The sequence below is a fragment of the Zestosphaera sp. genome (assembly GCA_038843015.1).
In the GTDB taxonomy this organism is placed as follows: domain Archaea; phylum Thermoproteota; class Thermoprotei_A; order Sulfolobales; family NBVN01; genus Zestomicrobium.
The window spans coordinates 1-57,671 of record JAWBSH010000004.1 but is presented as its reverse complement, the minus strand read 5'-3'; the positions used below and the strand labels follow the sequence as shown (position 1 = coordinate 57,671).

The 57,671-nt window shown below is 42.6% G+C and carries 65 protein-coding genes and 2 tRNA genes (1 of these 67 running past the window's edge); 29 read left to right on the top strand and 38 right to left on the bottom strand.

Annotated features, from left to right (window positions below; translation table 11 throughout):
• On the bottom strand, positions 1-79 hold the 5' portion of the coding sequence (gene for, locus QXL29_04070; GenBank protein MEM2283769.1) for a tungsten-containing formaldehyde ferredoxin oxidoreductase. Its footprint begins 1,787 nt before the window's first position; only the first 79 of its 1,866 coding nucleotides appear in the window; the start codon lies at positions 77-79; its stop codon lies off the left edge, out of view.
• Positions 80-145: 66 nt separating this feature from the next.
• A complete protein-coding gene (locus QXL29_04065; GenBank protein ID MEM2283768.1) occupies positions 146-1,033 on the bottom strand; it encodes a PfkB family carbohydrate kinase in 888 nt (295 codons plus the stop codon).
• 101 nt (positions 1,034-1,134) lie between these two features.
• On the opposite strand from QXL29_04065, the gene QXL29_04060 reads away from it, so the two are divergent.
• Positions 1,135-2,367 carry a DUF401 family protein gene (locus tag QXL29_04060; GenBank protein MEM2283767.1) on the top strand — a complete coding sequence of 411 codons (1,233 nt, stop codon included), beginning with the start codon at positions 1,135-1,137 and terminating at the stop codon, positions 2,365-2,367.
• Between the two features lie 115 nt (positions 2,368-2,482).
• Here the strand turns inward: QXL29_04060 and QXL29_04055 are convergent, their stop codons facing one another.
• On the bottom strand, positions 2,483-2,977 hold the full coding sequence (locus tag QXL29_04055; protein ID MEM2283766.1) for a ferritin: 495 nt from the start codon (positions 2,975-2,977) through the stop codon (positions 2,483-2,485).
• A gap of 118 nt (positions 2,978-3,095) precedes the next feature.
• Here QXL29_04055 and QXL29_04050 point away from each other — a divergent pair, with 118 nt between their 5' ends.
• The gene (locus tag QXL29_04050) at positions 3,096-3,962 is read left to right on the top strand and encodes an N-glycosylase/DNA lyase (protein MEM2283765.1); all 867 of its coding nucleotides are present in this window, start codon (positions 3,096-3,098) and stop codon (positions 3,960-3,962) included.
• A gap of 188 nt (positions 3,963-4,150) precedes the next feature.
• A complete protein-coding gene (gene eno, locus QXL29_04045) occupies positions 4,151-5,434 on the top strand; it encodes a phosphopyruvate hydratase (GenBank protein ID MEM2283764.1) in 1,284 nt (427 codons plus the stop codon).
• 49 nt (positions 5,435-5,483) lie between these two features.
• Here the strand turns inward: eno and QXL29_04040 are convergent, their stop codons facing one another.
• The 5 genes from QXL29_04040 to QXL29_04020 all read right to left on the bottom strand — a co-directional run bounded on the left by QXL29_04040 (position 5,484) and on the right by QXL29_04020 (position 7,915).
• A complete protein-coding gene (locus QXL29_04040) occupies positions 5,484-5,732 on the bottom strand; it encodes a hypothetical protein (GenBank protein MEM2283763.1) in 249 nt (82 codons plus the stop codon).
• Between the two features lie 69 nt (positions 5,733-5,801).
• On the bottom strand, positions 5,802-6,578 hold the full coding sequence (locus QXL29_04035) for a hypothetical protein (protein MEM2283762.1): 777 nt from the start codon (positions 6,576-6,578) through the stop codon (positions 5,802-5,804).
• A 55-nt stretch (positions 6,579-6,633) separates the two neighbouring features.
• Positions 6,634-6,969, bottom strand: a complete 336-nt coding sequence (locus QXL29_04030) for a hypothetical protein (protein MEM2283761.1) — start codon at positions 6,967-6,969, stop codon at positions 6,634-6,636.
• Between the two features lie 11 nt (positions 6,970-6,980).
• Complete coding sequence (locus QXL29_04025; protein MEM2283760.1) at positions 6,981-7,331, bottom strand: Sjogren's syndrome/scleroderma autoantigen 1 family protein; 351 nt, start codon at positions 7,329-7,331, stop codon at positions 6,981-6,983.
• Between the two features lie 71 nt (positions 7,332-7,402).
• Complete coding sequence (locus QXL29_04020) at positions 7,403-7,915, bottom strand: DUF367 family protein (protein MEM2283759.1); 513 nt, start codon at positions 7,913-7,915, stop codon at positions 7,403-7,405.
• Between the two features lie 122 nt (positions 7,916-8,037).
• Between QXL29_04020 and QXL29_04015 the strand changes: the two genes are divergently transcribed.
• From QXL29_04015 to QXL29_04005, 3 genes are read left to right on the top strand one after another with little or no spacing between them, the layout of a single operon-like run.
• Positions 8,038-8,295, top strand: a complete 258-nt coding sequence (locus QXL29_04015) for an Lrp/AsnC ligand binding domain-containing protein (protein MEM2283758.1) — start codon at positions 8,038-8,040, stop codon at positions 8,293-8,295.
• Positions 8,296-8,314: 19 nt separating this feature from the next.
• Complete coding sequence (locus QXL29_04010; GenBank protein MEM2283757.1) at positions 8,315-9,658, top strand: tRNA(Ile)(2)-agmatinylcytidine synthase; 1,344 nt, start codon at positions 8,315-8,317, stop codon at positions 9,656-9,658.
• Entirely contained in the window at positions 9,655-10,410 is a 756-nt protein-coding gene (locus QXL29_04005) for a hypothetical protein (GenBank protein ID MEM2283756.1), read from the top strand. The genes QXL29_04010 and QXL29_04005 overlap by 4 nt, the downstream gene beginning before the upstream one ends.
• Here QXL29_04005 and QXL29_04000 read toward each other — a convergent pair.
• The 5 genes from QXL29_04000 to QXL29_03980 all read right to left on the bottom strand — a co-directional run bounded on the left by QXL29_04000 (position 10,372) and on the right by QXL29_03980 (position 14,572).
• Complete coding sequence (locus tag QXL29_04000; GenBank protein ID MEM2283755.1) at positions 10,372-12,039, bottom strand: DEAD/DEAH box helicase; 1,668 nt, start codon at positions 12,037-12,039, stop codon at positions 10,372-10,374. The genes QXL29_04005 and QXL29_04000 overlap by 39 nt on opposite strands.
• Positions 12,040-12,118: 79 nt before the next feature.
• Positions 12,119-12,451: a hypothetical protein gene (locus tag QXL29_03995; GenBank protein MEM2283754.1), complete on the bottom strand. Its 333-nt coding sequence runs from the start codon at positions 12,449-12,451 to the stop codon at positions 12,119-12,121.
• A 313-nt stretch (positions 12,452-12,764) separates the two neighbouring features.
• On the bottom strand, positions 12,765-13,199 hold the full coding sequence (locus tag QXL29_03990; protein MEM2283753.1) for an RNA-binding domain-containing protein: 435 nt from the start codon (positions 13,197-13,199) through the stop codon (positions 12,765-12,767).
• On the bottom strand, positions 13,174-13,734 hold the full coding sequence (locus QXL29_03985; GenBank protein MEM2283752.1) for an AAA family ATPase: 561 nt from the start codon (positions 13,732-13,734) through the stop codon (positions 13,174-13,176). The genes QXL29_03990 and QXL29_03985 overlap by 26 nt, the downstream gene beginning before the upstream one ends.
• A gap of 100 nt (positions 13,735-13,834) precedes the next feature.
• Positions 13,835-14,572 carry a metallophosphoesterase gene (locus QXL29_03980; GenBank protein MEM2283751.1) on the bottom strand — a complete coding sequence of 246 codons (738 nt, stop codon included), beginning with the start codon at positions 14,570-14,572 and terminating at the stop codon, positions 13,835-13,837.
• Between the two features lie 132 nt (positions 14,573-14,704).
• Between QXL29_03980 and QXL29_03975 the strand changes: the two genes are divergently transcribed.
• The 3 genes from QXL29_03975 to yciH all read left to right on the top strand — a co-directional run bounded on the left by QXL29_03975 (position 14,705) and on the right by yciH (position 16,871).
• The gene (locus QXL29_03975; protein ID MEM2283750.1) at positions 14,705-14,917 is read left to right on the top strand and encodes a hypothetical protein; all 213 of its coding nucleotides are present in this window, start codon (positions 14,705-14,707) and stop codon (positions 14,915-14,917) included.
• Between the two features lie 138 nt (positions 14,918-15,055).
• A complete protein-coding gene (locus QXL29_03970; protein MEM2283749.1) occupies positions 15,056-16,480 on the top strand; it encodes an ATPase domain-containing protein in 1,425 nt (474 codons plus the stop codon).
• Positions 16,481-16,538: 58 nt separating this feature from the next.
• Entirely contained in the window at positions 16,539-16,871 is a 333-nt protein-coding gene (gene yciH / locus QXL29_03965) for a stress response translation initiation inhibitor YciH (GenBank protein MEM2283748.1), read from the top strand.
• A 266-nt stretch (positions 16,872-17,137) separates the two neighbouring features.
• Here the strand turns inward: yciH and QXL29_03960 are convergent, their stop codons facing one another.
• The 3 genes from QXL29_03960 to QXL29_03950 form a co-directional block, all read right to left on the bottom strand.
• Positions 17,138-18,064, bottom strand: coding sequence for a transcription initiation factor IIB (locus tag QXL29_03960; protein ID MEM2283747.1), 927 nt, complete (start codon positions 18,062-18,064; stop codon positions 17,138-17,140).
• Positions 18,065-18,341: 277 nt separating this feature from the next.
• Positions 18,342-19,559 (bottom strand): pyridoxal phosphate-dependent aminotransferase, encoded by a 1,218-nt coding sequence (locus tag QXL29_03955; GenBank protein ID MEM2283746.1) that lies wholly within the window; start codon positions 19,557-19,559, stop codon positions 18,342-18,344.
• A 359-nt stretch (positions 19,560-19,918) separates the two neighbouring features.
• The gene (locus tag QXL29_03950; protein ID MEM2283745.1) at positions 19,919-21,010 is read right to left on the bottom strand and encodes a family 1 encapsulin nanocompartment shell protein; all 1,092 of its coding nucleotides are present in this window, start codon (positions 21,008-21,010) and stop codon (positions 19,919-19,921) included.
• A 433-nt stretch (positions 21,011-21,443) separates the two neighbouring features.
• On the opposite strand from QXL29_03950, the gene QXL29_03945 reads away from it, so the two are divergent.
• From QXL29_03945 to QXL29_03920, 6 genes are all read left to right on the top strand, one after another.
• Positions 21,444-21,965: a DUF2299 family protein gene (locus QXL29_03945; protein ID MEM2283744.1), complete on the top strand. Its 522-nt coding sequence runs from the start codon at positions 21,444-21,446 to the stop codon at positions 21,963-21,965.
• 288 nt (positions 21,966-22,253) lie between these two features.
• Positions 22,254-22,445 carry a hypothetical protein gene (locus tag QXL29_03940; GenBank protein ID MEM2283743.1) on the top strand — a complete coding sequence of 64 codons (192 nt, stop codon included), beginning with the start codon at positions 22,254-22,256 and terminating at the stop codon, positions 22,443-22,445.
• 310 nt (positions 22,446-22,755) lie between these two features.
• Positions 22,756-23,469 (top strand): CdvA-like protein, encoded by a 714-nt coding sequence (locus QXL29_03935; GenBank protein ID MEM2283742.1) that lies wholly within the window; start codon positions 22,756-22,758, stop codon positions 23,467-23,469.
• Between the two features lie 19 nt (positions 23,470-23,488).
• Positions 23,489-24,364: a hypothetical protein gene (locus tag QXL29_03930; protein ID MEM2283741.1), complete on the top strand. Its 876-nt coding sequence runs from the start codon at positions 23,489-23,491 to the stop codon at positions 24,362-24,364.
• 24 nt (positions 24,365-24,388) lie between these two features.
• Positions 24,389-25,537 (top strand): ATP-binding protein, encoded by a 1,149-nt coding sequence (locus tag QXL29_03925; GenBank protein ID MEM2283740.1) that lies wholly within the window; start codon positions 24,389-24,391, stop codon positions 25,535-25,537.
• A 162-nt stretch (positions 25,538-25,699) separates the two neighbouring features.
• Positions 25,700-28,279, top strand: coding sequence for an adenosylcobalamin-dependent ribonucleoside-diphosphate reductase (locus QXL29_03920; GenBank protein ID MEM2283739.1), 2,580 nt, complete (start codon positions 25,700-25,702; stop codon positions 28,277-28,279).
• 7 nt (positions 28,280-28,286) lie between these two features.
• Here QXL29_03920 and QXL29_03915 read toward each other — a convergent pair whose 3' ends face one another.
• Positions 28,287-29,066 carry a thioredoxin family protein gene (locus tag QXL29_03915; GenBank protein MEM2283738.1) on the bottom strand — a complete coding sequence of 260 codons (780 nt, stop codon included), beginning with the start codon at positions 29,064-29,066 and terminating at the stop codon, positions 28,287-28,289.
• Between the two features lie 149 nt (positions 29,067-29,215).
• Here QXL29_03915 and QXL29_03910 point away from each other — a divergent pair, with 149 nt between their 5' ends.
• Entirely contained in the window at positions 29,216-29,689 is a 474-nt protein-coding gene (locus QXL29_03910; GenBank protein MEM2283737.1) for a 30S ribosomal protein S19, read from the top strand.
• Positions 29,690-29,708: 19 nt separating this feature from the next.
• Here the strand turns inward: QXL29_03910 and QXL29_03905 are convergent, their stop codons facing one another.
• From QXL29_03905 to QXL29_03890, 4 genes are all read right to left on the bottom strand, one after another.
• Positions 29,709-30,023 carry a hypothetical protein gene (locus QXL29_03905; GenBank protein MEM2283736.1) on the bottom strand — a complete coding sequence of 105 codons (315 nt, stop codon included), beginning with the start codon at positions 30,021-30,023 and terminating at the stop codon, positions 29,709-29,711.
• Positions 30,024-30,143: 120 nt separating this feature from the next.
• A complete protein-coding gene (locus QXL29_03900; protein ID MEM2283735.1) occupies positions 30,144-31,244 on the bottom strand; it encodes a hypothetical protein in 1,101 nt (366 codons plus the stop codon).
• Positions 31,245-31,246: 2 nt separating this feature from the next.
• Positions 31,247-32,134 carry a uridine phosphorylase gene (udp, locus tag QXL29_03895; GenBank protein MEM2283734.1) on the bottom strand — a complete coding sequence of 296 codons (888 nt, stop codon included), beginning with the start codon at positions 32,132-32,134 and terminating at the stop codon, positions 31,247-31,249.
• Between the two features lie 698 nt (positions 32,135-32,832).
• On the bottom strand, positions 32,833-33,048 hold the full coding sequence (locus tag QXL29_03890) for a hypothetical protein (GenBank protein MEM2283733.1): 216 nt from the start codon (positions 33,046-33,048) through the stop codon (positions 32,833-32,835).
• A 210-nt stretch (positions 33,049-33,258) separates the two neighbouring features.
• On the opposite strand from QXL29_03890, the gene QXL29_03885 reads away from it, so the two are divergent.
• Positions 33,259-33,528 carry a DNA-binding protein gene (locus tag QXL29_03885; protein MEM2283732.1) on the top strand — a complete coding sequence of 90 codons (270 nt, stop codon included), beginning with the start codon at positions 33,259-33,261 and terminating at the stop codon, positions 33,526-33,528.
• Positions 33,529-33,592: 64 nt separating this feature from the next.
• On the opposite strand, the gene QXL29_03880 is transcribed toward QXL29_03885, so the two are convergent.
• Positions 33,593-35,425: a ribosome biogenesis/translation initiation ATPase RLI gene (locus QXL29_03880; GenBank protein ID MEM2283731.1), complete on the bottom strand. Its 1,833-nt coding sequence runs from the start codon at positions 35,423-35,425 to the stop codon at positions 33,593-33,595.
• A 324-nt stretch (positions 35,426-35,749) separates the two neighbouring features.
• On the opposite strand from QXL29_03880, the gene QXL29_03875 reads away from it, so the two are divergent.
• Both QXL29_03875 and QXL29_03870 read left to right on the top strand, forming a co-directional pair.
• The gene (locus tag QXL29_03875; protein ID MEM2283730.1) at positions 35,750-35,998 is read left to right on the top strand and encodes an LSM domain-containing protein; all 249 of its coding nucleotides are present in this window, start codon (positions 35,750-35,752) and stop codon (positions 35,996-35,998) included.
• Between the two features lie 134 nt (positions 35,999-36,132).
• The gene (locus tag QXL29_03870; GenBank protein MEM2283729.1) at positions 36,133-36,492 is read left to right on the top strand and encodes a hypothetical protein; all 360 of its coding nucleotides are present in this window, start codon (positions 36,133-36,135) and stop codon (positions 36,490-36,492) included.
• 33 nt (positions 36,493-36,525) lie between these two features.
• On the opposite strand, the gene QXL29_03865 is transcribed toward QXL29_03870, so the two are convergent.
• The gene (locus QXL29_03865) at positions 36,526-36,807 is read right to left on the bottom strand and encodes a DNA-directed RNA polymerase subunit M (GenBank protein ID MEM2283728.1); all 282 of its coding nucleotides are present in this window, start codon (positions 36,805-36,807) and stop codon (positions 36,526-36,528) included.
• A 214-nt stretch (positions 36,808-37,021) separates the two neighbouring features.
• Between QXL29_03865 and QXL29_03860 the strand changes: the two genes are divergently transcribed.
• Complete coding sequence (locus tag QXL29_03860) at positions 37,022-37,975, top strand: hypothetical protein (protein ID MEM2283727.1); 954 nt, start codon at positions 37,022-37,024, stop codon at positions 37,973-37,975.
• A 671-nt stretch (positions 37,976-38,646) separates the two neighbouring features.
• Here the strand turns inward: QXL29_03860 and QXL29_03855 are convergent.
• Positions 38,647-39,531 (bottom strand): cation diffusion facilitator family transporter, encoded by an 885-nt coding sequence (locus QXL29_03855; protein MEM2283726.1) that lies wholly within the window; start codon positions 39,529-39,531, stop codon positions 38,647-38,649.
• Between the two features lie 66 nt (positions 39,532-39,597).
• Here QXL29_03855 and QXL29_03850 point away from each other — a divergent pair.
• Positions 39,598-39,674: transfer RNA gene (locus QXL29_03850), tRNA-Ala, on the top strand.
• Positions 39,675-40,091: 417 nt separating this feature from the next.
• Here QXL29_03850 and QXL29_03845 read toward each other — a convergent pair.
• From QXL29_03845 to QXL29_03830, 4 genes are all read right to left on the bottom strand, one after another.
• Positions 40,092-42,470, bottom strand: coding sequence for a xanthine dehydrogenase family protein molybdopterin-binding subunit (locus tag QXL29_03845; GenBank protein MEM2283725.1), 2,379 nt, complete (start codon positions 42,468-42,470; stop codon positions 40,092-40,094).
• A 6-nt stretch (positions 42,471-42,476) separates the two neighbouring features.
• Entirely contained in the window at positions 42,477-43,025 is a 549-nt protein-coding gene (locus QXL29_03840; GenBank protein ID MEM2283724.1) for a (2Fe-2S)-binding protein, read from the bottom strand.
• Positions 43,018-43,893, bottom strand: coding sequence for a xanthine dehydrogenase family protein subunit M (locus QXL29_03835; protein ID MEM2283723.1), 876 nt, complete (start codon positions 43,891-43,893; stop codon positions 43,018-43,020). The genes QXL29_03840 and QXL29_03835 overlap by 8 nt, the downstream gene beginning before the upstream one ends.
• Before the next feature lie 153 nt (positions 43,894-44,046).
• Positions 44,047-44,919: an XdhC family protein gene (locus QXL29_03830; GenBank protein ID MEM2283722.1), complete on the bottom strand. Its 873-nt coding sequence runs from the start codon at positions 44,917-44,919 to the stop codon at positions 44,047-44,049.
• A 73-nt stretch (positions 44,920-44,992) separates the two neighbouring features.
• Here QXL29_03830 and QXL29_03825 point away from each other — a divergent pair, with 73 nt between their 5' ends.
• Positions 44,993-45,613, top strand: coding sequence for a nucleotidyltransferase family protein (locus tag QXL29_03825; protein ID MEM2283721.1), 621 nt, complete (start codon positions 44,993-44,995; stop codon positions 45,611-45,613).
• On the opposite strand, the gene QXL29_03820 is transcribed toward QXL29_03825, so the two are convergent.
• Genes QXL29_03820 through QXL29_03805 form a run of 4 tightly spaced genes read right to left on the bottom strand, consistent with a single transcriptional unit; the run spans position 45,602 to position 48,503 of the window.
• Positions 45,602-46,492, bottom strand: coding sequence for a 3-methyl-2-oxobutanoate dehydrogenase subunit beta (locus QXL29_03820; protein MEM2283720.1), 891 nt, complete (start codon positions 46,490-46,492; stop codon positions 45,602-45,604). The two genes, QXL29_03825 and QXL29_03820, sit on opposite strands and share 12 nt — an antisense overlap.
• Before the next feature lie 2 nt (positions 46,493-46,494).
• On the bottom strand, positions 46,495-47,679 hold the full coding sequence (locus QXL29_03815; protein MEM2283719.1) for a pyruvate ferredoxin oxidoreductase: 1,185 nt from the start codon (positions 47,677-47,679) through the stop codon (positions 46,495-46,497).
• A gap of 4 nt (positions 47,680-47,683) precedes the next feature.
• The gene (locus QXL29_03810; GenBank protein MEM2283718.1) at positions 47,684-47,935 is read right to left on the bottom strand and encodes a 4Fe-4S binding protein; all 252 of its coding nucleotides are present in this window, start codon (positions 47,933-47,935) and stop codon (positions 47,684-47,686) included.
• Between the two features lie 7 nt (positions 47,936-47,942).
• Complete coding sequence (locus QXL29_03805; protein MEM2283717.1) at positions 47,943-48,503, bottom strand: 2-oxoacid:acceptor oxidoreductase family protein; 561 nt, start codon at positions 48,501-48,503, stop codon at positions 47,943-47,945.
• Between the two features lie 128 nt (positions 48,504-48,631).
• Between QXL29_03805 and QXL29_03800 the strand changes: the two genes are divergently transcribed.
• Positions 48,632-48,710: transfer RNA gene (locus tag QXL29_03800), tRNA-Gly, on the top strand.
• A gap of 375 nt (positions 48,711-49,085) precedes the next feature.
• Here the strand turns inward: QXL29_03800 and cgi121 are convergent.
• From cgi121 to QXL29_03785, 3 genes are read right to left on the bottom strand one after another with little or no spacing between them, the layout of a single operon-like run.
• Positions 49,086-49,637, bottom strand: a complete 552-nt coding sequence (gene cgi121 / locus QXL29_03795; protein MEM2283716.1) for a KEOPS complex subunit Cgi121 — start codon at positions 49,635-49,637, stop codon at positions 49,086-49,088.
• A complete protein-coding gene (locus QXL29_03790; GenBank protein MEM2283715.1) occupies positions 49,627-49,905 on the bottom strand; it encodes a MoaD/ThiS family protein in 279 nt (92 codons plus the stop codon). Before QXL29_03790 ends, cgi121 begins: the two co-directional genes overlap by 11 nt.
• Positions 49,902-50,144 carry a 30S ribosomal protein S17e gene (locus tag QXL29_03785; GenBank protein MEM2283714.1) on the bottom strand — a complete coding sequence of 81 codons (243 nt, stop codon included), beginning with the start codon at positions 50,142-50,144 and terminating at the stop codon, positions 49,902-49,904. Before QXL29_03785 ends, QXL29_03790 begins: the two co-directional genes overlap by 4 nt.
• 110 nt (positions 50,145-50,254) lie before the next feature.
• Here QXL29_03785 and thsB point away from each other — a divergent pair, with 110 nt between their 5' ends.
• The 4 genes from thsB (at position 50,255) to QXL29_03765 (ending at position 54,406) form a co-directional block, all read left to right on the top strand.
• Positions 50,255-51,895: a thermosome subunit beta gene (gene thsB / locus QXL29_03780; GenBank protein MEM2283713.1), complete on the top strand. Its 1,641-nt coding sequence runs from the start codon at positions 50,255-50,257 to the stop codon at positions 51,893-51,895.
• Between the two features lie 87 nt (positions 51,896-51,982).
• Positions 51,983-53,173, top strand: coding sequence for a proteasome-activating nucleotidase (locus tag QXL29_03775; protein MEM2283712.1), 1,191 nt, complete (start codon positions 51,983-51,985; stop codon positions 53,171-53,173).
• Positions 53,174-53,177: 4 nt separating this feature from the next.
• Positions 53,178-53,675, top strand: coding sequence for a PUA domain-containing protein (locus QXL29_03770; GenBank protein ID MEM2283711.1), 498 nt, complete (start codon positions 53,178-53,180; stop codon positions 53,673-53,675).
• Positions 53,672-54,406, top strand: a complete 735-nt coding sequence (locus QXL29_03765; protein ID MEM2283710.1) for a PAC2 family protein — start codon at positions 53,672-53,674, stop codon at positions 54,404-54,406. Before QXL29_03770 ends, QXL29_03765 begins: the two co-directional genes overlap by 4 nt.
• A 1-nt stretch (position 54,407) precedes the next feature.
• Here QXL29_03765 and tgtA read toward each other — a convergent pair whose 3' ends face one another.
• A complete protein-coding gene (tgtA, locus tag QXL29_03760; protein ID MEM2283709.1) occupies positions 54,408-55,991 on the bottom strand; it encodes a tRNA guanosine(15) transglycosylase TgtA in 1,584 nt (527 codons plus the stop codon).
• A 27-nt stretch (positions 55,992-56,018) separates the two neighbouring features.
• Positions 56,019-56,483, bottom strand: coding sequence for an Lsm family RNA-binding protein (locus QXL29_03755; protein MEM2283708.1), 465 nt, complete (start codon positions 56,481-56,483; stop codon positions 56,019-56,021).
• Between the two features lie 143 nt (positions 56,484-56,626).
• Between QXL29_03755 and albA the strand changes: the two genes are divergently transcribed.
• A complete protein-coding gene (gene albA, locus QXL29_03750; GenBank protein MEM2283707.1) occupies positions 56,627-56,920 on the top strand; it encodes a DNA-binding protein Alba in 294 nt (97 codons plus the stop codon).
• 77 nt (positions 56,921-56,997) lie between these two features.
• Here albA and QXL29_03745 read toward each other — a convergent pair whose 3' ends face one another.
• A complete protein-coding gene (locus tag QXL29_03745) occupies positions 56,998-57,291 on the bottom strand; it encodes a hypothetical protein (protein MEM2283706.1) in 294 nt (97 codons plus the stop codon).
• A gap of 60 nt (positions 57,292-57,351) precedes the next feature.
• Between QXL29_03745 and QXL29_03740 the strand changes: the two genes are divergently transcribed.
• A partial coding sequence (locus tag QXL29_03740) for a hypothetical protein (GenBank protein ID MEM2283705.1) occupies positions 57,352-57,671 on the top strand: 320 nt, incomplete at its 3' end.

The window sequence follows — 57,671 nt, the reverse complement described above, 5'->3', positions numbered from 1 at the left end:
CCTCCTGAGGGTATTCATGAACCTTAATAGTACCACTACTTAAGTTAACTCTTAATATCTTACCCCACCAACCCTTCACAAAGAATCACCATAAAATACTTTCAAAGAACTAGATAAATATTTTCTGAAGCAACTGAAGATTAACTCAGAAACACGGCTCCTCAAAGACTACTTGAGGCAAGTAACGTTCGAGGTCTTCCTCAGTGAACCACACATCAGAAGCTCTCCATACCTTGAGCGACGCACTCACGACTCCAGCTCTCACAGCATAGAAGAGGTCTTTCCCTCCAGCTGCGTAGTGCGCTACAGATGCGGTAAATACGTCTCCGGCTCCCACTTCGTCTACACTAACTACTTTAAGTGGAGTTGCTTTAAAACACTTACCATTAGAGAGCAAGTACACACCTAAAGAGTCCGTGGTTATAGCTACGGCCGTATTCCTCAACTTCTCTGATTTTACCAAGACCTCAATTATTTGATTAGTGTTACCTGAAAAACAAAACTCTCTAAGATTTCCGTGAGTGAAGTTTACTAAACTCATCAGGTCCAGTAAATCCTCACGCCAACGACACTCAATACCCTTACTAGTAGAAACTCTGACGAGACCTTGAATATCGAGAGCTTTAAACGCTGTAAGTTCCCTCAATGATCTTAGCAGGCTGACATACTCTTCAACATCTATTTCTCTGTAAACAGGTGCTAAAAATATGATGTCTGGTTTAATAATGTTTATTAGCTCTCTTGCTACTAGAGCTGGTATCCTGCACTCACTAACGAGAACATCAACTGCTTTGCCGTGTCTTATTATGAAGTGAGGGACTTTACCACACTTAACAACATGCAGAGAAATCCTTAAATTAGAGAAAGTCTCGTGGAAATAGCTCGACACGTTATCGTCTACCGTTGTCAAAACATGTGTCTCATCCCCTAAATACTTAGATAGTGTTAATCCTCCGTAATACGTGGAACCGCCAATCCTGGAAGTATCATCGAGCATGTCAATAGTTGTTGAGCCTATTATCAGTGCTTTCATGCTCGACCAACATTAATACTAAGTCTTAAGACTTAATTAGTATGTCTTGGTTATATTGAGTCGGTCTGGACAAAATGATGTGGGAATTCGTGGTCGTTACAGTGTCGTTAGTCACTCTCCTCACGCTGGTGAGACTCAGAATTAGTGTGGGCGTCGCGCTAGTGATAGAGGGCATACTTATAGTCATCTTAATGAACCCCTTATTACTACCTGACGTATTCTTACAAACCTTAACTAGTGACAGGACCTTATCTCTAGTTCTAGCCTCATTTTCTATCTCTTTATTAGTTGAGCTCTATAGCTCGACCCGCATGATTAATAAGCTGAGTGACGAGCTTCTAGGATATATTAGGAGACCTGTTCTGATAATAGCTATAGTGCCGGCTGTTATGGGTCTGCTACCTATTGCCGGAGGAGCATTAATGTCAGCGCCTGTGATAGCAAGCGTAGGAGCTGTTATAGGATTAAGCACTACCTTAATGTCCTTTCTTAACGTATGGTTCAGACACACGATATTCTTGGTATACCCAATGAGTCAAGTCCTAATGACAGCAGCAGCCTTAACAGGCCACTCTGTCATAGAGCTAGCAATGTATCAGGTACCTATAATGGTTTTGATGGTGCTGACGGGACTCTACGTAACTCGCAAAAACAGTAAGCAAGCTTCTGCACTAGAAGGTCTTATCCCTAGAAAATCTAGCTTAGGAGGATTACTGACTTTCTTATCTCCCATACTTGGCTCTATAATAGTAGCCTTGATAGCACGTCAAATATTAGACACACTAAATTACTACAGTGACTATAGCGTTTCCATCGGCGGCTTCTTCGGAGTTGCCCTAATCACTTATTTATCGTTTTCTAGAAGTGAGGAACACGTGAGTTCGAGTAAGTTCTTTATTGCTTTAAAGAGCGATAGAGTTATGAACATGGTTTTATCAAGTTTGGGAGCTATGCTGATATACTACGCTATGATAACTACTGGAATCTCAAGTTCTATAGGTTCTGCAGTAAGTAGCATTAAGTTTCCTGTAGTGATGACAGAAGTGTTGCTACCGGGCTTCATGAGCTTAATATCAGGCTCCCCAATAGTTGGCGTGACTTCGTCAGTACCGTTACTAGCAGGTCTTAAAACGTTTAGTCTCGGCGACGCGTCTCTCATATATCTCTCGGCTTTCTTATTTTACGTTGCATCGCCAGTACACTTGTGTCTAGTTTTCACGGTACAATACTTTAGAGAAAGCCTATTCAAAGTCTATAAATATTTAATTCCAGCAATAATACTTACCTTCTCTGTAGCTATCTCATACTACTACATAATATTAACTCTCCATTAATAGATAAAGAAAACCAAATGTAGTGACAATTGACCTCCTCCCCCGTCCTGAGGATTGCGGGGAGGTTCAGAGCTACATCCCTGTCCTGAAAGACGAGGCTTTCAGTTATAAAATTTTATTTTCTTTCAGCTAGTTTAGCGTCGAGCATTAAAAGCGTGGGCTTATGATCTCCTATCATCTTAATCTTCGTTAAGAGATCGTTAGCACTACTTACTTCCTCTACTTGCTCATCTATAAACCATTTAAGGAAAGTCTCCACAGCTTTATTACCTTCCTCTCTTGCTACATCTATTAACTCATAAAATCTCTTGGTGTTCTCTACCTCGGCAACATAAAAGTCCTCAATAGCTTCACTTACAGCCCCCCATGAAGTCTTTGGTTGAGGAATTTCTGATAAGACTACCTTACCACCAGCATCATAGATAAACTCGTAGATCTTCATGGCATGGCCTAACTCTTCTCTAGCTTGAACCCTAAAATAGTGCGCGAAGCCCTTCAAACCTAAGTCATCAAAATATGAAGACATCGAGAGATATAAGTATGCGTTCCTTAATTCCTGGTTTAATTGCTTGTTGAGTAACTCCTGTATTCTGGGACTCAGTAAAGACATGCTATCTCACCGAAATAATATTAGTAGTAGAAACCTTAAATACTCATCTTGAAAAACTAAATAATGAGCTAGAAAAACTTTAAAACCTCCTTGATACTTTTTCGGGGGAGAGGCTTTAGTGAGTATTTACTTAGTTAACGAAGAGAGAGTCAAGGCTGTAAGCACAGTTTTCAAGTCTCTAGGGCGCGATGGTTGCGAAGAATTTATACGTGTTGATCCTCAGTACGTATCTCTAAGTAGACTACAGAGCTCCTGCGGCGCGGTCTCCGTAGAGCTCGCCGCAATAAATGGTCTAGTTTCTTACATGCTAAACATGAAAGGTGAGGAATTCTGGAGTTTATTCGCAGACTTTATCACGAGTAAGTGTAGTGGGGTAAAAGACTTTAAGAAAACAGTAGAACTTGTTGAGGAATTTACGCGCAGATATAATAAGCTTTATTTAGATGCTAAAATAAGAAGACTGAATAAGGTTCTAAGATGTGCTGACGCGTTTGAGAGTTTGAAGAGAGGACAAATCAAAGAATACTTGAGTAGGCTGTCTCTATGTATTGACACAGAGAGAGAATCTAAAACCGTGGTTTTCTCTGCTAAGATGGCTTACTACACTCTTAGGTCTGCTGAAGTAAACGCAGACCTCACAAAAATATCAATACCTGTAGACAGGAGGGTCGCTTTAGTAACTCTTACATCAGGTCTTCTATCCCCTCTTAAGAAGAGTAAAAATACTCTTGAGAAATTAGAAAACTTGGCTAAAGAGCTGTTAAAACATCCCCAAAACGTTAGAGTAGTTTGGGATGCTGTTAGCGAAGAGTCTGGAATTCCAGCACTACTTATTGACACGCCGCTCTGGCTGATAGGAGGACGAATCAAGATGCTGAAAGCAGACGAAATAGTTAAGAGTCTGAGAAGATTAGGCTTGCTAGTCGATGAATTGCTCTTGACGCGTTTAGTTAACGAACTGACTTACGTGTTAAGAACTAGTTAGTTTCTTCTTTGGTCTACGCACGAGGTATTTTAAGTCTCATAAGCGTTTATACGTGAATTGCTTAAGTAATATCGTAAAGTGTTTAGGACTAAATAGAATGTTTCGCTATTAAGCATAAGTCATGAAAACACTCAATGTCTTAAGGTTTATTACGTTGTTACACACTTAAACATATAAGAGGTGTGTACATGGAGTTTGACATAACCTACGTTAAAGCTCTTCAGGTACTTGACTCAAGAGGTAATCCAACAGTAGAGGTAGTAGTGATTACTGAGGGGGGTGGATACGGGAGGTCAATAGCTCCTGCAGGAGCCTCTAGAGGCAAGAAAGAAGCCGTAGATCTTAGAGATGGAGGCACTAGATTTTTCGGGATGGGAGTCTCTAAAGCCGTAGAGGCTGTTAATAAGATACTGAGTTCAGTTTTAGTAGGACTCAATTCTTCTGACTACAGGCACGTTGACAAAAAGATATTAGAAGCTGACGGTACGCAGAATAAGTCGAGGATAGGCGGTAACGCCTGCGTAGCTACCTCATTAGCGAATATTAAGGCTGCGGCCGACACCATAGGCGTGCCCTTGTTCACCTTCATAGGGGGTTTTAAAGCAAGGCTCCTCCCAACACCACTCATGAACATAATTAACGGCGGTGCTCATGCAGGTAATGAACTGGCCTTCCAGGAATTCATGATAATACCTGTAGGAGCTGACAAGTTTAGCGAGGCTTTGAGGATAGGTGTCGAGGTTTACTGGAGTCTAAAGAAGTTCCTTAAAGAGAAGTACGGGCCTAGCGCTATCAACGTAGGTGATGAGGGGGGCTTCGCACCACCACTCAAGAAAGTTGAAGAAGCTCTGGAAGCACTCTCCGAAGCCGTTAAGCTAGCCGGGTACTCGTTAGGTAATGACGTGCTGATAGGGATAGACTCTGCCGCAAGCCAGTTTTATGACGAGAGAAGCAATAAGTATATAGTAGACAAGAAGTCACTAAGTACTGAAGAATTACTGAGTATGTATCTCGATCTCGCGACCAGATACCCTATAGCTTATCTTGAAGACCCATTCCATGAGGAATCACCGGCAGCTTTCGGCGAGTTACGCAAAAGCCTCAAAAGCAAGACTCTAGTAGTAGGTGATGACTTGACCGTAACACGAGAAGACCTAGTAACACAGTATCTTAGGGGAGGCGTCATAGACGGAGCAATAATTAAAGTTAATCAAGTAGGTACTTACTCAGAAGCCGAAGATTCTGTAAGAGCTCTCTTAAGCAACGGCGGTAAAGCCATAATCAGTCACAGGAGTGGAGAGACAGAAGATAACACAATAGCACATATCGCAGTAGGATTAGAGACGGGACTAATAAAAACAGGTGCTCCGGCTAGGGGGGAAAGAACAGCAAAGTATAACGAGCTTCTCAGGATTGAAGATTATTTAGGTGAGGAAGCATTATTTGCTGGCGCGAGGCCACTACTCAAGTAATAATCTCTTCAAGAATACTTAAAAGAACGTGATTAGTTTCATGCTATCCTTAAGGCATTATGATAGCAACTACTAGAAACACTATACCTAAACCTAGCATTATTAGTGAGAACTCCTTCACACGCATGCTGAAGAGAAGTTTACCTAGTCTTATTAAGCCGTACACAGCATATCCAACAGCTACTAAAATTATCAGGGTTACACCAATGACTGCTAGCACTGTAGTTAAACTACTTGTTCCTAAGTTCTGGAGAGGTGCGAATATATTATTTAATACTTCAAGTACTTCAGTCCCCAATCGCTTCACCAAGATAGACCTCATATCACGTGATTACTTAAAAAGCTTTAGCTTCTTAACATTGATTTTTCACTCAGAGAAGAACTCAACAGATTTAAGCATTGTGTGGGTTAATTCAGGGTGTCTCAGAGTTGCTTGAATAACTAAATCTTTTATTATCTTGCTAGCTTCGCAGGCCGTCTTAGGAAAGATGAGCTCTACATCAAGTAATTCTGTAAACTTAAGTATGTATGAGAGAGCCATCACATCTACCCTATCCACTCGCGCGTAGGGAAGTATAAGAGGAACCCCGCTAATTAGACGCCCCTCCATCTTCAGGACCTTCAAATCTCCCACACCTAATATTACGTGTTCTAAGAAAGCCTCGTTAAGGTCTGTTAAAGTGTAAGGGAGTAGTACTGCTTGGGCGCCCTCAATTAACCAGAGATTTTCTTCTATATTTTTAAGAGCGTTCTCTAAAGACTTTATAGTATAGCATTCAACTACCTCAATTATTTTTTCGAGAACACTATATCTCACGTTCTCGTTTCTCTCTAGATACTCGCCTAGCTTTCCTCCCTTAATTACGTTAAGTACTCTTCTAGAAGACACTATAGAAACTGTACCTCCAAATTTTTTCTCGATTTTCGAGAGCATGTAAGCTAGTAAGAAGCCTTCTAATATTCTCTCAATAGGTATGTAAGTCATTATCACTGGACTCTTACCTAGCTTGACTTTCTTAGAAAAACTGTGTTTCACGTGATTTTCAAGAGATTCCTCCAGACAGAATGGACACAGCTTCTCTCCCGAGCTTTGCCTGTAGTAGAAAGCTCCTCTCTTCCCGCACGTAGTACATAAAACTCTCAAGGAGCTGATAGTTGAAGGCAGGATTCCATCACCTCATAAGCGAGGATTACTCACACTAAGGCATATCTTTGAAAATCATTAGTATCTTGTTTATTATCTCGTCGTATGTGGCTTCAGTAATTGTGTCACTACCTAAAGTAGTCACGATCTCCATAACGTCTTTATCTAGCTCGTAAGACTCTGAGATCAGCACTTCACATAATTTGCTGAAGTACTTACGCAGTTCTTCAGAGCTAATTAACCCGCCTAACCACAGATTGACTGCGTAGCCTGCTAAGCATGTAATGAATAAATTTAAGTAGAAAACACCTCTTGCCTCGCTTATGTGTTCTAACATCGTAATAATGTCTGTTAGTGGGGGAAGAGACTTGCCACTCTTAGGTTTACTCAAGTTAAGTCCCCTCAAGTCTTTCTTATTCTTCTAACTCTCTCTAGAATATCTAGTAGGTAAATTAAGTCCTTCATCTCGCTTGAGTTAATGTCTTCTTTTAAGAAGAGTTCTACGTATGTGTGGAGCTTCCTAGCAACAGCTTTTTCAAGCTCTCTCAAAACAGCTGAAGATACTGCTTCAACAGCTTCTTCCTCACTCTTGACTATCTTAACAGGACCATGGACGGGACAAACAATCTCGCCACTCCTGGCCCTGAATAAAGGTAGCCCACATAGAGGACATGTTTGCTCGAGCATTATGGCGCCAGATCGCATTAAATCACTCATCTTCTTTACAACATTGTTCTTTTCTTCTTTACTCAATCTCCCACCAATATGTAATCTGGCTTTCAGGGAATAAAGACACTTCACTACCTACTCAAAATAATTAATCATCACGGTTGAAGACCCATAGACCTTAAAATTTCGTTCTGGACCTTAATTAATTCTTCCGCGGATTTTGTGCTGGAGTATCTCTCTAGGTATTCTTTGTTTAACTCATAGAAGGTCAGGCCCCACTTAAACTTACTCAGAATCTCTAGCGAGTATCTCTTAAACCCGGTTATATAGAGAGCTGCGGCAACCGCTTCAACACTACTTAACTTGGTTAGGACCCCATAATTTATTGGATTCCCTGCCTTAAGAACTGGTAGAACTCTTTGCTCGTATCTACGCCTACCAACCATGCTTCTTAAGTCTTCAAGTCCGGAATTCCACGATGTATCTAAAACTACTACACCATACCTCCGTAGTAAGGCGGAATCAGATGGTTTGAGAATCTCTTGACTAAAAGGATTGAGAACGACCGAGTGAGGCGGGATCTCTTTAGCATGTATCCTCACCGCATAACCTAACCTAACGAGTTTTAGAGCTGTCGATAACTTAGGATTATCGCCACCAAGCCTCACAACATATATTCTAGGTTTTGCTTCTAGTTCCAGAGAGCTTCCCGAAACTAAGTCTGTATCTCTTAATTTAAAGCATTAAATTTATATTCTCGCAGCGTAAAGTTAATTTTGGTGATGTATAGGTGCCCGAAGCTATAGTACTGATAAACACCAACATAGGAACTGAGGAGGAAGTCATGAACGAGCTACTTAAGATAGAGGGAGTCTCTGAGGCCTATATAGTGTATGGAGTCTATGATATCGTAGTGAAGATTAAAGCACCTACTACCGAGGCGCTTAAAGAAATAATATCTAGCAAGATAAGGAAGATATCTAACGTCAGATCTACTCTAACCATGATAGTCGTGGAGGGTAAGGAAATTACTAAGAAGAGTGCATGAGACTCATATAGAGGTACATGTGGGGTTAGACGATACAGACACAGACCTAGAAGGATGTACTACACACCTAACGTTCAGAATCTTAAGTAAAATACTAAGTGAAGTCTCTAAAGCGTTTTTCTCGGATTATCCCTTACTAATTAGGTTGAATCCAGTAATACCTTTTAAGACTAGAGGAAACGCCGCTACCTCCTTCTCTCTCAAAATACCTGAGAATGATTTAAGCACTTTGAAGAATCTAGTGATTAGTGAGTTCCTTGAATACTTAGAAACTATTAAGGGCGGCGGCGTTGAGCCAGGTATAGCTTTTCTGTATGGAAATATTCCAGACGAGCTTAGTAGGCTCTACAGAAAGGCGTTGACAGACTATGTTCATAAAGACTACGTTACTGAAATAATTAACAGATATAAGGAATTTATCGAGACACCCCTTGGTTACTCAAGAGGCTTAGTAGGGGCGCTAGCCGCTATAGGCGCGTCAAATACTTTAGTCGAGTGCACGTACGAGATATTAGTATACAGGGTCAGAGACAATTACTCACGTGATAGGTGCGTTAATGAGGAGTCTATTAAAGCAATGGATAAAGTGTTTCGTGACCAGACATTCCTGAACTACGATTACGAAAATAACAAACCTCTAATAATGCCTTCTGGTCGTAACCCAGTATTACTAGGCATTAGAGGAGAAGATCCAGTAGCTTTAGTGAAAGCGCTGAAAACACTGAGTCTGTGCGAAGATTTTGAAGGCTGGTTAATATATAAGACTAACCAAGCCCTCAACGTACATCATGTAGAGAGAAGTATTGAGGAATTCAGGCCTTATCAAACTGGCTGTGTTAAGGGCAGAGTCGTCGAGAACCCAAGCATCCGTCTGGGCGGCGACGTCCTCTTAAAGCTTAGTAGTCTTGAGAACGAATACTCGTTATGGGCGGTATTCTTTAGTGAGACTGGACTAGGGAAGATAGCCAGGTACTTAATGAGGGGAGACGTGGTCAGAGTGTGTGGTGGTGGGAAGTGGTGGGAGGGTCTAGGATTAGTAATACACGGTGATTTGCTAGAAGTAATAGAGTTAGTTAGTGAGACATTCAAGAATCCTCTATGCCCTATATGTGGTCATAGAATGAAGTCAGCTGGTGTAAGAAAAGGTTGGAAATGTCCTGCTTGTGGATATAAATCTCTTACTTTAAGTAAAGATAAAGTGAAGATAAATAGAAAAATTACTGTCGGTACTTATAGGCCGGTAGACCATGCAATCAAGCACTTGATAATGCCGCAGTCCAGGGTCGGCAGGAGGAGTCCCTGTGATAAAGAATTAGTAAGCGAGTGGATTCATGTGCGTAAAAACAGGTCGATCTCTTTATGAGGATTGAAAAAGGAGCTAACGTATATGTTTTAAGTAAGTATCTTGAGAATCTGCAAGTTATTGAAGAAATAATAAGGTCTGAGAAATGGGTAGAGAGTTATGTTCTGCTGAAACCTCTAGTCGCGCAAGTCCGAATAAAAAACTCTGTGTTGAGGGTAGGAATACCTGTAGCTTCAATATTCACTAAAGAGTCCCTAACGAGTAGAGAACCAGATTTTGTACTTAATGAAGATGTGTGGGCAGATGCCAAGAAATTCATTGAGTCTGGAAGAGTAGTCTTTTCAGGCGATTTCATAATTAGGAAGTTCCCGTTCCTGAGTAAACTAAGTAAGGGAATAAGTTTTGCGGGAGTTAGTGAGTGTGTTGTTCTGGACTTAGAAAACTCGGTGGGGTTAAACGAGTATTTAAGCAAACTCATTAACACAAGGCATATACTAATTACTCACTCGCTGAAGGAAACTAAGGCAGAGATTACGAGAGGTTCTCTAAAGAGTTTCTGGACAACTCACTTTATTTTATCAGGTCTTGAGGTACCTCCAGAGGAGTTATCTCTAGAAGTCTGCTTAAGAGTTGACAGCATACCTAAGCTGAAGATACTCTTGAAACCTCTCCTAAGTATTAATGAGCATGTTATTTTGGGTGAACTACCGCTAAACAAGTCTCTCGTGATTAATTACTCACAAGTCACTAACGAGAACTTAGAGTATCTCTTCTCAGAAATCTTGGTCAGGTCCCTCATATATACCTGCTAGGTCGTCTAGACTCACAGTTTTTCTTTTCTTAGCCTGAAATTCCTCGCTACTTCCTCTGACTACTATCTCATACAATATAGCTTCCTTACCTGGTTTAGGTCTTAACAACCTCCCCAGTCTCTGAATAAATTGTCTGCGTGACCCAGTTCCGGCAACTAAAACCCCTACTGAGGCGTCAGGTATGTCTAGACCCTCATCACCGACTGTAGTCACTACTAACACTCCTCTTTCAGCTTTCCTAAACTGGTCTAGTATAGACCTCCTCTTAGCCTCCTCCATTTCCCCAGTAAGTAAATAAGCTCCTAACACGTCAGCTATTTTCTCTGCTAACGTCACGTAATGAGCGAATACTATTATTTTCTTGCCTTCGTTCAGCTCGCGCTCAACTATCTCTTTAACTTTCTCTAGCTTTGAGTCACTCATAGACAATATCTTCAGTATTTCACTATGTATTTCGAGAGCTCTGATGGCCCTCGCGTCACCTCGCTTAGCCAGATCTACTAAAGTCTTGAAATCTAAGCCACCAACTAACTCACGAAACTGTTTTCTCAACTTCAGGTATTCTTTTCTCTCATCACTTTTCAGGTCTACCTTAATAGTTTCTATCTTAAACTTAGCTAGAAATCCTTTTTCAGCTAGTTCCTGCGTAGTCTTATAGTACACTACCCCACCCATGAGAGGAAATAATTCTGTGTGCTTCCCGTCTTCCCTGTACGGTGTTGCGGAGAGACCTAGCCTGTACTTAGCTGGCGATGTTATGGCTATATGCTTGAACTTCTCTGCCGGCAGGTGATGGACCTCGTCAATTATGAGTAAGTTGAAGTACGGTGCTAACTTCTCTATGTACTTAAACGCCGTCTGGTAGGTAGCTAGAGTCACTGACGATATTTTCTTTTCTCTGCTGTAGTAGAGACCTATGTGTGACGACGGTATATCAGTGAATGTCTTTATGAACTTCTCCCACTGCAGTAGTTGCTCTTTCGTGTAAGTTATTATGAGTGTCGCTTCATTAATCTTTGATATGGCTGCTATACCTATGTGTGTCTTCCCTGACCCGGTAGGTAGTGCTATTATCCCGCGACCTGAGTTACCTAACCATGCATTCAACGCTTCCAACTGGTACTCTCTAAGATTACCCCTAAAGCTTATCTTTACTGGTAAGGGGATCGAGTCTTTTAAACCCGTCAGATCATTTACGCTGAAACCTAAGCTAGTGAGGACTTTCTTAAGTTCATGATATTTAAATGGATGCGTATAGAAATACTTACCTACTTTATCATATTTCAAGAGTTCTTTCAAGCGAGACTGATATATATCTCCTAAGTACCTATTAAAAGACAGCACTAACTTACCTTCCTTGAGATAGATAGTTGCATTCCCTCTAACCCTGCCGAAAAATTCTCTTAATCTCTCTTCAAAAAACTCATCATATTCTAGCCCGACCTCGTCAAGAACCCCCAACACGTCATCTACTGTAAGCCTCTTACTAACTAATTTGTGTTTCGATATCCTGAAAATTAATTCGTCACCCTCCCTACCCAGATACTCAGCAATCTCCACGACTTTCCTGAAGTCTTCTTCGCTCATCCAGCCCCTATACCTGACAATCAAGTCATCAGAAGAACTCATCCCGACCCCCTAAAGTCGCACTCAAAGCACTTACTGTTCTCGTTCCTAACCGTAGGAGTTATCGCCCCCATCAAAATACCTACTCCTCATACAGCTCCACAGTAATCCTTGCTCTGATATTCTTACTTGCGAAGGGGGGCGGCTCTTCACCTAAGTCAACAACGGCCGAGACATTATTACCTAAGCTATCCACAAACCTTATCTTAGCTACGTAAGAGTACCTACCGCCTCCCTCAATAGCTTTCATGAGAGCATCATACATTCTCGAAACAGCTATCTGAAAAGATACTGGATCACTTAGGTCTTGGGGAGACAGCCTCACTTCAGCTAATCCCTTAGCTATGTTAATCAGAACCTTCTCTATCTCGCCGTAACCCTCAAAACTCAACGTGTATTTTATCTCATCACTCAATTTCTCGACCTAATGAATACTGCGCGTTAAAGATAATAAACTAAGTGATGATATTGCCTAACGCAACTGTTTCGGGTTTCGTATCTGTTCATGTTGGTTGATGTAGGTGGGGACGCTTGTAAGTGTTTCTAGTGCTTCATGCGTGGGAATAGTTTGATGAGGGTTTGAGAGCCCTGTAAAGCGAGCTCCCCCCAAGCTACTCAAGATGTGAGGGTTTAGGAACGCCCCGAACACTCTCAAGGATAACGCAAACCGAAAACCGAACATAAGAGTTGAACCCCTATATCGAGTTACCTGACTTATTTATCTACACCTACACTTTTGGGATACTCCTCTCCTGTATCGGGCGTCCCCCTACAGTCTTCGGAGCTAGCCAATCTATCACTTCATCTATCTTGTCGCTGGTTATCCTGACCGTTATAGGTCCTAGTGGCGACTCACTATCTAAGGTTACTAAAGTAGCTCTACCTACGTAAGCACTCTGCTTGTTAAGTCTAAACTCTGTAGTGTTACCTATCTTGTTACTGAGTAGAACACTTCTGAATGTGTCAAGGATTCTCTCCTGTCTTAAGATTCTATGAAGCTTTGCTAGGGACTCTATCTTACTACTTTCACCAACTAACTTACTGTAAGGATAGTCTTCTATTACTTCAACCTTATCTAGATCGAAGAGATTAGTTACGGCTTTCATAACTTTATCTTTGTCTTCAGTAGGTCTTACCTCACACGTTACAGTCAGCGTGAACATCTTTCATAGCCTCCTTAATCATCTTCAGCGCTTCCCCAACGACTAGTTCTATGTCTTTCCCTTCATTCACTATTATTAAGTCAGCCATCGCTATAACATTCCCTAGACCCAACTTCAGTTCCTTAAGGTCTCTCTCAAGAAATTCTTGATAATTTTTGGGATCGTCTTTCCTACCTCTACTTAACAGTCTCTTAAATCTTTCTTTAGGTGATGCGTGAACAGCGATTAAAATGACTTGAGTCCTGCTTCTGAACGTATTAATTTCTTCTAAGCTTCTGACGCCGTCAACTACGTAAAGAGAGTCTTCACTAATGTTGGCTAAGACTAACTTAGCTATTACATCAGGACCCAACTCCTCCCTCAACTCACTGGCCAACTTCATTAAATTATCTCTATTCACTGGAAGTCCTCTTTTAAGAGCCTCTGATCTCACGAAGTCGCCCATATTTAGTAACTTAGCATTCAAGTATTTCGCTAATCTCCTAGCAACTTCCGACTTACCAGCTCCCGGCATTCCAGTCACGCATATAAGCATCATCTCTCCCCGCTCCTAAGCATAACTTAATGAAGCTCTAATAAACTAAGTAAGACTTGCTCGAGTATTTTAAAAAGATTTGAAAGCCGCTGCATAGCAACTACTTGCTCACTCTATAGTTTTCCAGAGTTTTCCTAGGCTGTATTTCAACTTGTGTTAAGCCTTTTCTAGCCGGTAAAGACACGTTGTAAATTTTCGTATTCCCCATCGACGCCTCAACTACTCTAGCGTTATGCGCGTGAGCGTGAATTACTATGTCTGGCTTAGCTTCCTTCACTACTTTCTCCATTAGCTGAGAGCCCATGAAAGGGTAGATTCTTTCTGGCTCTCCTTTAACAGTTAAGAAGGTTGGGGCGTAGTGGGTTATCAGTACTACGAGCTCAGCATGTCTCCTGGCCTCATCAATAAGAGATTTCAGTATTCTCGGTCTCTCTATATAGACTAGCCTGAGTTCCGGCTTATTTCTCTTCTGCCAGTAAGTCAGCCTATCTAAAGAACCTCTAGAGCCTATGAAAGCGATATTTACACCCCTAATATTCATTAAAGTCATTGAATCATTCAGCCATAGCAGTTCAGGATATCTACTCATGAAGACATCTTCATACTCGTGATACTCCTCGTTACCGAACACTGATATGATTGGCGTGTTAGGGAATTTTGTCTTGACTTCATCAACTATGACTTCTAGCTCGTCAGCCTTACCCTCATCAACCATGTCACCAGCAAAGACACACACGTCCGGCTTAAACAAAACCATAGACCTGAGTGAGGCTTGAAAAATGTGGATATACCTCCTCCCGTGTACATCGCCAACAGCACATATCTTGATAGGCTGCACCCCACACCAACCTCTAAGACACAAAGTAGTTTGAGGGGTTAATAACAGATTTCCTAGAAGAACGTGTGACAAAGTAATTAAGAGCGATATTAGCTTATTAACTAAAATATGAAAAATGTGGTGGTGAACTCGATGGGCATGTTGAGAGGCATTAACGCGTCAGGACACTTAGGCTGGGTAACTAAAAATTGCACTATATGTAGGAAATCACTACATGTTGGGAGAGACATCTTATACACTTGCAGTAAGTGCGGCATGGATAAAGTAATCATTTGTTCTGGAGACTATAAAGCCTTAAATGGTAAGTGCCCCTACTGCCGCTCAGAACTCGTACCTCTCTTGTGAATTAAGCCGAGAAAAGACTTAAAGAAGGTTTTGCCGTATTTAAATTCCTAGTTAGTGAGTTCGATCATTATAATTTTTATTTAGGAGAGATACTTAATTATATTAAGAAGCAACGAGATCAACTGGGAGGTTGATGTCGTGAGGGAATCAAACAAGTTTCTAAGACTTGGTATAGAGGGATTAGATAAGATTTTAGGGGACTTTATTTCTCCCCCGTATACTATGGTTATAGCAGGACATCCAGGATCTGGAAAGACTACTATGGCTTCTACTATATGCTACTCTAATGCTCTTAAGGGGTATAGATGCCTGTACGTATCCCTGCAGGAGGACAGAGAGAAGCTCTATAAATACATGAGTATGTTAGGGCTTGACCTAGAGAAGACTGAGTCTGCAGGGTCTTTAAGATTTGTTAAGATACCTATGACACTCGATATAGAGGGGGTTTCTGAAGCAATAAGCAAGTTTGTTTCTGAAGATTATGATGTGGTGGTGTTAGATTCTGTAAATCCTCTTTTAGATATACTCGAGAAAGATAGTGAGAAGAGGTCTTGGCTTCAAAACTTCTTCTACACGATATCGCGAGTAATTAACGGTTTACTCATACTGATTGCTGAGATGCCTTATGGTTCTGAATCCCTAGAATTAGGGAGTATTGAATTCGTTTCCGACGCAGTCTTAATACTGAAGCATAGGAAGGAAGAAGGCTTCTTGGTTAGGACGCTTGAGATCAGGAAAGCTAGAGGAGCTCCGATACTGCTGGCAGAAATACCTATTTCAATACGTGAGGGTAAAGGAATTGAGGTTTGGGTGCCGACGATATTAGATGAAGTTGTTGAAGCAGGCGAAGAACTCGAATTGCCTTGCAGTCTACTTCGCAAGACACTAAATCACATACATAAGGGTATGGTTATAAATATCACTTACCCGCCAGACAGTGATTACATAGATTTAGCCATAATGCTACTTGGTTTGGCCGTGAAGGAGAATATGAAGCTACTCTTTATAAGCTATAAATACCCGCCAGTCTCGATACGAGAAGCTCTAGTACGTAGTCTCGTTAATAAGGGCTTCAACAAAGATTTGAGTGAGAGGCTAGTTAAGAACCACGTAGTATTCAAGAGTGTTAACCCATTCTCATATAGTGTTTCACAACTCGTAGCACGTGAATTATCAATAATTGAGGAGCTAGACCCACACATAGTAGTTTTCCACGGAGTTGAGATACCTCGACATACTACAAGCGTTAGCGACCATATTCGAGAACTCTATAATCAGATGAATTACTTGAGAAAGTTAGGGAAGATAGTTGTTAGGATCGGGGCTTACACAGACGATTTTAGTTATAAACTAGAATCGAGAGTTGCTGATGTCATAGTAAGATTCGAGTACGAGGGCTCAGAAGGTAATATCGGCTTTAGAGCTTACTTATGGAGGAGATTCAAGCAACCTTACGTAGCAATTAGCAAAGAAATGTACGAATGTATTGAAGAGACCGTGAGTCTCATAAGAGAGTTAACCGCAGTAGCTTCCGAATCAGTAACGCTAACTAGCTCGGATTAGCTTCCTCCAGAAACCTTTATAAACTTTTGAGAGTTTATTACATGAAGTAGGGTGTGAGATGAGCAAGAAAAGCAAGGTGGATATAGTCTCTCTATGTGGTGGGTTACCAGAGGAACTTTGTGTTCAGTTAGGTGCTGAGGAGCAACTCATTAAGATCAGGTTAGAGAAGAGGAAGTTCGGTAAGGAGGTCACTATTATAGAGGGTATAGACCCATCAACTTATGACTTAAAGAAAGTAGCTTCTGTTCTCAAGAGTAGATTAGCGACTGGCGGTACGGTCAAGAATAACCATATAGAAATACAGGGTGATCAAAGACAGAAAGCCAAAAATATACTTGTCGAGGAGTTCGGTATTCCTGCAGAGAGTATAATATTCATAGAAACCGAATAAAATTCTTTTAACTATAGAATAAGAGACAGATACCTAACCGTTTCCCGTCTTAGGTTTTCGTAGTTCTTCTTAGGACAGGTCGTTAGGGTTTTCCTGAGTCCCCTCCTCACGGTCTGCCGCGAGTCTCGGAAACCCAGAGTTACCAAAACGTTCATAAGCTTCAGAGGCTTAGAAGTCCTTGCCCACACCCAATCACATTAAAAGCTTTGAAAAACCTAAAACCACAGACAAGAAACAACTCCCTAACCCTAAAAAGTGAGAGGAAATTAATCTTCCTCGTCTTCCGGAACTTTAAGATTTAGTTGTTGTGTTATCTCTCTATATCTGTTTCTCACTGTAACTTCAGTCACGCCAGCTACTTGAGCTATGTCTTTTTGGGTCTTCTTTATACCGCAAAGTCTGGCAGCTATGTAGACCGCTGCCGCGGCTACTCCTGCCGGGTCTTTACCTGCAGTGATTCCAGTACTTTTAGCTAACTCAAGTATTTCCTTAGCCTTGGCTTCTACTTTCCCGCCGAGCCCTAACGCTGAAATCATTTGCGGTATGTAATCACTAGCTCCTGAGACAGGTATCTTAATGTTGAGTTCACGAACTAGTAACCTGAAACACCTGGCTATTTCCTTCTTTTGAGTCTTAGTGTATTCTGCGATGTCGTCAAGAGACCTGGGCAGTTTGTAGAGTCTACAAGCTATGTAGAGGCAAGCAGCGACAACGGCTTCTACAGCCCTACCCCTAACCACACCTCTCTCGACAGCTTTCCTATAGATACTTGCGGCCTCGTCCTTGATAGCTTCAGGAAGACCCAACTCCACAGCTAACCTATCGAGCTCTTCAGCTGCTTGAGTTATGTTCCTGTCTATGCTATTCTGTATCCTAGTCCTTATCTGCCACTTACGCATACGCATAGCTTCTAACTTACGCTCTAGCTCAAGCTTCTTGCCTGAAGCATCCCTATCACGCCAATCAATCATGGTAGCTATGCCGCTATCATGTAAAGTCTGTGAGAGTGGAGAGCCAGAACGTGACCTCCTCTCCTTCTCTTCAGGAGTAAACGCTCTCCACTCAGGACCCTGATCTACGACCCTCTCCTCAATGACTTCACCACTCTCAGTACATATATACTCTCCCCTGACCTCATCGTAAATAATCTTACCCGGAGGACATCTATCCTCCTGCTTCTCATGCTCTGCCATCTAGACCACCTCCGTAAACCTTAAAAACTCTTGTTAGAGAGTTAATAAGCTTTTTTACTAGATTAAAGAAAACTTCTGCCCAAGCTCTTAATAGCAGACTAACGCTTAACAACCTGCTCTCCCATAATATTATGCTTGATAAGACGTGCTATTGTTTTCTTCTTGTTTTAGTTTTGTTCACGTGAGACTAAACATTAGCGGAAAGTGTGAAAGTCTATAAATTCAGTTCAGCCTAAGTCTAAAATAATAATTGATCGCGGCTTAACAGAATCTGGAATTATTGCTTTTCTAGTTCATTTATGAATTCCGCCATTATCTCGATGCCTTTTCTAAGCTTATCTTCTGGCTGTGTTACGAAAGTTATTCTAAGGTAGTTGTTTCCGTAATTACCGAATATGGAGCCCGGTAACATTACTACTCCTTTCTGATCTGCTAGTTGATACGTGAAATCGATGTCGTTCATCTTAAGTTTTCCTAGGTAAGGCGACATGTCAGGGAATAAATACATAGAAGCTGGTGGTTTCCACACTCTTGCTTCAGGTAAATACTTTCTTATAGCGTCGTATAGTGCGTCTCTCCTAGACCTATATATCGGGAGTACTTTACCCAAGTATTTTTCTTTTATGCCTGAAGTGAGTGCGTAGTAAGCAAACCACTGTCCAGGAACAGGTGAGGTAATACTTAAGAGTCCTTTAATCTTGACCATCTCAGATATCACTTCTTTTGGTGCGTACGTGTACCCAACTCTAAAGCCAGGTATAGCGACATCTTTTGAGAATGAGTTGATACTTATTAGCTTCTCCATGGTTCTAGAGTATCTCTGAATCCACACATGCTCGCCCTCATATATGACATGCTTATAAGCTTCATCATATATGAGCCACACATCATTGTCTACACATAAATCAGCTATGAGCTTCATTAAGTCTTCTCGTATTACTCTGCTAGTCGGGTTGTCAGGACTAACTACTATGACAGCAGCTGTATTCCTGCTTATAGAGTTCTTTAAACATTCTTCCTCGGGCTGGAAATCATTATCGATTACTTGACTACATCTTTTTATTCTCAGGTCATACAGTTCTGCTAAATCCCAGTATACGCTATATGTCGGATCTAGTAAAACTATCTCGTCGCCAGGGTCTGTAGTAGTTATTAGCGACAAGTTCATTCCCTCAACACCGCCTGAAGTCACAACAATATTTTCAGGATCTACTTCAAAGCCACCATACTTCTTTAAATCATCCTTGATAGCTTCACGTAGTTCGTACAACCCCTTCGTAGATAGGTATCTAAAATGATTAAAAGGATTCTTAACGAGCCTGCTGTAGAAGTCATTAATTAAGTCTTCATCGGGTGGGAGGCCTGGCTGACCAGCAGAGTAATTATAAACAGTTCTTCCAGACTTAAGGAGCTCGTCAACTTTAGCTACAAGCCTTCTATGAGGTGAAGGCTTTATTTTTGAAGACCTTAACGAAATCTTTCTCGTAAATATCACCCGAATATCTTCTCAACTAAAATTAAAAAAGCTTTAATTCATATTAGTACTCTTTAAATCTCACAACGAGAACTTAAAGCATGTTAATGCACTAACTAAGCAGGTATTCAAGTCTTTAGTTATTAATTACCTGGATAGGACGCGTTTTCCCCTACTCTCAGGGGCTAGGCTTTCCGAGAGCAATGATTCCTAAATTCATAATCTCAGGCATTACTATCAGCTAAATAATGATGAGGTGTTTAAGACTTAGTACAGAAGTTAAAACGCATTAAATCATTAAGTTGCTCTCAAACCAATGAATTATCCAAAATTTCAGAAGTGAGAGAATTTAAAATATTGGTAGTTGAAAATACAGATAGTTATTTTTTCATAAGATGCACTATCGCTTTAGGATTCTTTATCCTTAATACGAGAGTTTCCCAAAGTCTGTATAAGTGTTCGTCAGCTGAGGGTCCTAGGTAGTCTAAGACTGTATCAGCTCCGACAACTAAATCTATCATGTACTTGTTTGTTGAAATTACTAAGACATCATTATCAGTTAATAGAGGGGTCTGCACAACCTCACTCACTAGAGCTTTAACTCTCTCTAGTTCCATGACGCCTGCCCTCTCAGTGTATCTTAATAGGTCGGCATATCTTGCCGGACTCACTAACAGCACGTAGGGTGGTGGTATAGCTTCATTAATTAAGCTCTTAACTGCTTTCGAGACATCTGCTACTGGATTTCCTGGTATGCTCCAGTCACTTAATTCGTCCTTAATACTCATCTTACAAGTGAGGAGTCCGGGCCACCCCCTCTCTAGGTCTCCCTCAAGAATTATTTTATCTTCAGCCAGAGCGAGCTTTGTTGAAGCTAGTGAGAGTGGCGCCAGGTCTGGCTGAATCCCTGTCTTACTCCAGTAATCTAATATCCTCACTTTAATACTGAATTGAGTGCTAATCTCGCTAAGCATCACCACCTTACTAATCTTGGACCTAGCAGTTTCTTCCACTACTGCTTCTTCTAGTGGGAGAGCCTCAACCCCCCTACCTACATGAACAACTCCTAGCACTTTACGTAACTTCCTAACCGAGTCAACAATCTCCTTAGCTTTAATACTCAGCTTCTTTAATGTTTCATCTTCTGTAGTCTCCTGAATCGGTGGGTCGTTATCCGATACCGTAATCCCAGTTAATTCTTTCACTTCCTTAGCACCCGCTTTAAGCTCAGCTACTTGCTCAGGGTCTAAAGACTTAAGTAAGGTGAGGAACTCGCCTACATGAGTCTTCTCTTCCTTAGCTATGTCTTCAAATACCTTCCTAACGTTTTCGTCTTCAGAATACCTGGCTAGCTGTAGGTACAGGTTTATAGCGTCTAGCTCAGCTATTATAGAGAGTCTCAAAGCTTCAGCTACTTCCTCCTTACTAAGCTTTCTGGGTTGCGGTAACTCTAGAGGATGTTTACCAAGCAAACTAACACCCCTATAACATCTTACTAGAAGGATTAAATACTTAATGTGGCTGTTTGTATGTTGTTTAGTTTTGGTTTTTTGGTTATTTGGGTTACCTCTGTGGGTTTCGGGAGCTAACGTAAAGGTATATAAGCATCCACGTGTTTTAATAGCTGGGAGCCGATGAGCTGATGAGTCGTTGGCGAGGGACGAGACTCTGTGAACCACTCTTCGCCGATGACTCTAGGGATCCCTACGACACCCCTGGAGCCGTAAGCGGGGAGAAAAGAGATAAACAGGTGGGATGAACCCGTACCCAGAAAAACCAAAAACAGCTAAAACAACCAAAAACTAGCTAACGGACACGGGCAACCACTTAAAGAGAATGCTTATTAATAGCTTATTAATAAGTGTATAATAATGTCCTCAACACTCATATAGTTGGTGGCGTTAAGTGAGTCTTCAAGAGGACGAGCTAATAAGTAAGTGGCTTATAGAGGAGGGCTTTAATATTAGGAAGCTTGAGACACAGCCACATTTCAGGATTGCTTGGGGTCTCGACGTCTTCACGCAACCCCCACTCCACGTGAATCTCAAGATTTTCAGGCCTGAGGGTAGGGAAGACCGTTATGTCCTCTTATTAGGTGTTGCTGTATCCCCAGAACATAAGAAAAAACTAAGTGAGTTGAGTGCTGAGGAGGCATTAAGGTTCTCGTCGAAGCTCATGTACAGAATCATTACTGTGTGTCCAACATGTAATACTGGACTACAACCAAGTCCCGTAGACCTTCAAGCGATTACGGTAGCGCGAGTAGTGTTCAGAAGTGAGTTGAGTGAGGATTATAAGCCTAAATTCGTAGAACACCTCTACACGTTAATAAACACTTTCTTCACCATAGTTTCCACTTTTAACGAAGACTTTCCAGTAATTCCTCCCAAGACGAAAACAGGAAAAGAGCCCTCAACGATACTCTAGATAGTACCGCAATTCTGACGGAGAAAACTCTGTAAGGTAATCAGGCTGCAAACTTATTATGCTGGTTAATCACTTGATAACTCAACTAACTGCCCACTCTAGATTCACTCACTTTATAAGGCAAATGTAATTTTTGTATTTCATGAGATTTTTTACCTATAACACACTGTACACACTTCAATAAAATTACTTACACATTATTATAAAGATTTACCTGAAGAATACAATGAGACAACCTTCAATAAGTTTATATACTTCCTAGTAGATATTATTAGTGCGGTGAAAACTATGGAGAAGTGGATGGCTTTTGATGTAAAAGCCAAGAAGAAAGTAGAGATTCAGAACCCGCAATTCATGAAGCTGAAGAACAACAGATGGGCAGTAGTAGGCACTAGCCCCGAGACTAAGATCAAGGTAGTTAGGTTCTTAAGCAAGAAAGAAGTCGAGGACCTCAAGAAGAAGGGACTAATTAAAGAGTAAACTCAAATCCTAATCTCTTTTTATTTTTAATTCAAATCCTTCTTAACTCCTACTACACAGAACTCTTGAATGACGTCTATCGGTAGTTTACATTAATAGAGTTTGCCCTGCAACTATAGTCTCAGATATAGGGGGTTCGTGAACTATTCACCATGTGATGAGAACTGCACAAAATCCAACACGACATTGCTAGACCTGAAGAAAAGTGCTTGAGAAATTAGTGAAGTTCTTTCAGAAACCCGAAAAACACCCCCCGACTCCTTTTAAGTATTTCTATGTTTGTCAGTATTACTGTGAGGTGTTGAATGCAGTGGTAATAACTTTAGATCAAGTTGATAAGTATGTGGGTCAGTTAATAAAAGATGAGTATGGGAGAGTCATTGGCAGGTTAGTAGCTACGTTCAGCAACGTTTCTGGAGAGGTAGAAACTCTAGAAGTAGTGATTAATGACGCTATATACGAGAATGTCCCGGTCAGCAGAGTCAAGCTAACGCCTGACGGACCTGTCGTAATGCCTGAGTGGAAAGTTCTAGCGATAGAAGCTGAGAACAAGCTCGACAGAGTTAAGAGAAGATTAAGAGCTACTGAAGAGTTGTTTAGGAAGGCTTCTATACCTGCACACGCATACGAGGAATTAAAGAAGAAACTAGATAGTGAGTTTAGAGCACTCAAGGAAGAAGTTAGTAAGGTTAAGGAGCTTCTTAGGAAGAGAGCAGGTGAGTTAGAGGATCTCGTAATAAGACTTGAGAAAGACATGACTAACATGCAGATACTCTACATGGGTAACGAAATAAGTGATCAAGCGTATAAGGCAGCCTCAGAACTTCTCAGAAATAACAAAGCTAAGGCACTCGATGAGAAAAGAGATGTTGAGAAACACTTAGAACTAATCACGAAGTTGGAGAGTGAAGCCGGTGAAATAAAGCCTGTTACAGAGGTGACTCCACCGCCTGCTAAGCCTTCCCCCAAAGAACAAGGTAAGGCAGAACAACCGATACAAGTACAAGTAATAGACGTAACGTAACGTCATGGAGGGGTGAGGTTTGAGCATCGCTAGCGGAGGCGGGGATGTAGGGGTCTTTAAGTGGTTTAGTAGCCTCGTAGGAAGAATTAAAGGAGGGTCTAAAGTAGATCCTAAGAAGTTTATCTCGCTCCTCATAGTACACGTCGATTCAGCTAAGCAGGAAGTCTCAGATACCGTAGCTAGATTAAAAAGCAGGTACGACCACTTAGTTAAAGCAACTATTTCGGCCAGTATAGGTAAGGAGAAAGACCGTGCGCTCATATACGCTAACGAGGCTACTCAAGTTAGGGAAATGACTACTAAGTTAGTTGTCGTAGAGAAGGTGCTTGAGCAGGTGAAGCTAAGGCTTGAGACTCTAGAAGACGTAAGTAACTTGTCGCACCACTTGATAGAAGTTTCTAATCTTCTGGTAGTCGCTAAAGACTACGTGAAAGACTTAGTACCTAACCTGGCCTACAATATAGATAGCTTAATTAGCGAGTCTAGGAGAGTCATAGCGTCTACGACAGACTACACCAAGTTAAAACCTGAAGAAATAATTGAGCACACACCTGAAGCTAAGAAGCTACTTCAAGAAATAGAGAAAGCCGCTGAGGAAACAATAAAATCTCAACTGCCTGAAATACCTGTAGACATACTGCTACCAGTTAAGGTTAGAGGGAATCTCGAAGATAAGATTAAGAAGGAGGTAGAAGCTATTACACAACCAAGTAAGCAATCAGACAGGTCCAAGATGGTTGACCAGAATCTGCTAGAGAAAGCACTACTCGAGTACATAATAACTCATAACGGCTTCGTAGACGTGAATCATTTTAAAGATATGCTGGGCGTGAGCAAGGAAGAAGTCTATAAAGCACTGAATAGGTTGCGAGAACAAAACAAGATAGTATTTTGAGTTTTTAGGTTAAGGTGATTAGATGTGAGCAGTAATTCATTGCCTTACCTAGAGAATATTGCTAGGCATTATGCAGTACAGGCAGTAATGAATGATAGAGAAGGGAACTACGGTGAAGCAGTAAAAAACTATAAGAACGCTATAGAAGTACTGACTAAAATAATACAACTGTATCCTGAGAACCCCCTAAACACAATATATAAGGACTGGATCAAACAATACCAGAAAAGGATAAGAGACTTAGAACGTTTCAGAACCTCACCCCTCCCTTCATCAGGGTCTGTTAGAGAGGAGAACTACGATCAAGAGATTGAAGATTTAATAGTTAGAGAGAAGCCTAAGGTACGCTTCAACGAGGTTGCAGGACTAGATGAAGTGAAGAGAGCTTTATACGAGTCCATAATATATCCGACCAAAAGACCTGACTTGTTCCCTCTAGGGTGGCCTAGAGCAATACTCCTCTACGGCCCGCCAGGGTGCGGCAAGACATACATTGCAGCAGCCGTAGCTAACGAGATTGAGGGAGTTTTTATACATGTTGATGCTGCTTCGATAATGTCTAAATGGCTTGGGGAGTCTGAGCGTAAGGTTGCCTTACTGTTTAGTAAGGCAAGGGAAGTCTCATCAAGCGAGTCTAAGCCAGTCATAATATTCATTGATGAAGTAGATTCACTTTTCGGAATCTTTAGTAGCGAGATTGGCGGAGAAGTAAGAGTCAGGACTCAATTCCTTAAAGAGATGGACGGATTGCAAGACAAGGGTAATGAGCAGAGACTAGTTTACGTAATAGCTGCTACTAACAAACCTTGGAAACTTGATGAAGCATTCATAAGAAGATTTCAGAAGAGGATTTACGTCCCGCTACCTGACAAAGAGTCTAGAAGACAACTACTCAAGCTCTATACCTCGCCCCTGAATTTATCGCCTGACGTTAACTTAGACGAATTAGCTGATTCGTTAGACGGCTACACAGCTAGTGACATAAGAGACATAGTTATGAGCGCGCATCTAAGGACCGTGCGAGAGTTTTTCGCGAAGGGTGGCGGTTCAGGAAGCCCGAGACCAATAAGTAAGGAGGACTTCATAGAAGCTATAAAGGAGAGAAGGCCTAGCGTTAATAAAGAGTTAGTTAAGGTTTACGAAACATGGGATTCCAAGTTTAAGGCTGTTTAAGACATAGTGAGTATAGTATTATCTTCTTTACTTAGCGGACTATTTCAGTATTCTGACTTGATTAATGTTTAGTAATACGTTAATTCTAAGAAGGTTAGGCTTTATGAGTTCCCAAACTTCTTAAGATATTGGGGGAGAAATAAGAAAACTTGGTGAATGGATTTGGAGACTTTACGCGTTACTAAGAGAAGTGGCGTTATTGAGTCTTTTAAGCTAGATAAGCTTACCAGGTCTGTTCACCTAGCTATGGGTTCTGCCGGTCTCAATGACCCGTCAGCTATATCTGGAGTTATGGATGAGTTAATGTCTGAGATTTTAAAGGTGACAGATAAGCTAACTACGAGTAAGATAGCTGACCTAGTAGAGAAGACCTTCATTAGTAAGGTCGTGCTGGATTCCAGGTATGAGTTAGCCGCACGGCACTATCTTCTTGCAAGGATCTATAACGACGTGTATGGGAAGAACGCATGGACTGAATTCAGCCCCGAGGACTCTCGACTGAGTTACTACTCGCTAAAAGTTTTGTCGAGCAGGTACCTACTTAAGGACCCTTCGAGTGGAAAATTTGTTGAGACCCCAAAGAAGCTTTTTGAGAGAGTAGCTAAACACATAGCTAGTGCTGAGACGAAAGATCGTGAAAAGTGGTTTAATGAATTTTACAGGCTAATGTCTGAATTAAAGTTTATACCAAACTCACCAACCTTAATGAATGCTGGAACTAGATTAGGCATCCTTTCAGCGTGTTTCGTTCTACCTGTTAGAGACTCTATGGTGACGCCCGAGGGTGAGGGAATATACGACGCTATTAGAGCTCAGGCTATAGTTTTCCAGCAAGGTGGCGGTACTGGTTTTTCATTTTCTGAGCTCAGACCTGAAGGAGATGTAGTCTCTACCACTGCTAGCGTGGCTTCAGGACCTCTCTCGTTCATGAAGCTCTTCGACGTGAACACGGATGTGGTGAAGCAGGGAGGACGCAGAAGAGGAGCTAATATGGGTACTTTACATGTGTGGCATCCTGACATAATGAAGTTTATTAAGAGTAAGTCAGGAGAACTTAAAGATAAGGCACTCCAAAACTTTAATATATCAGTGGGTGTTTATGACTGGTTCTTCAAGCACTTAGCCGAGAATAGGCCAGTACCCTTGATTAACCCGCGCAAGACTTCTATCGACGGTAGTAGCGACTCTAGAAAATATGCGGTTGTTTGGGCGAGGCATTACATGAGTGAAGAGTGGGTTCAGGAAGTTATACTTGATGAGCTTGAAGAACATGGTGGGTCAATACCTCTAGACGAGTCCGTCATAATAACTTGGGATGAAGCTCTTGCAATAGCTGAGAGAGAAAATGCTATAGTTAGTTGGGAAGACCCTAAGACACTCTTTCAAGAGATAGTCAAGAATGCTTGGGATTCGGGGGATCCAGGTCTACTCTTCATAGACACAATCAATAGGAGACACCCCACATGGTACATAGGCAAGATAAACGCTACTAACCCGTGTGGAGAGGAACCTCTGCTAGAGTGGGAATCGTGCAATCTTGGTAGTATTAACCTAGAGAGATACGTACACTACGTAAACGGCAATCCAGTCATTGATTGGGATAGCTTAGGTTATGACGTTAGAGTTGCTGTGAGGTTCTTAGACAACGTTATTGATGTTGCTAAGTGGCCGTTACCACAACTCGAGAAAGCTACTAAGCGTACGAGGAAGGTTGGTTTAGGCGTGATGGGCTGGGCTCATATGCTCATAAGGCTGGGCATCCCCTTCGATTCCGTTGACGCGCTGTATCTAGCTTACTACCTGGGTGAGTGGATAGCTTACAACGCTTATAAAGCCTCAATAGAGTTAGCTGCTGAGAAAGGAGCGTTCCCTGCCTGGAATCCCAAACTCTACAGACCCTTCTGGTTAACTACCAAGTCACTTGATGAGTTGCTCGCGACTGCAGGCATTGAATTTAAGGTCTCAGACCATGTTAAGACGCTCGTTAAGATGAGACCTCAAGTTAGTTGGGATGAGTTACGCTCAGAGATGACTAAACACGGTTTAAGGAATGCCACGCTACTTTCTATAGCTCCGACCGGAACTATCTCAATAATAGCTGGAACCTCATCATCTATAGAACCTATATTTGCTTTAGCGTTCACTCGAGTAGTAACTGTAGGGACATTCATTGAAGTCAATACGTTATTCCTTGACGCGTTGAGGGGATACGGTCTTGACGACCCGGAAGTTGTCAACCTCATAGCTGAGTCAGGCTCTATAAGACATAACCCGTACATGCCTAAGAAGCTTAGAGAAATATTCGCGACTGCTCATGACGTAGAGCCTTCGTGGCACGTGTTACATCAAGCTACGTGGCAGCAATGGGTTGATGCTGGAGTAAGTAAAACGGTCAACATGAGGGCTGAAGTCAGCGTAGATGATGTGAAAAACGTGTACTTGCTTGCCTGGAAGCTGGGTTGTAAGGGGATAACAATCTATAGAGATAGGAGTAAGACACAGCAAGTCATATACTTCGGTGCTAAATTGACCCGCAGAATAGCTAGAGAAAGAAAAGTAGAGGGAGTTACTGAAGCTACCCCAGAAGCCACACGCAGGGAGAGTGAAGCCACGGAAAGCGCCGCGAGAGTCACTGAAGCTACTCCAGAAGCTGAGAGAAAAACTCAAGTGAGGTATAGGATTGCTACCAGGTACGCTCTCCAGGAAGGCGAGTTAGGAGACTGCTTCACATGCGAGTATTGATGAAACACTACTCTTTCTTGCTTTCCGTGTCCTCTGCTAATTCTCTCAGTATTCTCATGTACTCTTCTTTCTTAATTTTCTTCAGGTACTCTCTCTTTGAGTGTTCTAATACCCTCTCTAGTAGCTGGTCCTCATAAGGCACACCTATGAACTCTACCTCACCATTTACTGCTATTGTCGGAACTGACATGACTCCGTACTTGTCTGCTATGTCTGGATTCTCGTAAGCTTCTATAATGTCAGCCGTGATTAGCTTACCTCCCGACCTATATGATTCGAAAGCAAACATATTAGCTAGTAAGGCGGCATAAGGACAGTAAGGACATGTTGGCGTGACTATGACGTCTATTTTAACAGGGGCCTTCAGATTTGCTACTCCCTTCACCGTATTTTCGTTTAGTCCTGAGTCGCCAGTACTTAACCTAATTAAAGTCTCAATTAATCCCCTAATCTCCTCGCCTGCCGGCATTCCAGTATACTTTATGTGACCTTCAATCATTAAGACTGTAGGGACTCTCGAGACGTTGAATCTCTTGAAGAACCCTTCAGCGTCTGCTTCTCTCTTAACAACTTTATGTTTTATTAAGCTAGACCCACCTATCTTGGGGCTAACGCTTGATAGGGTATCAATAAGTCTTATAGTGTTAGAGCAGTATCTGCAGGCACTGTCAACGAAAGTGTAGACTTCTACGGGCTCCCTCATGTCTTTCAACGTTGCTTCAAGCTCTTCTAAGTCTTCTTTACTTATGCCAACCTTAAACATCTCATCGATCCATTCGTACCCCATGCCTTAACACCCTCTAAGATTAATACAAGAGTTCCCAAATTATAAGCTTGCCTGCCCTTATTAAGACCCAGAAACAACATAACTAAACGTAATTACTTAAGGATATTTAGTTTTTAAGCTCTGGATATTCCTTATTTTAGGTGTAATCAGTGACGACGAGTATAGAGATACCCCCAGAATGGAAGCGCTTCAAGTATAGGGGCAAGACATTGGAAGAATTACTTAGTATGCCAATGGATCAGTTAATCCAGGTCCTGCCTGCAAGAGCTAGACGGTCATTATTACGAGAGTCTTCTACGGAGATAATGCGTAAACGCAGAGAGTATGGGATTGAAGAATCGCCCAGAATAAAGCTACTTAGAGAAGTTAGGAAAGCTAGAGAGCTGATGGCTCAAGGTAAGAACGTCAGAATAAGAACCCACGTAAGAGATATGGTCATATTACCGGAGATGATTGGATTAACAATCGAGGTTTATAACGGAAAAGAATTTATTCCGGTCAAGATAGTTCCTGAAATGATAGGTCATTACCTTGGAGAGTACGCACCGACTACTAAATACGTTAAGCACGGCGAGCCCGGACTTAAAGCGACTAGGTCAACCCTCTACGTAGCAATGAAGTAATAACTAACTGCATTACAAGTCATTTACTAAAGACTCTAGTAAGTTTTGATGCCTCGTTATCGTTTATTAAGAGTTTTATTTCTCCCTCCTCATAGATTATCTCTACTACCGCCAAGTTATGCTGCAAATCCTCGTCTTCTAGGCACTTAAACACGCTAGTATCTTTCTTGCTAACTCGGTACTTGTTAATAGACCTAAGCTTCTCTAGCGGCATCTTAAGAGTTCGAGATTTCCTAAGCATGTTTAGAGACTCTAGAGGGAGTTCCCCCCTAACCTTAATTAAGGACCCCCTAACTCTAGAACCGATATTAATTTCTAAGGTCTTGTTAACCACATCAACTATTAATTGACACTCGTAGCAGAACCTCTCAATAACGCAATACCCCTGAATTTTTTTGACGCTACCTCTTATGCTGCATTACCTCCTACGTAGTCTTTCTTGAAGAAGAATCTATTATTCGTGGACAAGACTAGCTAGGCGCTTCTTAGCCTTATTTATGAGGTCATTGCCTATAGTCATGGTTTCACCACCGTCTACGAGTATTTCGTCATCAAGTATAACAGTCTCTACTCTTAGGTTACCTTCAACTACAGCCTTAGCTACTCCGCCAAGATTCTTAGGTAACGGCCAGCCAGGAGGTTCTGATGCGTTTAGCATTAACAAGTTCGTTTTCAGGTTTCTCTCTAGCGGTCCCACGTCTTTAAAGCCTATCAATACAGGGTTTCTAACTATTGCTGAGTAAAGCACGTCTATCGGGTGTCTAGAAGTCTTGTATGAGACTTCCCTAACTACATCTCTCATATCGTATGAGGGCCTCACCCCCACGCCTAACCCTTCCTCAGGTTTCCACTCACTTAGCTGAGGTCCCCACCTAATCACGTTTTTCCCAGAACCTTTCGAGGGGTTCACGAAAACTACTTCTGCCCCCTCATAATCACTCACCGGCCCACCAACCTGAAATATTCTTAGGTTATGCTCCTTAGCTAAAGAGACTACCTTCTCACTCGCCTCGTCACACACGGCAATCCCTGCCTTGATCCCCTCAACTTTCTCATGCCACCTACTCAACAGCAACCTTAATTCAGCCTCAGGAGCAAACTCTTCTAAGCCGCAATTAAATGGTGGTGCTAAAACAGCATTAAAGCTTAAATCATGAGCTGCTCTAGCAACCTCATCCAAGTAAACATCTACTACTAAAGCTGTCGTGACCCCTCTAGAAATCAACTCTGCGAAAGCCATAGCAGCAAGGAAGTACATGTCGACTCTCGTTATTTTCTTCAAGTACTCTATATCAGAGCTTAAGTCTCGCAAACCTTCCCTATATCTCAGCAAATAAAGCGAGAGATTCGTGAAAGCGCTACTAAAGCCTGGCATAACTAGCCTCTCCTTTCCAGTAAGGAGTAACTCAGGATATTTTAATTCCTCGGGAGGTTCGCCAGAACCAACAACAACTACTCTCCCATCATCTGAGAAGACAAACCCCTCATTTATCAACATTTTCTCTTTCATAGAAAAAGTCATTATCGTCGCGTTACTTACTAAGACCTTAACCAAAGTTATCCACCGCCTTGTTCTCGCCTCTCTAGTTTACGACTCTTCAAATACCACTCACTCAGAGTGCTTACCGACAAGTAACTAACTTTCTTTTCTGCTTTTAAATCATCCCACTCTTTCAAAATCTTCACAGCTTCGTTAGCCACCCTAACCGCGTTCTCAATACCTGCTCCAGGAGCGAACTCGTCCGTAGCTCTATTAGCTATGACCGCGCATACGGCTCCTCCCCTACCACCATATATGTTAGCTAGAGTGAATATTGTTGCGGCCTCCATCTCAAAATTAAGCACGTTTACTTCAGCGAGTCTTAAGTGTATATCAGACCATTGCCTAGGTAAGTAATTCTTGAAGCCCGGTCTCCCCTGACCTACGTAAAATGAGTCACTACTTGCTGTTATCCCAACATGGTACCTGACCCTGAGTTCTTCTGCTGCTTCTATTAAAGCTAGGAGAACATCTAATGAAGCTGTGGCAGGGTACTCCAGATCAACATAAATCTTACTAACCCCGTCATACCTTGCCGCAGCCGACGTTATTATCAGGTCGCCTAACTCAATTTCTTTCTTTAAAGCACCAGTCGTTCCAACTCTTATGAACGTGTCAGCACCTACCCTCAATAATTCCTCAACAGCTATGGCTGTCGCAGGACTTCCTATGCCGGTAGAGACAGCTGCTATATCAACGCCTCTATACTTGCCCACGTAGGTAACGTACTCCCTATGCGAGCTCAGTAGTTTACTCTCATCCCAGAAACTAGCTATGAACGGTACCCTGTCTGGATCACCAGGAAGTAAGACGTACCTAGGCACATCACCCTTCCTCAAATTTAGGTGATACTGCCTTCCCGACTCGTCTACAGGAATTGACGCTGACTTAAACCTCACGTGAATCACCAAATTTATCATCAACTCACTCACTAAAATTTATCAATATGATCAGAAGCTAGACACTCAGCCTTCATATGTCGTTAAAGCACGCGTTTCTTCTCCTACTTACAACTAAAAGCCTTGCTCTTAGTAGTTGGAAGAACTAAGCTAACGTGTTATTGAAGCAAACACATTGTAACACTTCATAAAGTCTTAACTTAAAAATCGAGTGAGAAGGTGGGTTTACTCCCACTCCTCTTCTTCACTCTCTTCCCACTCTTCTTCCCACCATTCCTCCTCTTCTTCTTCCCACCACTCTTCCTCAAACATAAGGCACACCATGTTTATGTGTGTGGAGGGTTTTAAATATTTTCTAAAAAAGTAGTAATCAAGTAGTATACTTCTTTTTAAGTCACTAATTTTTCTCCCCGCTCTAAAGGACTAGGCTTTCTCCTACCGTTTTTCTTACATGCTTTAACTACTGTTTTGAGCAGACATGGACTTGTTTCACGTGGTATGCTCTGAGTAGAACATCCTGTGGAGAGTGCTTATAGAAGACATCTCCTCTAAACTCCACAGTCTGTTCACCACTAGTTGTACAACAGCATAATGGTAGAGCCTCAGGAACCCAACAAGAGCTTCGTAGTCACCGCTATCCTCGGGAGAGCTCTCAACCGTTTCTCGGTAAATGGCTGTTTATAGGCTTTCACTTTCTTTCGTATTCAGCCTCCCAGCCATCCATTTCTCAACAGCTTATTCTTCTCCCGCCCTGCCTGCGAGAGCACGTCTCCAGCTGTCGCCAGCAGTTCACTCACCACCCTACGACAAAGCAGGGGTGTGTTTAGGTCCCCTACCAAGCTCACAGAACTCATCCCTACATCAAGACCGAGCCTCCTCATGAGCCGCCGTAAGTCTCGGAAACCCCGAGACCACCACATTCACAATTTTTACAAACCCTAGAAAAAACCAAAAAGAAACAACATTCAATTAAAAGTTGTGTTTTATCTTATGGACGTACGTGTTGAGAGACCCCGCACAAGACCAACGATGTGATGAGAGTTAGTTTCTCCTCATGCTCGTGAGTGAAGCATAACTAAGAAGAATTAAACTTATTTGGGGCACTAGCAAAAGTTAATGGATGTTAGGTGATGAACTCAGTAGCTGTTAAGAAATTAAATGTGGGTAATAAAGCTATGGAGACCTACATGCTACTATTTAATAATTATGTTAACCAGGGTATCAAGAAGGTAGTGCTCTACGGTAGGGGTGATAACATAGTTAGAGCAGTAGATCTCTATAACCTCATTAGTAAGAGACTAGAGGGTTTAGTAAAGCTCTCTAAAGTCAATATAGGTACTGTAGAGTATGGTGGAAGAAGGTTTTCCTACATAGAACTAGAGCTAGAGATTCTTCGTTAGTGTGAACCTTAGTAATACGCTCTCCCTACAGTAATGCTAAGGACTAGGAATGTAATTCATAGAATCAATCTTCAGTCTTTTCGGTCGTGTGCTGCAGAGGGGTGACATAGTAGTATTCTCCTGACATCTTCTGCTGTCTGTCTAAGTAAGAACCTGGCTTATTTATTCTAGGCCTATACGTTCTCGGGTCTCTCCTGAAAGTTACTTGCACTCCTTCTAGGAACTTATTCATGCCTGATCTGAGGTCTGCTGGCGGTCTAGCGTGCCCTTCCTTACCTGGAATGCCCTCAAAGACTATGACTCTATCCGAGATGTAGTCAGTGACGAGCAGGTCGTGATCTACGACGAATATAGTGGTCTTACGTACTTCCGCTACTTTCTTTATAGCTTTAGCAACGGTTAGTCTCTCTTCCACATCTATGAATGCTGACGGCTCGTCAATTAAGTATAAGTCGGCTTCTCTAGCTAAAGACACTGCCACAGCAAATTTCTGTAATTCTCCTCCACTGAGACTCACTATTTCTTTATCTCCTAATTTATGAAGACCTAACTTCCTGATCACGTCAGTCTCGAACCATTCCGTAGATGCCATGCCCTCCTTTCTAAGTTCATTTAGAGCTTCCTCAACTGTTGTCCAGGGATAGTTCTCAGCTCTTATGTATTGTGGCTTATAAGATATTTTGAGTCCTTCCGTGGTCACATATCCTTCTTCGGGCTTAAGTTCTCCTGCAAGAAGTCTTATAAACGTGGTCTTGCCTATCGCATTAGGCCCTAATATACCTATTATCTCGCCCACATATGAGGTGCCCTCCTCAACAACCAGCTTGAAGTTGTCGAGGTTCTTCGTCATGTGAGGCCAGTACAAGTAAGGTTTTCTAGACTCGGTAATCTCTGTAGGTCCTGCTCTAAAGTAGAAAGTTATTTTCTCGTTTCTTATTCTCATGTTCTCTGCTGGAAGGAAGCCTTCTAAGAAGTGGTTTATTCCAGACCCTACCGAGTAAAGCTTCGAGCAAAGCCCGTAAACACCTGGCTCCCCATACATTACGACTACGCTATCTGAGACGTAATCTAGTACTGCCAGGTCGTGCTCTACTACCATGACGTAGGCAGATCTAGGCGTTAATTCTCTGATAGCGTTTGCTACAGCTAATCTCTCCTTGACGTCTAAGTAACTAGAAGGTTCATCAAAGAAGTAAGCTTTCGCTTCCCTGAGTAGAGCAGCACCCACCGTAAACCTCTGGAGTTCTCCGCCACTTAAGTTACTGACTTTATTATCCCAAGCACTTTCTAAAGACAACATCTTCTTGACTTCATTTAGTAGTCCTCTCTCATCTATCTTTGTTAAGACTTCACCCACACGACCTCTCACGTACTTCCTTACTAGGTCTACGTGCTGTATTTTATGAACTCTCCTCAAGCTGTTGTCAGCTATTGTTTTAATGTAGTTATAGAGTTCCGTACCTCTAAACCTTTCAAGTACTTTATCCCAGGAAGGCTCTGCATCAAAGACTCCTAAGTTAGGTATTAAGTCACCTGAGAGTATTCTTAAAACAGTAGTCTTTCCAGACCCGTTCTTACCTAATATGCCTATGACCATCCCTGTCTGAGGTACTGGCAGACCATAAAGTTTGAATGCGTTAGGCCCATACCTATGTACTACGCGCTTCTCTAGCTCGTCAGGCAGATTAACTACGTTTATGGCGTAGTAAGGACACTTCTTAACGCATATACCACAACCGACGCACGCGACCTCGTAGATGAAGGCCTTACCACCAACAGACTCAGAAATCTCTATGGCTTTGCCACCGCTCCGATTAATTGGACAGAACCTTACACACTCTAAACGACACCTATGCGGCTTGCAGAGATCATAGTCTATTACGGCTACTCTAACCATCCTCACACACCAAAACAAGAAAAATAAGAACACTTATTAACGTAAAGAGCGACAACTAAGTGGAATGATGAGTGGTGACGGCAAGGACTAGTGACTAGTAACTCCAATACTGACCGCCACGACTAAAAGCTATCTACGAGGGTTCTGTTTTCATGGTGTTTTGCGTCGTTTTAAATTATATGGTTGCTCAATTCTAAAGAAAGATAAGAAAGACTACCACTCAAGAAAAGTGAGACCGTGTGAGGGATTACCATTCTAGTCCGATCTTAAATTTATATTTATTCACCCACTTACTTCTAGGTAAGAAAGTTACGGTGTTGGAGTATGGAGGTATCGAGGCTGGAAAGCCCTTTAAGAGTGTTGAGGTCTTCCATAAATAAGAACGTGCTGGTTAAGGTGAAGGAAGGCAGTTCCTACACAGGTCAGTTAATCTTTGCAGACAATACGATGAATCTAGTAATGATAAATGCTGAGGAAGTCTCTGACGAAGACTTAAAGCCTATAGCTAGATACGGGACTATCTTAATAAGAGGTAGTCAAATACTCTACGTAGTTGTTGATTACGAGAAATAAGTTCGTCTCTAGTAATACATCAAACGTCTCAACACATAAAATACTTAAAAGAACTTACCAAGGGCGTGAGTTGATTTAGCGTTTATTAAAGGTTGAGCTACTTATTAATAGGTCATGTCTCAGGGGTCTTAAAGATGAGTGGCGAGGAAAGCAGTAAGCGTAGGATGAAGTTACCTAAGAGAGGAGAAGATATTGAGATAGAGCGCGAAGAGCCTTCTGAGTTAGAAGAGCATCATCACGAGCATAGACATGAAGAGATCAGCCCAGAAGACTACAGCCTTCTGCTCATGAACACGATAGCTCACACTCTAGGTCATGTTGAGAGCGATCTTAGTTCTCTGAACCAGAACATAAAGCAACTAATGTCTCAGGTAGATAACTTAAGGAAATCTGTAGAGTTAATAGCTAGGGTGCTCTTAATAGATAAGATTAAAGACCAGGAATTCCGGAAGAAACTCATTGACGATATAATAGATGAGCTCTCAAAGACTTAAGCTTTTTCACAAACTATCCTTGCTAGAGGTTCTTTATTGGCTTCCTCCCTCTTCTTCACTCATCAACTCTAAGAAAATCTCGTAGTAGTTTTCTTTCTCTTGCTCTAACTCCTCAGACTTTCTCAGTTTTTCCCCTTCAGAACTAACAACAGACGTAGTCTTCACTTTGCTCTCGTTGCTAGTCTTGCTTTCTAACTTATACTTAGAACCTTCTTTTAGCGGCTCTTTATAACCACATCTAGAGCACACTAGATATGTCTTGTCTTCCTCTCTCACAGGAATCAACATAGTTCCACACTTAGGACAGAACTTCATTCCTCGAAACCCTTAAAGTATAACCCACTAAGACCGTTTAAAAACTTTATTGTTTTAGTTGGGTGCGTGACTGACTTCTTCTCCCGACCTAAAGAGAAGGTTCACTCGCGTCAGTCAAGACTTCACTGTAAGAGACTCCTTTTAAAGGTTAGAGCAACTAAGTCATTCTTTATTCTAAAGCTTTTTATAAATTCTAGTGTGTGTAGTCTATTTGGTGGGGGGACGAGTGGCTATAATTAGAAGTTTTGAAGCAGTGATTCCCTTATCTCCCGAGGACGTGATGCTAGTGTTAGGTGACTTAAGACTTTACTTAAGTTTATGGAGTTTTAGTGAGGTTTACGTTGATAAGATACACGAGGTGCGAAATAATGAAGGTGTGATAGACTTAGTCGTAGGTGATACAACTAACAGGTTAAACGTAAAGTTAAAGATAACCAGCACAAACGAGACTAAAGTTATTGAGTTAGAAGGTCAGGGAGACATTTACTTGCTTTTCAGGCTAGACGTGAGTGTGCGAGGCCTATTCACTTTGCTTACGGGAAGGCTGACTGTGAAGTCTTCCTTCTTTAAGGAGAGGAGGATTGAGGGACCCTTAGTCAAGTTTTTAGATAATCTCCGCAGGAAGATGATATACGAGTTGCCAGTCATAGTAGAACCTCTAAAGAGAGGTAAGGCGGTGCCACCACAACCGACGCCGCCCGCGGTCGAACCCGTGAAGCCCGCTCCTACCGCAGCACCTCCTAAGGAAGAAGTCAAAGCAGTCGCTGAAGAAGTGAAGCCTCCTCCCGCGCCGCCCCCTAAGCCGTTAAAACCCGTTGAGCCTTTCAAAGAGTTTGGAGACCCAAGAGAACTTGAAGATGAAGTTCTTTTAAGCATGATAATACTTAAGTCTCAATTAGTTAGTAGCTTAAAGCGAGAAGTTAGTGGTGAGAGTATAATCCCAGTAATCATGAGTATCTATAAGGAAGGCAAAATAAGTGTGATGTACACTAATTGGGTTGACGAGGAAGGCAACAGAGCTAAGGCTCTAGTACGTGACGGTACCTTAACTGGTTTTAGAGTGGAGAAGAAAGACGGGACAGTTCTCAACGGTAAAGAAGCACTCGAGTTCATAGCAGGATTAGGAAGAAGGTCTTGGAGAATCTACATATATTCCGTGTCAATATAACATTATCACAACATACGTGTCCGTCATCATATTCTTATCAAATCATGTTTCTTTCCTAACCTTCTTCGAGTCTTACCCGCATGCCCGAGCTATGAATCCCGTGTCTACGTATTCGCCGGCAGGTCCTGGGTTCTGAGACCTGCGTGGTCTGTGTCTGCTTCTTTCTCTAGTTTGTAGGTTTCTCAAGAGTTCTTAGAACTCTTAATGTGACTAGGCATGTATTCCAGCAAGATTCACAGCCTTCACAGCTTTATAAGCTATTGGTGACTCCGGGTTTCCGAGACCTGCGGTAAACCGTAGGGAGAGGTCTGGAGAAGCCGTGATGAGTCGCTCCAGGGAACGGTTTACGGTGGACTGTTTTCTTCTCGACGTTTTTAGGAAGCGTTTATAAGTGTGTTTCTGTTTGCTTTTGTGATGAATCTGGGTGGTAATGGAAGCAGTACTCCAAGCCACCCAGGGATTGAACTAGATGGGAGCCTCGTGCCGTTGGGCTCGACAGCCACTCATGAACCCGCACGAATACCCAAATCCACGTGAACAAAGTGGAAATCCCTGGACACAAAAGAACATAAACAAACAAGGATGAATATCCAAGGACAAAACGGTATCTTAGGATACCCGTTAGGAAGTGAACGTTCAGGGCTGACGAAGTACCGTCTACTAGAGGTAACTCACTCTGATTCTTTCTCGTCTTCTGGTTCGGGATGTACGGTAGCTTCCCACCCTAGTGTGTTCTTGATCTTGTCTTCTAATTTTGTAGCTATTTCATGAGCTTCTTCAAGCTTTATTGTTTTAGGGAGTCTTATGTGTAGTGATACTTCAACGTGGTCTCCGTACTTATGGACGTGTATGTGATGCACGTCTTCTATGAGAGGTGATACTTCACGAACTAGATTATTTAGTAAGTCTTTCTCGCGCCTGGTTGGTCTAGAACCGAGTAAATCTCTAGATGCTTCAAGAACTATCTTTATGGAAGTGTATATTATTATGAGTGATACTAGCACACCTAAAAACCCATCAACCCACCAGTAGTTAGCACCTATCAACACTCCTAAGGCTAGTAGAGTTGTAGCTATTGCGTCACTCCTGTGATGCCATGCGTCACCAACTATAGATCTCGACTCATAACTTTTACCAAGTCTTAAAGCCCATCTAGCAAGTAATTCTTTAACCACAGATGAGAACAGCAAGACACCTACTAAAACCCAACTAAAAGTCAGCGCCTCCCTAGAAACTAGCTTTCCATAACTACTCATAAGAAACTCGAAGCCAGCGACGCCTAATAGAGTTCCTATAACTACTGCACCTATTTGTTCAGCCCTACCATGACCAAAAGGATGCTCTTCATCAGGAGGTCTGTATGCAATCCAAAAACCAATGATCACTACTACTGAAGTTCCCGCGTCAGACAAGGTATGCACAGCATCAGCCACGACAGCTATCGAATTATGAATCAAACCAAAATAATACTTAAGAGCAAAGAGAACGACATTGATGAAGACTGAAACTAACCCCTCTGTAAGGCCAGCAACTTTACGCTTAACAGCTGAATTCATCCCAACCATCAAATCAAAAAACTTAAAAATCCTTATAAGTCTCCACATACTTAAACATTTATTGGTGGGCCGGTAGCTCAGCCTGGAAGAGCGCTCGGCTTGCAACCGAGAGGCCCCGGGTTCAAATCCCGGCCGGTCCACCAACCCATACAAACCCCTTATCAAGCCGCTGATGTCATGGAGGTATGACGCTAGAATATAGTCAAGCCCCTTAGGCAACTTCAGCACATAAACGAAGACCTCACTAAAAATATGGACGCTGACTACTTGAGTTAAAAAAGATAAAGAAAATACTGAATAAACACGTTAGACATTTAAGGGTTTACAACCTGAAAGCCTCGCCCTTCAGAACGGGGAGGAGGTCAGATTAAGACTTGATAAAACCTAGTAGGGTGGGAAACTGTTTTAGTGTAAAAGGTATGATTAAGTTTTTGTAGGGTTTTGTGCTGGTCGTAGAGTGGCTAGTAGCCACGATAAATCGTGGAGCAGAAGCACAACCCACCCTAGCAAAAACCTAGAGCGGGAGATGGTGGCTGGAGGTTAACCTATTGCTTATTCGTTTATATTTTTTGCTTGCTTTTAAGTATTGTGTAGACTCTTTCAGGCGTGACTGGCAGTTCTGTTACGTTTGCTTTTATTGCGTGTGCTACTGCATTCGCTATCGCGGCTGCTACTGCGTTAAATGAGGGTTCTCCGAAGCCTTTAGCTCCTAATGGTCCTTTCTTGTATTTTGCTTCGACCCATATAGGTATTATTTCTGGCACGTCTTTTATCGTCGGTATGTAGTATGTAGATAAGTTGGGATTGCTTACTCTGCCTTCTTTATCATGGATTAACTCCTCCATTAACGCGTAACCTAAAGCTTGGATAGCTCCTCCCTCGGCGTTGAGTTCTGCTCCCATCTTGTTTATCACCTTACCTATGTCGTATGCTGTATAGATCTTGTTTACTCTTACCAGACCAGTCTCAATATCTACTTCTACGTCAGCAATTATAGCTCCGAAAGTGTATGTTATGTAGGGAGCTCCCTGGCCAGTCTCTTCATCCCATAAAGCTCTAGGAGCTCTGTAGTAGCCGAATTCCTGGAGAGGCACTCCCAACCAGAAACTCTGCTCAACAACGTCTGCCCACTTAGTCCTTCTACTCGGGTCAGACGAACAGTAGACGTCCGGAGCTCTTATAACCACGTCATCAGGATCACAACCCAGTATGTGAGAGGCTACTTCATTAAGTCTCTTCCTTAACTTGTAAGCCGCAACCACGGTTGCGGCACCTCCCATGACAGTCGCTCGCGACGCTACTGTAGGGCCGGCGTCGGGAGTAGCTGAAGTGTCTGGATTCTCTATCTTGAAGTAACTGGGCGGTACTCCCAGAATTTCCGCTGCTATTAAAGCTAGACCCCACGTAGAGCCCTGCCCAAACTCTGTCAGTCCCGTCCTAATAGTGATTGACCCGTCCCTATTTATTATTAAAGTCACTGAAGAGTAGTCAGCTCCCTCAACACCTATAGAATTACCGTGATAGAATAACGCAATCCCTATACCCCTCCTGATAGGTCCTGTGATCTCGCTGTATCTTCTCCGCAGTTCAAACCATCTAGAAGCTTCTACAGCCTTAATAACAGCTTCTTCTAATCCCACACCATGTTCCTCAGTAAGTTTCTGTCCGTGAACAGTCTCGTCACCTACTCTGAGTATGTTTTTAAGTCTTAACTCGACTGGATCCATCCCCAACTCCTCAGCAAGCAGGTCCATCTGCCTCTCAACCGCGAATATTACTTGTGGGTTGCCGAACCCTCTGAAAGCACCTGAGTACACGTTATTCGTGTAAACCCTAACAACATCTACTCTAGCTGACTGAACCTTATAGGGGCCTGTAGCATGAACAGTTGCTCTCCAAGGCACGAAGGGACCTAGAGACGCGTAAGCACCTCCATCCATGACGATATTAGCTTCAACAGCTAATAGAGTCCCGTCTCTCTTTGCTGCATGCCTGTACCAAGCTATAGCAGGGTGTCTCTTACTATGTCCTATGATAGACTCTTCTCTAGTATGTACGACGAGAGCAGGTCTACCTGTTAATACTGCGGCCAAAGCCGCCTTAGCAGCTACCTCATTAGCTACGTCCTCCTTACCTCCAAAACCTCCTCCGACAGCCGGCACTACTATCCTGACCTTATTCAACGTAAGACCTAAAACCTTGGCGACAGCCTTCCTAACATCGAAGGGACATTGAGTAGAAGCTATTACCGTAACGCTACCCTCAGGTTCCGGAATAGCTATTGAGGCTTCAGGCTCCATATAAGCGTGTTCCTGGAAAGGCGTCTTATAAACGCCCTCAACTCTTACATCAGCTTCTCTCATAGCTCTCTCTACATCGCCCCTCCTAATCTTGAAATGCACTAACACGTCACTACCTCTCTCGTCATGTATTAGTGTGTGAGGCTTCTCTCTCAAAGTCATGAGATCTACTACGTCTAGAGGATTAGTTATTACTGGAAGAGGTTCGTACTCAACCTCGATTAACTCGCTCGCCTCCCTAGCCACTAAGGGATTCTCAGCAACGACTAAAGCTATTATGTCGCCTACGTACCTGACTTTCCTCTCAGCTATTAGAGGCTGGTCAGGTATTACATACCCCACGTCGTTAATACCCGGTATATCCTTAGCTGTAATGACCTTCAAAACACCGGGGTACTTAGACGCTTCACTAACGTCTATAGATTTTATGAGGGCGTGAGCATACTTAGTCCTGACGCTATGTACGTAGACTAAGTTACTGTAGAGTTTGGCGAAATCTGCTGTGAAGAGTGCTCTCCCCTTAATTTTCTCTACGGAATCCCAGCGCTGCGAGTGACGTCCTACGAACAGGAACTCTTTATCTTTATACTTCTCAAATACTTCCTCAATTATCTTGTAATATTCAGGAACCGAACTCATCCCACCTCACCTCAAAACCTCAGACTCATCAAAGAATATCTTACCTTCTCTGATGTATCTTGAAGCAAGCTTGACGGCCTTAATGAACCTCAGGTAGGAACCACACCTACACAGGTTGCCGTCTAGAGCGTCTCTTATTTCATCCTCTGTTGGGTCAGGATTCTTGTCAAGCAAATATTTAGAAGCCATTATTACTCCAGGGAAGCAGAAACCACACTGCATCGAGTAAGTGTCTAGCAATGCTTTCTGAATAGCGTGTAACTTGCCTTCAGGAGCTATGCCCTCAAGAGTTAGTATCTCAGAACCCTCAGCTCTAACAGCTAGCGTGAGGCATGTGGGAATCAACTTCCCATTCATTATGACAACACACGCACCGCACTCGCCCCTACCACACCCCTCCTTAACACTCAGCAAGCCGAGCTTGTTTCGGAGTACGTCAATCAATCTCTCGTAAGGCTTGACCCTCACCTTGACCTCTCTCCCATTTACCTTAAACGACACTTCTATGTCTCTATAAGTGTCCCAAGAAGTGCGGGGGGTACTCACCTTAACCACCAACTCTTCTACCAACTTCTAATAAAGCTCTTTTCAGTAGTACTTGAGATAGGTAAAGCCTGTACTCCGCTGAAGCTCTGTAATCACTTATTCTGTTCATTTCTTTCGGCAGAACATCATGAACAGCTCTGCTGATATTGTCCTCACTTAATTCTTTACCCCTCAATGAATCTTCAGTTCTTAAGGCTCTCTCAGGGAAAGCCCTACCCATACTATCAAATGCTATCCTGATCTCCCTAATTAACCTGTCATCTAACTCAGCGTAAACACTTACAGCAACGTAACCCATGCCATGCCCGATTCTCCTATCTAGCTTGAGGTACGCAGAAGACGCGTTGCTAGGAGGCTCCTTAAAGATCACTTCAGTAATTAACTCATCAGACCTCCTAACAGTCTTCCTCTTATCCAGGTAGAAACTCTTCAGAGGAATCACTCTCTCACCCTCTAGGCTTTTCAGCCTCACATTCGCGTCATAAGTCAAGAGAGTGATTGCTATGTCAGAGAGTGGGTGGGCAGCACCGACATTGCCTCCTACAGTAGCTACAGATTTTATGAATGGCGATGCGAACCCCCTACACGCATCTCTCAATCCCGCAAAACGCTTATCCTTAAGTAACTCTGAAGACTCAAGCTCGTTAATAGTGGTTAAAGCACCTATCTTGACTGACCCTCCTTCTAACTTAACGTATGATAACTCGTTCCTTAAAGGCCACAAATCTAATAAAATTCTGAACTTGACTAAGCCCTGTCTATACAAAACTAGCAAGTCAGTGCCTCCTCCAATAGGGAGTAATTCCTCCCCGTAAATCTTGGAGGCTTCTAAAGCGTCTCTCAGGTCTCTAGGAACATACACGTCAAATCTGAACAAGAAACCACCTCAATATCTACTGTAGTGTTCCTACATAAAAATATTGATTGAATAGAGTTAATTAATATTTTTATTAACTATGTGAATAAAACCTTAATCAACTTGAGACTAATTACATACTTTATGTTAAAAGAGTAGCATAACAATAACATCCTACTTAGAGTCTCCCAGTTGATTAAGCAATTCTTCAACTATGTTTAGTGATTTTATATGACCTCCCTTGAGTAACGTTATTAGTTCTGTAGCTATAGACACAGCTATTTCTTCTGGAGTGTCGGCAGGTATGTCAGCTCCTATAGGAGCTCTGAATTTTTTCTTTATTACTTCCTTATCTATGCCTTCTTGCAACAGTCTCTTAACGAACTCTGCAACTTTTCTTTTACTCCCTAAGAGTCCTACTAGCTTAACGTTAGTTTTGAGGAGAGTCTTTAGAGCCTTATAATCAACTTCAACTACCCCGTGCGTTATGAAGGCTATATCTCCTTCTAAGACTAGCTCAGGAAGTCTCTCTTCAATCTGCTCTACAGGTATGTGAGCTCTTACAGTTGCATATGGGTATAAGTCATTACTGACTAAATCTGGGTTAGGGTCAGCAACTACTATCTTAAACCCTAAGAAGCTTAGAAGGTCTCCTAACGGCTTGCCAACCCTCCCAGTACCGAATATTATCACTCTTTGAGTAGGCTTTAACACGTCTATAAACACCTCTAAAACACCGCCGCATATGAGCCCTGTATCTACAGCTCCTTCTACCGGGCGTCCAGTGAACGAGTATTTAACGACTCTAGGCTTTCCCTCGGCAAGAGCTTTCAGAGCTTCCTCTACAACATGTCTCTCAAAGAAACCACCACCTAGAGTTCCATAGACTTCCCCGCCCTCGCTTACTAACATCTTAGACCCTACGTCTCTAGGACCAGAACCTTCTTTCTTAACTACCACTACTGCTGCAACTTTAAGACCCTTACTCAGCTTTTCTTTAGCAAGATGAATAAATTCCTCATCAGTTATGTTTCTAGGTAAGCTCACTACACCCACCAATCCAGAAAACACACTAAGAATTAATAAATCTCTTTAACGTCGTTTACGTGGATGATATGAAATGTTTGCTTCAGCAGTTATACTCGCGGCAGGTAAGTCAACGAGATTTCCTACTAATAAGTTATTATATGAAGTCTTAGTAGAAGGCGTTAAAGCGCCTCTAGTAAGACACACTACGAGCAAATTTGTTGAGTCAGGAATTTTTAAAGAGGTTATAGTAGTTGTAGGCTTTCAAAGCGAGTTAGTCAGGAAGTCTCTCACAGGATTAAACGTCAAGTTCGTTGTTAACGAGAATTACGAGTCGGGAATGAGTTCATCTGTAGTGAAGGGGGTTAAAGCCGTCAGCAAAGAAGCTGACGTAGTAGCAATACATCCTGGCGACGTACCCTACGTTAGAGTCTCGACTCTGAAGGCCTTGACTGAGTACGCGGGTGAATTACTTAAGGAGAGCGATGCCTTCATCGTAGTTCCTAGACTAGCTAGTAGCATGAGAGGAGGTCACCCACTCATAATCGGGAAAGGATTGCTGAAGGGGGTCTACCAAATAAGTGAAGAAGAGTTAGGGCTTAAGGGATTCTTAAGAAGACACTCCGATAGAATACATTATTATGATACGGACGACATAGGCATACTAAGAGATATAGATACGTTAGATGATGTGAAAAACTATTTAAGTAGTTAGCCTAAGTAGTAAAGACCAATTATCCTCAACTTGTTTTTCAAGCTCTTTTATGATATCTTCTGTGATGTCTCTGAAACGCCCCTGCATAGCTAGATACTCTCTAATAGGTTTCCTCCTGTTCTTATCTGCGTAAGGCTTGCTAGGCGGGCTTATATTGACTCTGCCTCCTTCAGCCTCGAACAAAATCCACATTCCTGTCTCGACGGCTAGCCTAGCCATAAAGACTGTGAGTGACGGGTCAAACCTCCACCCCACAGGGCATGGCGCGTGAAGATGTATGTACTTAAAGCCCTTCATAGTGGAAGCCTTCCTGAGCTTCTCTATGAAATCTATCGGATACGCCACACTTGCGGTAGCAACATACGGGACTCTATGCATTAACATTATCAGAGGCAAATCCTTTTTTCTTTCTTTCTTGCCCGACCACGTCGTCGTGGTCCACGCTCCTAAAGGTGTTTGAGAAGATCTTTGGATCCCCGTATTCATGTAAGCCTCATTATCAACACATATATGTATTATGTCGTCATTCCTCTCGGCAGCACCAGAAAGAGTTGCAAACCCTATGTCGGCAGTGCCTCCGTCACCCGCCCAAACCACAACTACAGCATCCTCCCCTAAAATCTTCTTAGCCGAGCTAAGACCGGCAGCTACAGAATCGGAGGAAGCGAAAGGCACGTTAAGTATAGGGAACTTAAGTCCTGAGCCGGGAGCTAAACCCTGAATAATTGACGTACACCCTGCAGGAATCACTAAGATAGCTTTATCGCCTAGGGCCATACCAACGAATCTTAAACCCATGTTCTCAGGGCATCCTGGACAAGCAGCATCTCCAGGAAGAACAAACTTCTCTTTAGGTAAGTCTTTGATGTTTATCGGCACCTCTACTCACCACCGTAAAACCATAAAGTACTTTGTTTAAAGGTCCCTAACTCCTCTACTTCACTCACTGAAGCAAGCATCACGTTAGTTAGGTCCTCGTAAGTGACGTCAACTCCTGCAAGACCCGCTATCACGTTCTTAACAGGTGCTCTGACCCCTGCTGAAGTCATGGAAGCAAGCACCTCAAGATATAGTGGCCCGCCAATACTTGGAGACACGGATCTGTCAAACACTACTACACTCATCGCGTTATTAAGCCACTTAATCATGTCTTCTCTGGGGAACGGTCTGAAGTACCTGATCTTGACTAGACCTACCTTCAAACCGAACCTCTCTCTCAGGCGGTCTACAGCCTCTCTCATATCTCCTACCCACGCACCAACGCCTACCATGAAGTGCTTTGCATCTTCGCACCTGTAACACTCGGTTAATCCCCCGTATCTCCTCCCTACTAACTTCTCCCACAGATAGTCTGCCTCTTCAACTACTTTCTTGGCTCTCTCCATAGCTCTATGTATGTCTTCCCTCATCATCATGTTCCACTTAAGATCTTTTGGTATGTTACCCATTACGATGGGTTCCCCGGCCCTGAAGACGTATGGCTGCTTCCTAGGCGGTAAGAAAGCGTCTACGATATTCTGGTCAGGCACATTTACAGGCTCCGTCGTGTGGCTGAGTATGAAAGCGTCTAAAGTAACCATACCTGGGAGAAACACTCTCTCATCTTCTGTAATCCTGAAGAGTTTTATTGTCTCGTCAAGTGCTTCTTGATTATTCTCTGCGAAAGCTATTAACCACCCAGTATCTCTCTGGTCCATAATGTCTGAGTGGTCAGTCCATATGTTCCATGGCGGCCCTATAGTCCTGGTAACCACGGCCATTACTACAGGTATTCTAGAGCCTGCAACCCACCACAACATCTCATGCATATAGAGTAGCCCGTGTGATGAGGTCGCTGTGAAGACCCTCACACCTCCTGAGGCAGCGCCGTAGACTGCCGCCAATGCTGAGTGTTCTGATTCAACTCTAATCATGTCAGCTTCTAGCTCTCCCGACTCAATCATCTCAGACAATTTCTCCACTATTGTGGTTTGAGGTGTTATCGGGTAAGCAGAAACAACTTTAACTCTAGCGAGCTTGACTGCGGTAGCTACCGCGTAATTGCCTGTAAGAGTCTTGAGGACCATCTTCTCACTCCTCCGGATACATCGTTATAGCTTTAGCTGGACAGACGTTCGAGCATATACCACACCCTTTACAGTAGTCGTAGTTTATAGTTATGAAGTTAGCGCCTTCCTCATTTATGTCTATTGTTGAGTCAGGACAGTAAAGCCAGCAAAGCCTACACTTAATACACTTGCTCGAGTCAAATACTGGTCTCTGCAACCTCCAAGTTCCTGTCTTTCCTGAAACACCAATTGCTGGCTTAGCTAAGGGCCACATTAACTCACTACTCAACACAGACCACCTCCTCAAAAGCTTCTTTGGCTGCGACCGCATTTAACTCTCCTACCCTACCTCCAATCCTCTCTTTTATCGATTCCTCAACTGCCTCAACAGGTATGTTGAGTATCTTAGCTAAAGCGCCTACCATAGGCATATTGACTAAAGCCCAGCCAGATAAGACTAGATTGTGTCTTAAAGCTATCCCTGCAGCATCAACATAACACGTTCTAAAATCTCCCTTAATGCTCGGCTTTCTAGGAGAGTTTATGAGTACTGTACCGCCCGGCTTAAGCCCCTCTAACACGTTGACTAACTCACTAAGCTTAGCATCTAAAACCACTACTATAGAAGGTCTCTTAATAGAAGACCTAGTCCTTATAGGCTCTTTAGAGACTCTCGCGTAAGCTACTACAGGAGCCCCCCTCCTCTCAGCACCAAAGAAAGGTATTGCCTGACCGTAGAGGCCTGCCTTAAGGAGAGCGTCAATAAGTGTGTTAGCCGCCGTCACAACCCCCTGACCGCCTCTCCCATGAAACCTTATCTCAATAACGTCGTCAAAAACCAAGAACTACTCACCCAACAAAAATACATGAGAAAGAAAATAAATTAGAGCAAATAATTAAACTTTAAAAAGTAATTATAGAATAACCCCGAAAAAACTTAAAATTAATGCAGGATAAGAAATTATATGGGGCGGCGGTCGTCCAGCCTGGTCTAGGACGCCGGCCTCCCAAGCCGGAGATCCCGGGTTCAAATCCCGGCCGCCGCACCAGCAACTACTTGAAGATAGGCCTCGCTAATTAATTACTTCTTCTCATTCTCTACTATACTTCCTGGATAAGGTCTCTATGTGTGGGAGGCTCGAGTTTCATGTTGGCTGATGTGGCTTGTTGTTGACTTTTGGTTTCATTAGCTTCAGGGCGCTTTTCATCAGTACCCGCGTCATTGGTCTCCACCCCTTCAGGGTAACCCCAACCCACAGCTCCTTATCTTGGGCTCAAGGCTGTGGTAAAGCCCTCCATATCTCGGTGTACCCGCGGCGAATGCGTGCATACCAAACCTTATAAACCTTCATGAAACCCTAAATAACTGCATTAGGCAAGTTATCAACAATTCAAGCTTAGTTAGCGAAGCCTAAACGACTTCGCTAGGGTCTTTGCTGTAATTTTAAGTTATTGATTAGGGTTAGGATGTCTTTAGCCAGCCTCTCTTCCGAGGTTTTTGTGAGTCCGTAGAATTCTTTAATGCTCTCTACGTCTGGGTCTAGAGCATCCTCTATCTCTTTAGTGACGCATTTCATTTCTTCAGGTAGTTTCTTGAAGCTCTCTCCAGCTACTTTCTCACAGAACTTAATTACTAGGTAAGGTTTCTCCATGTACTTCTTCAACTTATCTAGCGTTTGTTTTATTTGTCTGCTACCCCTCAAGTAAAGGAGGTACTCGATCTCTGGCTTACTACTAATGTTTTCTTTTCTTGCGAAAGCCTCAAGAGTCAGTAGTGCCGGCACTCTTATTTGAGGTATTGAAATGACTAGTTTTAGTGGGATTACCTGTGTCACACAGAGCGGACTGAGAGAACTACTCACGTAATTCACTACTTCATCACTTACTGATACGCAGTAATCAAAATCTAGTAAGTCGCTTTTGCGAGAGACTCCCTCAACTACTTCTAGCACTTCCTTTAGTTGACTAGCCTCCATGACTTATAGGCACCAAAGAAATCTCATCACCGTCTTTGAGTTCGTAGTCTGAGCCTCCTAAGAGTCTGTAGTCTATGTTGTTTAAGAAAGCAATATACGATGCAGTTAGGGACCCGTCCTCCTCTACTGCTTCTCTTAAGTCGGGCATTTCAGACCTAAGTTTTCTCAAGAAGTCGCTGAGCTTAATTGACTTACCGAGTTCTACGCTTATTTCGTCTCTACCTAACCTGCTCCTTAAGACGCCTGCCAGCCTTACTCTCACTATCATTCTTCAAGAGCCCCGCTCTCGCTAACCTCGGCTTGAGGAGTTTGTAATCTCTTCTCTCTAACCCTGACTAAGTGTGTTAAGTAGCCGGCGATCTGATTTCTCAACTTCTTAGACCTGAGGTACACATACCTAGAAACTAGCTTCTTATTATCCTCGAAGTTTGCAGAGATTTCGCTAGGAAATAACTCCATTAACCTCCTAGCAGTTCTCTTGACTAGTGAGGTTCTCACTCTACCCATTCACTTCATCCCCTAACATATTAGGGAGGGCCCTTTAAATAATTATGTATGTGTGGGTAGCGAAAAGCTTAAATAGAAGTGGTTGATATTGAGTTATTGGTGAGTAGTGTATGGCTCAGAGAGGTGTTGCTCCTACCGCAGGTATACCTGTCTTGATTTTGAAGGAAGGGACTCAAAGAACTACAGGAGCTGAAGCACTTAGGTCAAACATGGTAGCTGCTATGACTATAGCAGAGATCTTGAGGACTACTTATGGACCTAGAGGGATGGATAAAATGCTGGTAGACACTCTCGGAGACGTGACGATAACTAACGACGGCGCCACAATACTTGATAAGATGGACGTACAACACCCGACAGCTAAGATGCTTGTTCAGATAGCTAAAGGTCAAGACGACGAGGTTGGTGACGGAACTAAAACTGCGGTGATATTTGCTGGCGAGTTGCTGAAAGCTGCTGAAGAACTCCTCAACAAGGAGGTCCACCCGACGATAATAATTAACGGCTACAAGAAAGCACTTGAGGAAGCTACTAGGTATGCTGAAAACATTGCTAGAGACGTAGACATAAATGATTTAGAGACTCTCAAGAAGATAGCCTCAACCGCCTTAACTAGCAAAGCAGTACACGGTGTTAGAGAGTACTTTGCCGAGATAGCCGTGAAGGCCGTCAAGCAGGTGGCTGAAGACAGAGACGGCAGGATATACGTGGACCTCGACAACATACAGATAATTAAGAAGCATGGCGGGTCGCTTGCGGACACTAAGTTAGTCTACGGCGTCATACTAGACAAGGAGGTCGTGCACCCCGGAATGCCTAAGAGAGTTGAGAAAGCTAAGATCGCCTTAATCGACGCACCACTAGAGATCGAGAAGACAGAGATAGACGCTGAGATTAGGATAAGCGATCCAGAAATGATGAGGAAATTCATAGAACAGAAAGAAAACATACTTAAGGAAATGGTTGAGAAGATCGCTACTGCCGGCGCTAACGTTGTTATTTGTCAGAAGGGTATTGATGACGTAGCTCAGCACTTCCTAGCAAAGAAAGGAATACTAGCAGTAAGAAGAGTAAAAAGATCAGACATGGAAAAACTAGAGAGAGCAACAGGAGGCAAGATTGTGAGCAACATTGAAGACCTAACACCTAACGACTTAGGCTACGCAGAACTAGTAGAAGAGAGGAAGATAGGAGAAGACAAGATGGTGTTTGTTGAAGGGACTAAAGACCCGAAGGCGGTCAGCATAATAATTAGAGGAGGACTTGAGAGAGTAGTTGATGAGGCTGAGAGGTCCTTCAGAGACGCCTTAAGTGTTGTAGCAGATGTTCTCAGAGTCCCCAAGATAGTGTATGGTGGCGGTAGCTTTGAAATAGAGATTGCCAGACACTTAAGAGAGTACGCGACTAAAGTTGGTGGGAAGGAGCAACTAGCTGTGCTGTCTTTCGCTAAAGCCTTAGAGGGGATAGTCTCAGCACTCGTAGAGAATGCTGGTCTAGATCCTATAGACATGATCTCAGAGCTGAGGAGTGCGCACAACAAGCCTGAGGGAGTTAAGTACGGAGTCAACGTATTCAAAGGTAAGATAGAAGATATGGACGTCCTAGGAGTCATAGAACCCCTGACAGTAAAGACTAACGCGATCAAGGCAGGTACTGAAGCAGCAACTCTAGTATTGAGAATTGACGATGTAGTAGCAGCTAGCAAAGTCAAGGAAGAAAAGAAAGAGAAGAAAGAAGAAGAGGAGAAGTAACAACTCGTTAACTCCCCTCTTTAGTTATTTTAATAAACAAATACCTTTTTAGGTTTTCAAAATACTAGTTTCTTAGTGGTGTGTTTATTGTCTGGTATTGAGTATAGCTCGCGTAAGAGGGGTTCGGCAGACGACTACGTAAGATATCTCGAGATGAGGATTCAAGAACTAGAAACTGAAGTAGAGTTTCTCAGGAACGAGATAAACTACTATAAGAAAGAAATAGAGAAACTTCTCTCAACCCCCCTCATAGAGGGTGTCTTACTCGAGATATTGCCTGATGGTAGGGCGGTAGTCAAAAGCTCTACAGGTCCTAACCTAGTAGTTGAGGTGTTGGGAAATGTTGATGTAAAGAATGCTCGCCCAGGATCTAGAGTAATGCTTAATCAGAGAGGTTCTGCGGTAGTCGGTATTCTCCCCACACTTGAAGACCCTTACGTGAGGGCTATGGAGGTTATTGAAAGACCTAAAGTGAGGTATAGTGACGTTGGGGGCCTTAAAGAACAGATAAGAGAGTTAAGGGAGGTTGTAGAACTACCTTTAAAGAATCCTGAATTATTTAGAGAGATGGGTATAGAGCCTCCTAAGGGGATCCTCCTATACGGACCTCCAGGTTGCGGCAAGACTTTACTAGCTAAGGCTGTTGCAGGAGAGTCTAACGCCACGTTCATAAGCTTAGTTGCTTCCGAGTTAGCTCAGAAATTCGTTGGTGAGGGAGCCAGGATAGTCAGAGAAGTTTTTAGTTTTGCTAGGAAGAAAGCTCCAGCAATAATACTCATTGACGAGCTCGACGCTATCGGGGCGAAAAGACTTGACATAGGCACTAGCGGTGAGAGAGAGATTCATAGGACACTCACACAATTGTTAGCAGAACTAGACGGGTTTGAACCCCTAGATAACGTTAAGGTTTTAGCTACTACAAATAGGATAGACATCCTAGACCCGGCCTTACTAAGGCCGGGGAGATTCGACAGAATAATTGAGGTCCCCTTACCTGACCTCCAGGGTCGTCTAGAGATATTCAAGATACACACTAGAAAAATGAAGGTGAAGGACGTTGATCTAGAGAGTTTAGCGAGGTTGACTGAGGGAGCTTCAGGAGCCGATATAAGAGCCATATGTACTGAGGCAGGATTCATAGCATTAAGAAATAACAGAAACTACATAATTATGGAAGACTTTGTCGAGGCTATTAAGAAGACCCTCAAAGAGCGCTTCAGACCATATGTAGAGAGTAGTAGCAAGACTCAAGAACGCAAGACGCCTTCGGTGGTTTAAAGAATTGAGTTATGTTGTCAGGAGGATAACACCAGAGGAATTAACTAGTTTTAGAGCTATCCTCAATTATCAGTTGAGAGTAAGTATTGCTGACGTGATACTCCCAGACGACCTCCTAGTAGGGGTCTCGAAAAACACCGGTAGAGTTAGGGCCTTGATAGACCCTGAGAATGGGGAGGTTCTAGCTACTGTGGTAGCGCAGACCCACACGTTAAATATTCGGTTAAGCCTGGCTAGAAAACTGCATAAGCTAGTTCCGCCTCCTCGGCTAAGGCTAGTCGTAGTGAACGAGATAGTTCCAGACTTGCTTGAGGCTAGGAGTTCTGTTTTCTCAAAGCATGTTCTGTCAGTAGATGAGGAGCTCAGAGCAGGCGATGAAGCCCTCGTAGTCAGTGAGGATGACGAGCTCTTATGTGTTGGTAAGCTTCTTCTCTCACCAGACGAAATACTCCAGTTATTAACTGGCCCAGCACTAAAAATTAGGGAGTGTGTATTTAGATGAAGCAAGTTGAGATATGTATCTACGAAGAATACGAGTCATTACTTAAAGAGTCTGGCAGAAAGTGGGTCTTAATTACAGGATTCCCCGGGTTTGGTTACGTAGGGACTATAGCGACTAGATATGTAGCTAGCAAGACGAAGTCCGTTAAAATAGGAGACATCATAACTAAGTACATGCCCGATTTCGTGGCTATGGAAGAATATGGCGTGATGACCCCCTACGAGATATTCTTAGCTAAAGACAAAAATTTAATAATAGTAGTTAATAATGCGTTACCTTCAACACCTGAGAGAGTGCCTTACTCTCTAGCTCTAGCTGAGTGGTTCAAGAAGATCAATGGTGACAGAGCGGTGTTCGCAGGAGGACTTAATATAAAGCTTAAAGAAGGTGGGGAAGAGTTCAGGTGGGTCTGTAACATGGATTGTGGGTGGGGTTTTAAAGAACCTACGCTAGGTAAGGGCAACTACATAGTAGGTCCTCTAGCAACTCTTTACGCCATCTTCACTCTCAGGAAGATACCTACGTTATTGATACTGCCCTACACAGAACCTGGCAGGTACGATCCTTCAGCGGCTGCAGTCTTCATAAGAAAACTTAATGAAATACTAGACCTCAGTATATCTGTTGATGACTTAATAGAGTACTCTAAACTAGTTGCTTACGCGGAAACGCTAATGGAGGAAGCTAGTAAGAAAGCTAAAGAAGAGAAAGGACCTAAGCTGTATATGTAGATTAGGTTTCCTGACATAACTCAATCAACTGAACTTTTCCGCTTTGCTTAACTAAGTTTTTGAAGAGTTCTTGCTTACTCCAAGCATACTTCGAACACGTGAGGATAGTGATCTCTGCTTCTGCAGTCTTCTCTGAAATTAATTTACTTATTTCTTCAGTCATATAGTTGATTAGCTGACTCTCCATAGTTAGGGGCATCTCGAATTGCGCGTAGGGATACACCTGATCTAGTTCTACAGGCACTAAATTAAAGTAGGGTAAGTATACTAGCACGTGAGACTCGTCACTAATTACCCCCCTACTTAACGCTACCCTATATATTTCTGAGTTCCTGAAGGGTTTCTCGTCTGGGTTACCAGGTAGTAGAATTATCTTTCCTCTTCTCTCTTTCAAAATACTTCTAATAAGTCCTCTATGGCGTATTAATTCTGGTCTGTGATATGATGTGGTATCGTAGAGGAATATCGCGTGTGCGTCTCCTTTGAATCTTGGGTCGAGTCTTTCTATCCAGTCAACATACTTTATTAGGGTGTTGAGCGCTTCCCTGAGTGACGGGTGTGTTCTAGCTCGCTCTTCAATTAATTCCCATAACCTACCTTCTTTTAAGGCAGTCTTAACTCGTTTCAACTCCCTATTTATTACGTGTAGATTATGAACTGCGAGTATTTTCGCTCTTTCTTTTTCTTCGAGCTCTATTAATTCTTTAGGTGTGTATCTACTGCAGACCTCACACTCACATGGTAAGTACTCTAAGTCCGTAATCTTGTAAGTGCCTTCCTCAGTCATGTACCTGCCGTCTCTAGCGTAGAGTATGTAAGAAGCTGAGTCGAAAGTATCTACACCTAACGCCACCATTAAGGGGATTATGAGTGGGTGTCCGCCGCCAAATAAATGGACTGGCTTATCTAGGGGTAGTATACTCTTAGCTACGGCAACCATGTCAACTATTTTGCTGAAACCGTATTTCTCGAGGACTGTGACTGGAGATCCTATAGCGTACATTCCGTAACCCTCGATCTTGCTGGCTTCTCTAGCTGACCTGGCAACAAGGTCTACGTAGACTCCACCCTGTATAGGCAAGACCCACAAAACATCACTTTCTCTAACTTTCTCTATTGTTAAGCGAGCCCTCCTCAAAGTCTCCTCAACACTTTCTTTCGCTTCTTCGTAGCTAGAGTCGTCTCTAGTAGGAATATCAGCTATCACTGCTATGTCAGAACCTATTTCTACTTGGTAGGTAGCTATCTCTTCTGGTTCTATTCTTATTCTGTCTTTACCGTATCTCAGTAGTTGGTAGGCGCCAGAGTCTGTCATGACTACACCACTAAAGTTAATTATTTTCTTAACACTAAGCTCCCTAGCTCTGTCTCCAAACACTTGCTTTATTATGAAAGCGTTAGTTATTACTTGGTTAAAACCTATACTCATTATCTTATCTGCAGGTACTTCTCTATCTTGTTTTACTGGATTGATTACCGGGAAAAAAGCTGGTGTTTCTATATAGCCAGATTTAGTCTTAAGCCTCCCTATCCTTCCAGCAAGGTCTTTATCTCTGATCTCGAAACTCATGTTACGTTCAGCCAAGCTACCTAACGTCGTGACATATCATGTTTAGATTTGAGCACCGCGTTTTTTCTGTTCCAGGTATTCTTGAAGGACGCTGTAGAGCTTGCTAGCTAGGGCTCCAGAACCCTCAACCCCATACTCTGTTATCTTGAATTTATCGTATACGTAGACGGCGTGGATGTCTTTAATGACCTTAATAGATGAGGAGGGTATGTTGAGCTTCATCATAAGATATCTACTGAATTCCTCCGGGTCGAAAACAGGCTTGCTCTCAAATATTATCTCAGAGATTCGGGAGCCATTCACGAAGACTTTATAGAAAGACCTGCCCTCCTGATTCCTCGCATTCTCGAGAACCAAGTGTAGAGTAAATCTCTCACTCAAGTCTAAACCTACTAGCTTACCGACGTAAGTAGTGCCATCAACAAGTCTAACGACTATTTCGTTACCTATTAAGTTATTGAGCTCACTTATCAGATTCCTTACTGCTGGCTGGATCACGCCACTCATTTCTACTACCTAAGCTTCATATATTCAAATAAACTTTAAAAATTCGTAGTCTTCAGGAAGAAGTAAAAAGGATTAAAACGAAAAACTTTTAAGGGCGAACTCATACATTAATTACGACTAAATTAAGTGTAGAGGTGGAGTGAATGTCTCAAGGACCTACGTCAAGCAACGTAGTGTTAGTAGGTAAGAAACCTGTAATGAACTACGTGCTAGCAACACTAACCCTACTAAACCAGGGAGTCCCCGAGATCGTAGTAAAGGCTAGGGGTAGAGCCATAGGTAAGGCAGTCGACACAGTCGAGATAGTGAGGAACAGGTTCCTGCCTGACAAAGTAGTAATAAAGGACATAAGGATAGGAAGCCAGGTAGTTACTAGTGCTGAAGGCAGACAATCTAGAGTCTCGACAATAGAGATAATAATATCTAAGAAAGACTAACAGAACTAGTGAGTTGTTTTTCATCAATTAAATCCCTGAAAATAAAAGAGGGATAACATCCCCCTATTCTACGTTTTTTAGCTGTTCAGCCTGTAGTCCCTGACCTCCTCCCCGCCCTGAAGTGTGAGGGTTCTGGGGAGGAGGTCAGTGGCTTGTTGCAACTCTCTATACTTACTCACTAATACGTAAACTCTCGAAATTCTGGGGTACTCATAACACGGGGTCTCGTATTCTTCCCCATTAACAGATTTAATCACTAATTTACTCATTCTTATCTTGCCTTTCTTCTCGCAGTCCAGGAGTGTAGATTCCTTGACTAAACCGTTGATCACCATACCCTCAAGCGTCAGCACGTCAATTACTTCGGGCAAGGACTCTACACCAACCTAATATAATTGCTGTGAGCTTATAATGTTGATTAGGGTGGTGGATTGAGAGTACTGCTAGTAACTTCAAGAGTGGCTAGACCTATACTTGAAGAAGTAATTAAGGAGGTACGTGATTTTATCGATTTAGAAGTCTTCGAGTTAAGGAGTGTCCCTATAGCGTCTCTAGCGACTACTAAACTCATAGCTAGTGAGTTAGTAAGTTACGAGAAAGCGAGAAGATTTGACTTGATAGTTGTTCCTGGTTTAAGCATAGGCTCCGCACGAGAAATTAAGGAAGCAGTTAATGTAGAAACTGTCAAGGGTCCTAAGTATCTTGGTGACTTACCTGAGATGCTTAAACAGCTTCTTCAAGGGTTTAAGTT

Coding starts and splice junctions, on each gene's coding strand:
- QXL29_03870 (MEM2283729.1), top strand. CDS start 36,133: ATGAGTGGCGAGGAAAGCAGTAAGCGTAGGATGAAGTTACCTAAGAGA.
- QXL29_03855 (MEM2283726.1), bottom strand. CDS start 39,531: ATGAATTCAGCTGTTAAGCGTAAAGTTGCTGGCCTTACAGAGGGGTTA.
- yciH (MEM2283748.1), top strand. CDS start 16,539: ATGAGCAAGAAAAGCAAGGTGGATATAGTCTCTCTATGTGGTGGGTTA.
- QXL29_03825 (MEM2283721.1), top strand. CDS start 44,993: ATGTTTGCTTCAGCAGTTATACTCGCGGCAGGTAAGTCAACGAGATTT.
- thsB (MEM2283713.1), top strand. CDS start 50,255: ATGGCTCAGAGAGGTGTTGCTCCTACCGCAGGTATACCTGTCTTGATT.
- QXL29_03880 (MEM2283731.1), bottom strand. CDS start 35,425: ATGGTTAGAGTAGCCGTAATAGACTATGATCTCTGCAAGCCGCATAGG.
- QXL29_03890 (MEM2283733.1), bottom strand. CDS start 33,048: ATGTGGTGGTCTCGGGGTTTCCGAGACTTACGGCGGCTCATGAGGAGG.
- QXL29_03865 (MEM2283728.1), bottom strand. CDS start 36,807: ATGAAGTTCTGTCCTAAGTGTGGAACTATGTTGATTCCTGTGAGAGAG.
- eno (MEM2283764.1), top strand. CDS start 4,151: ATGGAGTTTGACATAACCTACGTTAAAGCTCTTCAGGTACTTGACTCA.
- QXL29_03915 (MEM2283738.1), bottom strand. CDS start 29,066: ATGGGGTACGAATGGATCGATGAGATGTTTAAGGTTGGCATAAGTAAA.
- cgi121 (MEM2283716.1), bottom strand. CDS start 49,637: ATGGAGGCTAGTCAACTAAAGGAAGTGCTAGAAGTAGTTGAGGGAGTC.
- QXL29_03960 (MEM2283747.1), bottom strand. CDS start 18,064: ATGGCAGAGCATGAGAAGCAGGAGGATAGATGTCCTCCGGGTAAGATT.
- QXL29_03790 (MEM2283715.1), bottom strand. CDS start 49,905: ATGATAGTGAGAGTAAGGCTGGCAGGCGTCTTAAGGAGCAGGTTAGGT.
- QXL29_03845 (MEM2283725.1), bottom strand. CDS start 42,470: ATGAGTTCGGTTCCTGAATATTACAAGATAATTGAGGAAGTATTTGAG.
- QXL29_03815 (MEM2283719.1), bottom strand. CDS start 47,679: ATGGTCCTCAAGACTCTTACAGGCAATTACGCGGTAGCTACCGCAGTC.
- QXL29_03990 (MEM2283753.1), bottom strand. CDS start 13,199: ATGTTCACGCTGACTGTAACGTGTGAGGTAAGACCTACTGAAGACAAA.
- QXL29_03765 (MEM2283710.1), top strand. CDS start 53,672: ATGAAGCAAGTTGAGATATGTATCTACGAAGAATACGAGTCATTACTT.
- QXL29_03755 (MEM2283708.1), bottom strand. CDS start 56,483: ATGAGTGGCGTGATCCAGCCAGCAGTAAGGAATCTGATAAGTGAGCTC.
- QXL29_03785 (MEM2283714.1), bottom strand. CDS start 50,144: ATGGGTAGAGTGAGAACCTCACTAGTCAAGAGAACTGCTAGGAGGTTA.
- QXL29_03885 (MEM2283732.1), top strand. CDS start 33,259: ATGAACTCAGTAGCTGTTAAGAAATTAAATGTGGGTAATAAAGCTATG.
- QXL29_04000 (MEM2283755.1), bottom strand. CDS start 12,039: ATGAGTTCTTCTGATGACTTGATTGTCAGGTATAGGGGCTGGATGAGC.
- albA (MEM2283707.1), top strand. CDS start 56,627: ATGTCTCAAGGACCTACGTCAAGCAACGTAGTGTTAGTAGGTAAGAAA.
- QXL29_03875 (MEM2283730.1), top strand. CDS start 35,750: ATGGAGGTATCGAGGCTGGAAAGCCCTTTAAGAGTGTTGAGGTCTTCC.
- QXL29_04065 (MEM2283768.1), bottom strand. CDS start 1,033: ATGAAAGCACTGATAATAGGCTCAACAACTATTGACATGCTCGATGAT.
- QXL29_04005 (MEM2283756.1), top strand. CDS start 9,655: ATGAGGATTGAAAAAGGAGCTAACGTATATGTTTTAAGTAAGTATCTT.
- QXL29_03940 (MEM2283743.1), top strand. CDS start 22,254: ATGGAGAAGTGGATGGCTTTTGATGTAAAAGCCAAGAAGAAAGTAGAG.
- QXL29_03975 (MEM2283750.1), top strand. CDS start 14,705: ATGGGCATGTTGAGAGGCATTAACGCGTCAGGACACTTAGGCTGGGTA.
- QXL29_03810 (MEM2283718.1), bottom strand. CDS start 47,935: ATGTGGCCCTTAGCTAAGCCAGCAATTGGTGTTTCAGGAAAGACAGGA.
- QXL29_03985 (MEM2283752.1), bottom strand. CDS start 13,734: ATGCTTATATGCGTGACTGGAATGCCGGGAGCTGGTAAGTCGGAAGTT.
- QXL29_04055 (MEM2283766.1), bottom strand. CDS start 2,977: ATGTCTTTACTGAGTCCCAGAATACAGGAGTTACTCAACAAGCAATTA.